Source organism: Candidatus Pelagibacter sp. HIMB123 (assembly GCF_052048195.1).
Taxonomy (GTDB): domain Bacteria; phylum Pseudomonadota; class Alphaproteobacteria; order Pelagibacterales; family Pelagibacteraceae; genus Pelagibacter.
The window spans coordinates 1-57671 of the sequence record NZ_JBNAIL010000012.1 but is presented as its reverse complement, the minus strand read 5'-3'; the positions used below and the strand labels follow the sequence as shown (position 1 = coordinate 57671).

Annotated in this window: 47 protein-coding genes (1 of these 47 running past the window's edge); 21 read left to right on the top strand and 26 right to left on the bottom strand. The window is 30.3% G+C overall.

Annotated elements, in window-relative coordinates; translation table 11 throughout:
- The 3 genes in view from ACTTBL_RS03400 to ACTTBL_RS03390 are tightly spaced (each overlapping or abutting the next) and all read right to left on the bottom strand, a layout consistent with a single transcriptional unit that may run on beyond the window.
- A protein-coding gene (locus ACTTBL_RS03400) for an ATP-binding protein (RefSeq protein ID WP_440643621.1) crosses the window boundary here: on the bottom strand, nucleotides 1-205 show its start. The gene continues 1115 nt to the left of window position 1, outside the view; 205 of the gene's 1320 nt are visible here — the first part of the coding sequence; the start codon lies at nucleotides 203-205; its stop codon lies beyond the left edge, outside the window.
- Nucleotides 186-863, bottom strand: coding sequence for a response regulator (locus ACTTBL_RS03395; protein ID WP_075504719.1), 678 nt, complete (start codon nucleotides 861-863; stop codon nucleotides 186-188). Before ACTTBL_RS03395 ends, ACTTBL_RS03400 begins: the two co-directional genes overlap by 20 nt.
- Nucleotides 856-1293 (bottom strand): MarR family winged helix-turn-helix transcriptional regulator, encoded by a 438-nt coding sequence (locus ACTTBL_RS03390; RefSeq protein WP_023854811.1) that lies wholly within the window; start codon nucleotides 1291-1293, stop codon nucleotides 856-858. The genes ACTTBL_RS03395 and ACTTBL_RS03390 overlap by 8 nt, the downstream gene beginning before the upstream one ends.
- A 73-nt stretch (nucleotides 1294-1366) precedes the next feature.
- Here ACTTBL_RS03390 and ACTTBL_RS03385 point away from each other — a divergent pair, with 73 nt between their 5' ends.
- The gene (locus ACTTBL_RS03385; protein ID WP_440643620.1) at nucleotides 1367-2248 is read left to right on the top strand and encodes a branched-chain amino acid aminotransferase; all 882 of its coding nucleotides are present in this window, start codon (nucleotides 1367-1369) and stop codon (nucleotides 2246-2248) included.
- On the opposite strand, the gene pgsA is transcribed toward ACTTBL_RS03385, so the two are convergent.
- The 5 genes from pgsA to uvrB are packed head-to-tail and all read right to left on the bottom strand — an operon-like array spanning nucleotide 2245 to nucleotide 7984.
- Complete coding sequence (gene pgsA, locus ACTTBL_RS03380; protein WP_440643619.1) at nucleotides 2245-2829, bottom strand: CDP-diacylglycerol--glycerol-3-phosphate 3-phosphatidyltransferase; 585 nt, start codon at nucleotides 2827-2829, stop codon at nucleotides 2245-2247. The genes ACTTBL_RS03385 and pgsA overlap by 4 nt on opposite strands.
- Nucleotides 2830-2831: 2 nt before the next feature.
- Nucleotides 2832-4667: an excinuclease ABC subunit UvrC gene (uvrC, locus tag ACTTBL_RS03375; protein WP_440643618.1), complete on the bottom strand. Its 1836-nt coding sequence runs from the start codon at nucleotides 4665-4667 to the stop codon at nucleotides 2832-2834.
- Nucleotides 4654-5079: a dihydroneopterin aldolase gene (locus ACTTBL_RS03370; RefSeq protein WP_023854815.1), complete on the bottom strand. Its 426-nt coding sequence runs from the start codon at nucleotides 5077-5079 to the stop codon at nucleotides 4654-4656. Before ACTTBL_RS03370 ends, uvrC begins: the two co-directional genes overlap by 14 nt.
- Nucleotides 5076-5828 carry an SDR family oxidoreductase gene (locus tag ACTTBL_RS03365; protein ID WP_440643617.1) on the bottom strand — a complete coding sequence of 251 codons (753 nt, stop codon included), beginning with the start codon at nucleotides 5826-5828 and terminating at the stop codon, nucleotides 5076-5078. Before ACTTBL_RS03365 ends, ACTTBL_RS03370 begins: the two co-directional genes overlap by 4 nt.
- Nucleotides 5810-7984 carry an excinuclease ABC subunit UvrB gene (gene uvrB, locus ACTTBL_RS03360; RefSeq protein ID WP_440643616.1) on the bottom strand — a complete coding sequence of 725 codons (2175 nt, stop codon included), beginning with the start codon at nucleotides 7982-7984 and terminating at the stop codon, nucleotides 5810-5812. The genes ACTTBL_RS03365 and uvrB overlap by 19 nt, the downstream gene beginning before the upstream one ends.
- 36 nt (nucleotides 7985-8020) lie before the next feature.
- Between uvrB and ACTTBL_RS03355 the strand changes: the two genes are divergently transcribed.
- Nucleotides 8021-9220, top strand: coding sequence for a pyridoxal phosphate-dependent aminotransferase (locus ACTTBL_RS03355; protein ID WP_440643615.1), 1200 nt, complete (start codon nucleotides 8021-8023; stop codon nucleotides 9218-9220).
- Nucleotides 9221-9223: 3 nt separating this feature from the next.
- Complete coding sequence (locus tag ACTTBL_RS03350) at nucleotides 9224-9877, top strand: NAD(P)H-binding protein (RefSeq protein ID WP_440643614.1); 654 nt, start codon at nucleotides 9224-9226, stop codon at nucleotides 9875-9877.
- A 2-nt stretch (nucleotides 9878-9879) separates the two neighbouring features.
- Here the strand turns inward: ACTTBL_RS03350 and ACTTBL_RS03345 are convergent, their stop codons facing one another.
- The 3 genes from ACTTBL_RS03345 to trxB are packed head-to-tail and all read right to left on the bottom strand — an operon-like array spanning nucleotide 9880 to nucleotide 12570.
- On the bottom strand, nucleotides 9880-10512 hold the full coding sequence (locus ACTTBL_RS03345; RefSeq protein WP_440643613.1) for a hypothetical protein: 633 nt from the start codon (nucleotides 10510-10512) through the stop codon (nucleotides 9880-9882).
- A gap of 49 nt (nucleotides 10513-10561) precedes the next feature.
- Nucleotides 10562-11584, bottom strand: a complete 1023-nt coding sequence (locus ACTTBL_RS03340) for an NAD-dependent epimerase/dehydratase family protein (RefSeq protein ID WP_440643612.1) — start codon at nucleotides 11582-11584, stop codon at nucleotides 10562-10564.
- A gap of 41 nt (nucleotides 11585-11625) precedes the next feature.
- Entirely contained in the window at nucleotides 11626-12570 is a 945-nt protein-coding gene (gene trxB, locus ACTTBL_RS03335) for a thioredoxin-disulfide reductase (protein ID WP_440643611.1), read from the bottom strand.
- Nucleotides 12571-12591: 21 nt separating this feature from the next.
- On the opposite strand from trxB, the gene ACTTBL_RS03330 reads away from it, so the two are divergent.
- Both ACTTBL_RS03330 and ACTTBL_RS03325 read left to right on the top strand, forming a co-directional pair.
- A complete protein-coding gene (locus ACTTBL_RS03330; RefSeq protein ID WP_440643610.1) occupies nucleotides 12592-13536 on the top strand; it encodes a mitochondrial fission ELM1 family protein in 945 nt (314 codons plus the stop codon).
- On the top strand, nucleotides 13536-14201 hold the full coding sequence (locus ACTTBL_RS03325; protein WP_023854824.1) for a hypothetical protein: 666 nt from the start codon (nucleotides 13536-13538) through the stop codon (nucleotides 14199-14201). The genes ACTTBL_RS03330 and ACTTBL_RS03325 overlap by 1 nt, the downstream gene beginning before the upstream one ends.
- Here the strand turns inward: ACTTBL_RS03325 and ACTTBL_RS03320 are convergent.
- Nucleotides 14198-14536: a heavy-metal-associated domain-containing protein gene (locus tag ACTTBL_RS03320; protein ID WP_023854825.1), complete on the bottom strand. Its 339-nt coding sequence runs from the start codon at nucleotides 14534-14536 to the stop codon at nucleotides 14198-14200. The two genes, ACTTBL_RS03325 and ACTTBL_RS03320, sit on opposite strands and share 4 nt — an antisense overlap.
- Nucleotides 14537-14604: 68 nt before the next feature.
- Here ACTTBL_RS03320 and ACTTBL_RS03315 point away from each other — a divergent pair, with 68 nt between their 5' ends.
- On the top strand, nucleotides 14605-14994 hold the full coding sequence (locus tag ACTTBL_RS03315) for an ATP-binding protein (protein WP_440643609.1): 390 nt from the start codon (nucleotides 14605-14607) through the stop codon (nucleotides 14992-14994).
- On the opposite strand, the gene ACTTBL_RS03310 is transcribed toward ACTTBL_RS03315, so the two are convergent.
- Nucleotides 14995-15360 (bottom strand): hypothetical protein, encoded by a 366-nt coding sequence (locus tag ACTTBL_RS03310; protein ID WP_440643608.1) that lies wholly within the window; start codon nucleotides 15358-15360, stop codon nucleotides 14995-14997.
- Here ACTTBL_RS03310 and ACTTBL_RS03305 point away from each other — a divergent pair.
- Entirely contained in the window at nucleotides 15329-15637 is a 309-nt protein-coding gene (locus ACTTBL_RS03305; RefSeq protein WP_262589735.1) for a hypothetical protein, read from the top strand. The genes ACTTBL_RS03310 and ACTTBL_RS03305 overlap by 32 nt on opposite strands.
- Nucleotide 15638: 1 nt before the next feature.
- Here the strand turns inward: ACTTBL_RS03305 and ACTTBL_RS03300 are convergent, their stop codons facing one another.
- Entirely contained in the window at nucleotides 15639-16631 is a 993-nt protein-coding gene (locus tag ACTTBL_RS03300) for a PilT/PilU family type 4a pilus ATPase (protein ID WP_023854829.1), read from the bottom strand.
- Between the two features lie 139 nt (nucleotides 16632-16770).
- Between ACTTBL_RS03300 and ACTTBL_RS03295 the strand changes: the two genes are divergently transcribed.
- The 9 genes from ACTTBL_RS03295 (at nucleotide 16771) to ACTTBL_RS03255 (ending at nucleotide 35181) form a co-directional block, all read left to right on the top strand.
- On the top strand, nucleotides 16771-18537 hold the full coding sequence (locus ACTTBL_RS03295; protein WP_440643607.1) for a fimbrial assembly protein: 1767 nt from the start codon (nucleotides 16771-16773) through the stop codon (nucleotides 18535-18537).
- Nucleotides 18537-19748: a LysM peptidoglycan-binding domain-containing protein gene (locus ACTTBL_RS03290; RefSeq protein WP_440643606.1), complete on the top strand. Its 1212-nt coding sequence runs from the start codon at nucleotides 18537-18539 to the stop codon at nucleotides 19746-19748. Before ACTTBL_RS03295 ends, ACTTBL_RS03290 begins: the two co-directional genes overlap by 1 nt.
- An 80-nt stretch (nucleotides 19749-19828) precedes the next feature.
- Nucleotides 19829-21367 (top strand): secretin N-terminal domain-containing protein, encoded by a 1539-nt coding sequence (locus ACTTBL_RS03285; RefSeq protein WP_440643605.1) that lies wholly within the window; start codon nucleotides 19829-19831, stop codon nucleotides 21365-21367.
- A 27-nt stretch (nucleotides 21368-21394) separates the two neighbouring features.
- Nucleotides 21395-23137, top strand: a complete 1743-nt coding sequence (locus ACTTBL_RS03280) for a GspE/PulE family protein (RefSeq protein ID WP_440643604.1) — start codon at nucleotides 21395-21397, stop codon at nucleotides 23135-23137.
- Nucleotides 23138-23140: 3 nt separating this feature from the next.
- Complete coding sequence (locus ACTTBL_RS03275; protein WP_440643603.1) at nucleotides 23141-24430, top strand: type II secretion system F family protein; 1290 nt, start codon at nucleotides 23141-23143, stop codon at nucleotides 24428-24430.
- A gap of 6 nt (nucleotides 24431-24436) precedes the next feature.
- Nucleotides 24437-25012: a pilus assembly FimT family protein gene (locus tag ACTTBL_RS03270; protein WP_440643602.1), complete on the top strand. Its 576-nt coding sequence runs from the start codon at nucleotides 24437-24439 to the stop codon at nucleotides 25010-25012.
- Nucleotides 25012-25827: a type IV pilus modification PilV family protein gene (locus ACTTBL_RS03265; protein ID WP_440643601.1), complete on the top strand. Its 816-nt coding sequence runs from the start codon at nucleotides 25012-25014 to the stop codon at nucleotides 25825-25827. Before ACTTBL_RS03270 ends, ACTTBL_RS03265 begins: the two co-directional genes overlap by 1 nt.
- Nucleotide 25828: 1 nt before the next feature.
- A complete protein-coding gene (locus ACTTBL_RS03260) occupies nucleotides 25829-29497 on the top strand; it encodes a PilW family protein (protein ID WP_440643600.1) in 3669 nt (1222 codons plus the stop codon).
- Complete coding sequence (locus tag ACTTBL_RS03255) at nucleotides 29497-35181, top strand: LamG-like jellyroll fold domain-containing protein (RefSeq protein ID WP_440643599.1); 5685 nt, start codon at nucleotides 29497-29499, stop codon at nucleotides 35179-35181. The genes ACTTBL_RS03260 and ACTTBL_RS03255 overlap by 1 nt, the downstream gene beginning before the upstream one ends.
- A 2-nt stretch (nucleotides 35182-35183) precedes the next feature.
- On the opposite strand, the gene ACTTBL_RS03250 is transcribed toward ACTTBL_RS03255, so the two are convergent.
- Genes ACTTBL_RS03250 through ACTTBL_RS03230 form a run of 5 tightly spaced genes read right to left on the bottom strand, consistent with a single transcriptional unit; the run spans nucleotide 35184 to nucleotide 41804 of the window.
- The gene (locus tag ACTTBL_RS03250) at nucleotides 35184-36665 is read right to left on the bottom strand and encodes a FecR domain-containing protein (protein WP_440643598.1); all 1482 of its coding nucleotides are present in this window, start codon (nucleotides 36663-36665) and stop codon (nucleotides 35184-35186) included.
- On the bottom strand, nucleotides 36662-38278 hold the full coding sequence (locus ACTTBL_RS03245) for a hypothetical protein (RefSeq protein WP_440643597.1): 1617 nt from the start codon (nucleotides 38276-38278) through the stop codon (nucleotides 36662-36664). The genes ACTTBL_RS03250 and ACTTBL_RS03245 overlap by 4 nt, the downstream gene beginning before the upstream one ends.
- Nucleotides 38279-38286: 8 nt before the next feature.
- On the bottom strand, nucleotides 38287-40233 hold the full coding sequence (locus ACTTBL_RS03240; protein ID WP_440643596.1) for a CHASE2 domain-containing protein: 1947 nt from the start codon (nucleotides 40231-40233) through the stop codon (nucleotides 38287-38289).
- A gap of 54 nt (nucleotides 40234-40287) precedes the next feature.
- The gene (locus tag ACTTBL_RS03235) at nucleotides 40288-40839 is read right to left on the bottom strand and encodes an invasion associated locus B family protein (RefSeq protein ID WP_440643595.1); all 552 of its coding nucleotides are present in this window, start codon (nucleotides 40837-40839) and stop codon (nucleotides 40288-40290) included.
- A gap of 17 nt (nucleotides 40840-40856) precedes the next feature.
- Nucleotides 40857-41804: a LysR family transcriptional regulator gene (locus tag ACTTBL_RS03230; RefSeq protein ID WP_440643594.1), complete on the bottom strand. Its 948-nt coding sequence runs from the start codon at nucleotides 41802-41804 to the stop codon at nucleotides 40857-40859.
- A gap of 113 nt (nucleotides 41805-41917) precedes the next feature.
- Between ACTTBL_RS03230 and ACTTBL_RS03225 the strand changes: the two genes are divergently transcribed.
- Complete coding sequence (locus tag ACTTBL_RS03225) at nucleotides 41918-47155, top strand: autotransporter-associated beta strand repeat-containing protein (RefSeq protein WP_440643593.1); 5238 nt, start codon at nucleotides 41918-41920, stop codon at nucleotides 47153-47155.
- On the opposite strand, the gene ACTTBL_RS03220 is transcribed toward ACTTBL_RS03225, so the two are convergent.
- The gene (locus ACTTBL_RS03220; protein ID WP_440643592.1) at nucleotides 47152-47988 is read right to left on the bottom strand and encodes an AAA family ATPase; all 837 of its coding nucleotides are present in this window, start codon (nucleotides 47986-47988) and stop codon (nucleotides 47152-47154) included. The genes ACTTBL_RS03225 and ACTTBL_RS03220 overlap by 4 nt on opposite strands.
- A gap of 51 nt (nucleotides 47989-48039) precedes the next feature.
- On the opposite strand from ACTTBL_RS03220, the gene ACTTBL_RS03215 reads away from it, so the two are divergent.
- Together ACTTBL_RS03215 and ACTTBL_RS03210 are read left to right on the top strand one after the other, a co-directional pair.
- Nucleotides 48040-48672: a hypothetical protein gene (locus ACTTBL_RS03215; protein ID WP_440643591.1), complete on the top strand. Its 633-nt coding sequence runs from the start codon at nucleotides 48040-48042 to the stop codon at nucleotides 48670-48672.
- Nucleotides 48672-49736: a putative zinc-binding metallopeptidase gene (locus ACTTBL_RS03210; RefSeq protein WP_440643590.1), complete on the top strand. Its 1065-nt coding sequence runs from the start codon at nucleotides 48672-48674 to the stop codon at nucleotides 49734-49736. Before ACTTBL_RS03215 ends, ACTTBL_RS03210 begins: the two co-directional genes overlap by 1 nt.
- On the opposite strand, the gene ACTTBL_RS03205 is transcribed toward ACTTBL_RS03210, so the two are convergent.
- The 3 genes from ACTTBL_RS03205 to ACTTBL_RS03195 are packed head-to-tail and all read right to left on the bottom strand — an operon-like array spanning nucleotide 49733 to nucleotide 52732.
- The gene (locus ACTTBL_RS03205) at nucleotides 49733-51430 is read right to left on the bottom strand and encodes a tetratricopeptide repeat protein (RefSeq protein ID WP_440643589.1); all 1698 of its coding nucleotides are present in this window, start codon (nucleotides 51428-51430) and stop codon (nucleotides 49733-49735) included. The two genes, ACTTBL_RS03210 and ACTTBL_RS03205, sit on opposite strands and share 4 nt — an antisense overlap.
- A gap of 33 nt (nucleotides 51431-51463) precedes the next feature.
- Nucleotides 51464-52219: a prepilin peptidase gene (locus ACTTBL_RS03200; RefSeq protein ID WP_440643588.1), complete on the bottom strand. Its 756-nt coding sequence runs from the start codon at nucleotides 52217-52219 to the stop codon at nucleotides 51464-51466.
- The gene (locus tag ACTTBL_RS03195) at nucleotides 52220-52732 is read right to left on the bottom strand and encodes an STAS domain-containing protein (protein ID WP_440643587.1); all 513 of its coding nucleotides are present in this window, start codon (nucleotides 52730-52732) and stop codon (nucleotides 52220-52222) included.
- Nucleotides 52733-52770: 38 nt separating this feature from the next.
- Here ACTTBL_RS03195 and ACTTBL_RS03190 point away from each other — a divergent pair, with 38 nt between their 5' ends.
- Nucleotides 52771-53538 (top strand): hypothetical protein, encoded by a 768-nt coding sequence (locus ACTTBL_RS03190; protein WP_440643586.1) that lies wholly within the window; start codon nucleotides 52771-52773, stop codon nucleotides 53536-53538.
- Between the two features lie 10 nt (nucleotides 53539-53548).
- Here ACTTBL_RS03190 and ACTTBL_RS03185 read toward each other — a convergent pair whose 3' ends face one another.
- Entirely contained in the window at nucleotides 53549-54226 is a 678-nt protein-coding gene (locus ACTTBL_RS03185) for a hypothetical protein (protein WP_023854853.1), read from the bottom strand.
- A 67-nt stretch (nucleotides 54227-54293) separates the two neighbouring features.
- On the opposite strand from ACTTBL_RS03185, the gene ACTTBL_RS03180 reads away from it, so the two are divergent.
- Nucleotides 54294-55919 (top strand): hypothetical protein, encoded by a 1626-nt coding sequence (locus ACTTBL_RS03180; protein WP_440643585.1) that lies wholly within the window; start codon nucleotides 54294-54296, stop codon nucleotides 55917-55919.
- On the opposite strand, the gene ACTTBL_RS03175 is transcribed toward ACTTBL_RS03180, so the two are convergent.
- Together ACTTBL_RS03175 and ACTTBL_RS03170 are read right to left on the bottom strand one after the other, a co-directional pair.
- Nucleotides 55911-56615: a glycosyltransferase gene (locus ACTTBL_RS03175; protein WP_440643584.1), complete on the bottom strand. Its 705-nt coding sequence runs from the start codon at nucleotides 56613-56615 to the stop codon at nucleotides 55911-55913. The genes ACTTBL_RS03180 and ACTTBL_RS03175 overlap by 9 nt on opposite strands.
- A partial coding sequence (locus ACTTBL_RS03170) for a tetratricopeptide repeat protein (protein ID WP_440643583.1) occupies nucleotides 56616-57671 on the bottom strand: 1056 nt, incomplete at its 5' end.

Below are 57671 nucleotides of genomic sequence, written 5' to 3'. Positions count from 1 at the left end.
TTTCATAGCCTTCAATAAATGTACTAATTTCATTTACCAAGGTTCTTGTCATACCTTTATTTGTTTTGATCCAAAGGCTATCAAAAAACACAATTGTTATTACTAGTTGCAAAACCAAAACTGGAATAGCAACTATAAGAAGTGCTCTATAAAATAATCTTTTTGGTAATATCTTTTTTAAGTAATTACTCAATCCAGAGAACATATCCTGCACCTCTTATTGTTTGCAAAAATTTTGGATTTTTTGGATCAATTTCAATTTTTTTTCTAAGCCGAGTAATAATAACATCTATTGATCTCTCTTTATCTAAATTGATTAATTGACCAATATCTTCCCTAGAAAATGTTTTGCCCGGGTTATTAATCATTTTTTCTAAAATCGTTTTTTCCGTTGCATTAATCTTAAATTCTTTATCACTTTTAAATATTAAAAGTTTATTCAAATCAATTTTGACATTTGCAAATTCTATAACCCTTTTCTGATCTGTTTTGATAGTTTTATTTAATATGTTTTGTATTCTTAGAATTAATTCTTTCGGCTCAAATGGTTTCGGCAAATAATCATCAGCACCAATCTCTAACCCCTCAACTCTTTCACTTGCTTCACCTTTGGCAGTGAGAAGTATAACTGGTGTATCTAATTTTTTTTTATTTTCTTTTAAAAATTCAAGTCCACTTTTACCAGGCATCATGATATCCAAAACTATTAAATCAAACTTAATTATTTTTATTTTCTCTGATGCATTTTCTGCATTTTCAGCAGTAGTGACTAAAAATTTATTTTCATTTAAATACTTTTTTACAAGAGATCTAATTCCATCATCATCATCAACCACTAGTATATGTGCAATAAACTTATCCATTAATTATTTTACTTAGTACATTATCAAAATTAATAACTTCTTCAGAACTTGAATTTAATAAAGCATTATAAATTCTCTTTTTTTGTAAATTGAAAATTTCATTAAAAATTTTTTTACCTTTATCATTAAGAAAAACATGCTTTACTCTAGTATCTTGGTCATCTTTTTTAAAAATGACTATTTCGAGTTTAATCAAATCTTTGAGAACACGATTTAAGCTTTGTTTTGTGACTTTTAATCTCTTAAGCAGCTCAGAAATTGAGATCCCCTCATACATTGACAACAAATGAATTACTTTATGGTGTGCTAAACCAATTGAATATCTATCTAATATTTTTTTAGAGTCAGAAAAGGTTTCTCTATAGCTTACGAATAGTTTTTCAATTAGATCTTTAAGTTGGTCATCTTTTAAATATAAAAGTTCTTTCATAAAAGGTAAGTTATATTGACATATTAAAGATACAAAGATATTTTTCAGTTATAAATTAAAAAAATTTTCACACATGATACCTTACGACAAGCGATCTGGAAAAATATGGTACAACAACGAATTAGTTGATTGGGCTGATGTTAAACTACATGTTTTAAGCCATGGTATGCACTACGCTAGTTGTGTATTTGAGGGTGAGAGAGTTTATGATGGTTCAATTTTCAAATTAGAAGAGCACACAGCTAGATTTTTTCATTCTGCAAGAAGAATGGGTTTTGAAATTCCATATACTGAGGAAGAAATCAATAATGCATCTAATAAAATTATAGCAACTCAAAAAGTAGAAAATGGTTATGTAAGACCTGTTGCTTGGAGGGGTAGTGAGATGATGGCTATTTCTGCACAACAAACAAAAATACATGTTGCGATTGCAACATGGGAATGGGGATCATATTTTGATCCCAAACTAAAAGTAGAGGGAATAAGATTAAATATTTCAAATTGGAGAAGGCCAGCACCTAATACAATCCCATGGGATACAAAAGCATCAGGTCTTTATATGATTTGTACTCTCTCAAAACATGAGGCAGAAAAGCAAGGATATACAGATTCTCTAATGCTTGATCACGAAGGGAATATTGCTGAAGCAACTGGAGCAAATATTTTTTTCAAAGATAAAAATGGAGAAATTCACACTCCAATACCAGACTCTTTTTTAGATGGTATTACAAGAAGGACTGTAATTGGAATTGCAAAATCAAAAAATATAAAAGTACATGAAAGAAAAATTAGTCCAACCGAATTACCTAATTTTGTTGGATGTTTTTTAACTGGAACAGCAGCAGAGGTAACTCCAGTATCTTGTATTGCTGAAAATCAGTTTAAAGTTTGTGATACTATTATTGATTTAAATGAAAGTTATCAGGCATTAGTTAGGAAGAAAAAAGCAGCCTAGTCTTTACTGTCTTCAGACATAGCGTGATCAATACCTTTTCGCATATAATGATATGCAGTAAAAAGTGTTAAAGCAGCGGATAACCACAAAAGAATTATACCTATAGTTTGAGCATTATAATCTTGGAAATTAATTATTTTATTTCCAGTATCTCCAGACAATAAAAGAGCAATGGATACCATTTGTAATACTGTTTTAAGTTTAGCAAGGTTTGAAACAGGAAGTTTTATTTTTCCCTTTGCTAAAAATTCTCTTAAACCTGAAATTAAAATTTCTCTTGTAAGAATTATTATTGCTGCAACTACTTCATAATTTCTGATTGTTCCATCCATAACCAGAAGTATTAATGCTGTAGCAACAATGATTTTATCAGCTATAGGATCTAATAATTCACCCAGTTTTGATTCTACTCCAAACATTCTAGCCAACATACCATCCAAGAAGTCCGTAAATGATGCAATAATAAATAATATTAAAGCAGTAAGATCACCATAAAATCCTGGAAGATAAAAGGCTAAAACAAAAAAAGGAACAATTATTATTCGCCCTATAGTTAATATGTTTGGAATTTTTTTTAACATAATTATTCGTGAAAAAAGTTATATATCCTTTTTGCTACTTTTTCTTCAACACCTTCTACAGATTTTATTTCATCTAAGCTAGCAGACTCAACCGATCTTGCAGATCCAAAATGGTTCAATAAAGCCCTTTTTCTTATGGCCCCAATCCCCTCTATTTGATCTAACAGAGATTTGCTTATACCTTTTTTTCTCTTTGCTCTGTGAGCGCTTATGGCAAATCTATGTGATTCATCTCTTATTCTTTGAAGAAAAAATAGGGTAGGGTCATTTCTAGTGAATTTATATTCTTTGCCATCGTGAAAGAAAGTTTCATTTCCACTATTTCTAAATTTACCTTTTGCTATTGCAATAATTGGAATGTCGTGAAGCCCTAATTCATTAAGGCTCTCTCTAGCGACTGAATATTGACCTTTTCCTCCATCTACTAGAACCAAATCAGGAAAAGCAAGGTAATTATCTTTTTCTTGAACTGCTCTTTTGAACCTTCTATTTAATACCTCTCTCATCATTCCATAATCATCTTGCTCATTTTTTTTATGCTTAATATTAAATTTTCTATATCTTTTTTTGATAAAGCCTTCATCGCCGTAGGCTATTAAAGCGCCAACACTATTTGTGCCTTGAATATGACTATTATCATAAACCTCGATTAAATTTATATTGGTTTCTAAATTAAATTTTTTAGCTACTGCATCGAACAATTCTTTATTATTCTGACTTTCATAAAGTTTTCTATTTAGACTATCCTTTGCGTTTTTAATTGCTTGATTAATTACTTTTAGTTTTGATCCTTTTTTCGCAACTGAAATATTTATTTGTTTACCTTCTTTTTGTGTCAGTGTTTTTTCAATTAGTGCTTTTTCCTTTATTTCTTCTGAAAGGATAACCGATGAAGGAACACTTTTATTTTCATAAAATTGAGAAACAAATGAATTCAGGATTTCACTAAACTTTTCATCTGGATCGTGTTTAGGGAAAAAAGCTTGATTGCCCCAATTTTGTTTTGATCTATAAAAAAATACTTGAATACAAGTTTTTCCAGATTCTTTATATCCAGCAATAACATCTGCCTCAACTAAGTTTGCTTCATTAATTCTCTGTGAAGATTGAATGATGTTTAGTGCTTTAATTCTATCTCTTAAAATTACAGCTTTTTCAAAATCAAGATCCTCACTTGCTTTTTCCATTTGGTTAGAAAGATTTTTTTGAATTTTCCTAGATTTGCCTGAAACAAATTCAATAGCATCTTCTACTGTTTGATTGTATTCCTCTTTTTTTACATATCCTACACAAGGTCCAGAACATCTTTTTATTTGATATAAAATACAAGGTCTTTCTCTGTTTTTGAAAACGGTGTCATCACAAACTCTTAAATGAAAAATTTTTTGTATCATTTTAATTGTCCAATTAGCTGAACCAGCAGAGGCAAAAGGTCCAAAGTAAAAACCTTCTTTTGTTTTTTTTCCTCTATGTCTTTTTATTTGAGGCCATTTATCTTTATTACCAATAAATATAAATGGAAATGACTTATCATCACGTAAAAGGATATTAAATTTTGGTTTATGTTTTTTAATTAAATTTGCTTCTAGTAATAAAGCTTCACTTTCATTAGATGTTGTTGTTATCTCTAATTTTCTTGTTTGAGACAACATTCGTTCAGTTCTAATTATATGATTTTTTTCTGCAACATAACTCTTTAATCTATTCGGTAAATTTTTTGCTTTACCTACATAAAGAATTTCATTCTTTTCATTAAGCATTCTGTATATGCCTGGAAGTTTTGGGACTAGAGGTAGCTCTTTTTTAATTACTTCTTTTCCTATTTCAGAGCTTATCATGGCTTCTCTTTTTGGTAATTTGAATACCAACAGATGAACACTGTTTTAAAATTTCTAATTTTTCAATTTTCAACATTATTTTAGCAATCCTTTTGTCTTTAAATAATTCGTCAAAAACAGCTTCTGCTAAAGTTTCTAGGAAATTATAATGTTTCTTTTTTACAAGTTTCGTAATTAATTTTACTATAGTTCCATAATTAACAATGGATTTGATATCTTTATCGCTTGAAGGTTTTTTGTCTTCATAGTCTATTTCAAGACTAAATTTAACTTTTTGTGGTTTTTCTTTTTCAAAATCGTAATAACCAAGTTTTAAATCCAAGATTAATTCGTTAATTAGGATTTTCTTCTCATAATTAAATAAACTTTTATTTTTATCTATTTTGACAATTTTTAAATTGTTCTTTTTCATTCTTTACCCATTACATCTGGTGTTTGCCAGTTAAGATTTTGACCACTATCAATAGCCAAAACTTGACCAGTAATAGATATATTTTTAATAAAAAAGTCAACAGCATTACATATTTGTTCCACATCAACTTGTCTTTTAAGAGGTGTTGCTAAATATTGCTTTTTGAAATGTTTTTCAGACTGTCTTTGATTTTTTATAGTGGGCCCAGGTGCAATTGCGTTTACTCTTATATTTGGAGCTAAACTCATAGCGCTAGTTTTTGTTAAAGTATACAAACCAGTTTTGCTAAGAGTGTATGAAAAAAAGTAAGGAGTTAATTTGAACACTCTTTGATCAATAATATTTATAATATTATTATTTTTGCCTTTAACATTTTTAGCAAATTCTTTCGTCAATAGTGCAGGCGCTCTTAAATTGGTTCTTAAATGATTACTCCAACTATCCAATGAAAAATTTTCTAATTTATCATTTTCAAATAAGGAGGCATTGTTAACAAGACAATCAAAATTTTTTAGTTTTGATTTTGCAAATTTAATTATTTTTTTTATATCAGTTTCTTTGCTTAAATCACCTTTAACTAAGTATACTTTTGTACCTTTGCTAGATAACTCTTTTTTTAATTTTTCTGCTTTTAATTTTGATTTATTGTAATGGATTAAGATTTCAATATTTGGACCAGATAACTTTCTGGCAATTGCAGCACCCATTCTAGTAGCTCCACCAGTAATAATTATTTTCCGTGCTTCCATTTCTTATCTCTTTTTTTTGTAACTTTAGTTCCTGGCATACCCATAGTTGATCTACCTTTTGGATAAAGCTTATTTTTTACGTCATACTGCCTTATTTTTGGATTTAATGTAATTTCTAATTCAGTGCTTTCTAATTTTCTTATCTCATCTCGTATTTTAGCAGCTTCTTCAAACTCTAAATTAGATGCTGACTCTTTCATTTTTTTATCTAGGGCTTTAAGGTGTTTTTTAAGATTTCCTCCGACATTAGACCCTTCGCTTACTTTAACATAGTCTTTTTCATAAACACTCTCTAGAATATCACTGATTTCTTTTTTTACCGATTTTGCATCTATCTTGTGTTTCTTATTGTAAGCTAACTGAATTTTTCTTCTTCGATCAGTTTCTGCAATTGCTTTTTTTATACTTTTCGTCTCCTTGTCTGCATATAAAACTACTTTACCATCAACATTTCTAGCTGCTCTTCCTATAGTTTGAATTAAAGATGTTTCAGATCTTAAAAAACCTTCTTTATCAGCATCTAAAATTCCAACTAAAGCACATTCAGGAATATCTAATCCCTCCCTTAATAAGTTAATTCCAACTAAAACATCAAATACACCCATTCTTAGATCTCTCATGATTTCAATTCTTTCTAATGTATCAATATCTGAGTGTAGATATCTTACTTTAATTCCATTCTCATGAAGATATTCAGTTAAATCTTCAGCCATTTTTTTGGTTAGTGTTGTGACTAATACTCTATGATTATTTTCAATTACTTTTTTACATTCATGCATTAAATCGTCGACTTGATTTTTGGCTGGTCGTATTTCTACGACTGGATCTATAAGACCAGTTGGTCTGATAACTTGATCAATGAATTTCCCTTTAGTTTGCTCTAGTTCCCATGGACCAGGTGTTGCTGAAACGAAAACAGTTTGGGTTCTCATTAAGTCCCATTCTTCAAATTTTAATGGTCTATTATCCATGCATGAAGGAAGTCTAAAACCGTATTCTGCTAAAGTACTTTTTCTTGATCTATCACCTTTATACATTCCATTTAGCTGAGGAACTGTAACGTGACACTCATCTACAAATATTAAAGTGTTATCTGGAAAGTATTCAAAAAGAGTAGGTGGGGGCTCTCCAGGTTTTCTTCCTGACAAAAATCTTGAATAGTTTTCAATGCCAGCACAAGAACCAGTGGCTTCAATCATTTCAAGATCAAATTTAGTTCTTTCTTCTAATCTCTGTGCTTCTAATAATTTATTTTCAGCACGGTGTTTTTTTAGAGTTACTTTTAATTCTTTTTTTATATTAATTACCGCTTGTTCAATTGTAGGTTTTGGGGTGATGTAGTGACTATTTGCATAAACTTTTACTAAACTTAATTCTCTTACTTTATCACCAGTTAACGGATCAAACTCTTCTATCTGTTCAAGCTTATCTCCGAATAAACATAATCTCCAAGCTCTGTCTTCTAAGTGTGATGGAAAAATTTCTAAGTATTCTCCTCTTGCTCTAAATGTTCCTCTATAAAAATTTTGATCATTACGTTTATATTGAAGAGCTACTAAAGACTTAATTATTTCTTCTCTATTATAATCATAATTTTTTTGAAGAGTTAGTGTCATTTTACTGTACGCTTCAACTGAACCTAATCCATAGATACACGAAACACTTGCTACAATTAAAACATCATCTCTTTCTAAAAGAGATCTAGTCGCTGAGTGCCTCATTCTATCAATTTGTTCATTTATAGAGGCTTCTTTCTCTATGTATGTGTCTGATCTTGGGACGTAAGCCTCAGGAGTATAATAGTCATAGTATGAGACGAAATATTCAACAGCATTGTCAGGAAAAAAGGTTTTCATTTCCCCATAAAGTTGAGCAGCAAGAGTTTTGTTTGGAGCTAAAATCAAGGCAGGTCTATTGGTAGCCTCAATAACTTTAGCCATGGTAAAAGTTTTTCCAGATCCTGTCACACCAAGTAAAACTTGATTAAATTGATCTTTGTTAGCACCATTTACTAATTTTTTTATAGCTTCGGGCTGATCACCAGCAGGTTTAAAATCAGATTTAATTTTGAATTTTTTTCCACCTTCTAGTTTTCCACCTATTTTAGGATTTTTACTCTGAATATCTGTAATTAAATCTTGATAAGTATTTTCCATATATTAAACAACGTAGTAGAATTTATTTATATTTCAATGAGCATAATATCAGACAGTTTAAAGAAGATTAAACCATCACCTACTATTGCTGTTACTCAAAAAGCAAGAGAATTAAAAGCTGCTGGAAAAGATGTTATTGGATTAGGTGCGGGGGAGCCAGATTTTGATACTCCAGATAATATTAAGCAAGCAGCTATAAAAGCTATTAATGATGGTGATACAAAATACACGGCAGTAGATGGTACGCCAGCATTGAAAAAAGCGATTGTAGAAAAATTTAAAAAAGAAAATAATTTAGATTATACAACTGATCAAATTACAGTTGGTGCTGGTGGTAAGCATGTAATTTATAATGCAATGATGGCCACATTAAACGAAGGTGATGAAGTTATAGTTCCTGCTCCTTATTGGGTTTCTTACCCCGATATGGTTTTATTAGCTGGAGGAAAACCAGTGATAATGGAATGTGATGAAAAACAAGGTTTTAAAATAAATCCAATTGATCTTGAAAAATTTATAACTCCAAAAACTAAATGGATTATTCTTAATTCTCCTTCAAATCCAACTGGAGCATGTTATTCAGAGCAAGATATAAAAGCAATCGCAGCCATCTTAGAAAAACATAATCATGTGTATATTTTGAGCGATGATATTTATGAGCACGTGACTTATGAGGGTTTTAAATTTTTTACAATTGCTCAAATTAATAGTTTAAAAGATAGAGTGCTTACAATGAATGGTGTAAGTAAAGCTTACTCAATGACAGGCTGGAGAATAGGTTATGCAGCTGGTCCAAAAGAGATCGTTAAAGCTATTGCTAAAATCCAATCACAATCGACAACTAATCCTTCCTCTATTAGTCAAGCTGCTGCAGTTGAGGCACTAAGTGGAACACAAGACTTTATTAAGGAAAGAGCAGACTCTTTTCAAGAGAGAAGAGATTTTGTAGTTAATGCTTTAAATTCGATAAATGGAATTGAATGCCTAAATCCAGATGGAGCGTTCTATGTATTTCCAAGTTGCAAAGGTTTAATGGGTAAAAAAGATCCAAATGGTAATGAAATTAAATCTGATACTGATTTTGTTCAATCATTATTAGAGAATAGTGAGATTGCTGTAGTCCAAGGTTCTGCATTTGGTTTAGAAGGTTTTTTCAGAATTTCTTATGCAACATCAATGGATAATCTTAAGAAAGCAATGGATAGAATAAAATCTTTTTGCGAAAGCCTTTCTTAAGAAGTGAAAACTGCAATACTATTTGGCTCAACTGGATTAGTTGGAAGACATGTTTTAAATCAACTTATTCAGAATGATAATTACTCTAAAATTAAAATATTTGTCCGTTCTTCAATTCAAATAAACAACTCAAAAATTAAAGTAATTCAGACTGATTTTAATAATTTAGAAAAATACAAAGATGAGATTGAAGGAGATGAATGTTTTTTTTGTATTGGTACAACAAAAAAAAATTCTCCTGACAAAAATGAATATCAAAGAATTGAATTAGATATTCCAAAACAAGTGGCTCAAATTGCAAAATCTAATAATATTAATTCTTATTTTTTTGTGTCTTCAGGATACGCAAATTCTAAAAGTTCAGCAGATTATTTAAAATATAAGGGTCTCGTAGAGGAAAAGATCTTAAGTTTAGGTTTTTCTAAAATAGGAATTATGAGACCCTCATTTATATTGGGCAATAGAAAAGAATTTAGATTGGGTGAGAAAATAGGAATAATAATTTTTAAGCTTCTCAACCCTTTATTAGTTGGACCATTAAAGAAAATGAGATCAATTCATTCAGAAACAATTGCAAAAGCAATGATTAAACTTGCGAATAATAATATTGATCAAAAAATCTTTGAGTCAGATCAAATTTCAGATTTAGTAAAATAAATTTATTTTAAGGTACAATGACTATTTTCTACGATACACCCAACTTTTTCCATCTCTTCGTCAAATATTTTTGGATGTCTTAAAGCATAAATATTTTTTAAATAATTAATTCCATACCTTTTAAATTTCCCATCTTCTGTAAGTGCTCCGGACTCGTGTCCATATGAAACCACTGTTTCTAATAAATTTCCTTTTTTGTCATAGAGAGCTGTTTCTCCATAACAATTACAAAAATAACTTCTATTCTGCTTAGGCTCAATATCAATGAAAATTGAAGTTCCTCTTATTCCAATTGTGCCGTGAGGAATTTCAACATTTAACTCCTCTTGTCTTTTTCCAAAGACTGCATGAACAGAACCTTTGATAACTTTTAACAAGTTTTTTGAGACAAATTGAAGCTTAGTTTCAGGTCTTATCAAATAAAAATCATCTTTAAATTTAATTATTGATTTTTCATCTTTAGTTTCAATTGTAGAATTATTTAAATCTTGAAAATTTAATTCTGCTTCCTTGCCATTTATAAAAAATTTTCCTGATAATATTTTATTAGTTTCTGAGGCAAATGCGAGATTTGGACTTAATCCCCAAGCAATCATAATTTGACTTACAGTTTTTATAAATTTTCTTCTGTTCATTTGAATTAATTTTATACCTTAAATTTAAAGATGAGGTTATATAAAATTTTTATACTAAGCCTAATCTTACTACTGATTTTCCAGCATCAATTAAAGCCCCACTTGCCGGTTTAAACTCAAAACCAATTAATTCTTCAGCATATTTTGTCTCTGGCTTCATCTCTAATTCAAGATCTGGGATCATGGTTTTTGCACTTGAGTCTAGCAGGCTAATAAATTTTACCATAAAATTTGGTAAAGTTTTTTTAGGTAGTTTTTTTGCATACTCTGGTAAAGCCTCAGCTAATATTTTTGATGTCTCAAGTAGTGTTTTAACTTCTTTCCCAATTATTAATCTTCTGCCACCAACTCTTGAATTTCCTAAGCAAGCAACATGAGATTTTGCAACATCTTTAACATCAGATATTAGTATTCCCCATTTAGGTGTTGCTGGAAATTTACCTTTTAAAAATTGCCTAACATATTCAATCGATGTTCCACCTTTAGTATCCAAAGCATCTCCAAATACTCCACCAGGATTTATACAAGTAAGTTTACTTTTAATCCCTTTACTTTCCATTAATTCCCAGGCCGCTTTTTCAGCGACTGTTTTGGATAGAAAATAATCATTAACTCCTTCAACCCAATTTTCATCAGTCCAATCATTTTCACTAAATGAGTAAGGATTTGATCTATTTGGTTTTCTAAACATTGCTGCTATTGAAGATGTAACTACAAATTGCTCTGCGTTTGCTTTGATACCAGCATTTAAAACTCTTAAAGTTCCATCTTTTGCAACTGGTATTAAATTTTCTCTATTTTTTGAAACTTTCATTGGAAAAGGTGAGGCCATATGCATTATATATTTACAACCTTTTGCAGCATCTTCCCAACCTTCATCATTTAAAAGATCAAGTTTTATAAAAGATAATTTATCTATAGAAGCATATTTACTAATCGTTTCTTTTGTCTGAGAAATTACATCATCACTTCTAACAGTACCTAAAACTTCATAACCTGAATTTAATAATTCTATTGCAGTATGTTTAGCAATCCATCCACTTATTCCAGTTAATAATATTTTATCAGCCATAACACCTCTCCCTTTAATTAGTTAGTAATTGTAATCTCATATTAATGAGATAAGAATTTTTCTGCTTCTAATGCAGCCATACAGCCCATTCCTGCTGCTGTAACGGCTTGTCGAAAAGTTTTATCTTTAACATCACCTGCAGCATAAACTCCAGGAATATTTGTTTCTGTAGAATCTGGTTTTGTAATTAAATAACCTTCTTTATCCATTTCTAATTGGTCTTTGAAAAGTTGAGTTGCAGGATCATGACCGATTGCAATAAACAACCCATCTAATTTTACTTCTTCTGTTTTTTCAGTTTTCAAATTTTTAATTTTTATACCTTTAACATTTTTTGGCTCGCTATCACCCAAAACATCCTCAACAACAGAGTCCCAAACAATTTCAATTTTTTTATTTTCCATCAATTTTTTTTGCAGCATCTTTTCAGCTCTCAAACTATCTCTTCTATGAATTAATTTTACTTTTGATGCAAATTTTGTAAGAAACATTGCCTCTTCTACTGCAGCATTACCACCTCCAACTACAGCAACTTCTTTATCTTTAAAAAAGAAACCATCACATGTAGCACATGCTGAAACTCCAAATCCTCTAAATTCTTGTTCAGATTTAATGTTTAACCACCTTGCTTGTGCACCAGTTGAAATAATTATGCTATCTGCTGTATATTTTTGACCACTATCACCAACAGCCTCAAACGGTGTAGATTTTAAATTCACTGATCCGATATGGTCTTCTATCATTTCTGTTCCAACAGCTTTTGCTTGATCTCTCATTTGATCCATTAGCCATGGTCCTTGTATTACTTCTGCAAAGCCTGGAAAATTTTCCACATCAGTTGTAGTTGTTAATTGTCCGCCTGGTTGAGCACCATGAACAAGGATAGGATCTAACATTGCTCGTGCAGCATAAACAGCTGCTGTGTATCCGGCAGGACCAGATCCAATTATTAACACTTTTGTGTGTTTAGTTGGATTTTGACTCATATGGAAGCTATATAGTAATTAATGTCTAAATTAAAAGGATTATTATTAACTCAGGGAATGCATGGGATGATAAGTCAAGTCGAAGGACTTGCAAAAGCCCTTAACATTGATTTTACTCACCACAAGGTTGAACTAAAAAATATTTGGAAACTTGTTCCACCTAAATTTACTCCAATTTCTCAAAAAGTTTATAAAAAGATCGAGGATAATGATTTTGATTTCATAATATCTTGTGGAAGAAAAAGTGTAATTCCCTCTATTCATTTAAAAAGTATTTCTAAAAAAAAAGTTATTAATATTCATATCCAAGATCCAAAAATAGATTTTAATTATTTTGATTTTATTGTTGCACCTGAGCATGATGGAATAAATGGCGAAAACGTTATCAGCACAAAAGGAGCTATTCATTATCTTTCAGAGAGTGAAATTGAGGAAAATAAAGATTATTTAAAATCTTTTATCAAACAAGATGAAAGAAAAATTTGGTGCTTAATTATGGGTGGACCAACAAAATATTATGATTATTCAACTAAAAATATGAAACATATTTTCTCAATGTTTTATAAATTAATGAAGAAACATGATTTTCAATTAGTAGTAATCCCATCAATGAGAACACCAATAAATACTATTCATTATGCCAAAGAATTCTTTGGAGTAAATCATACAGTTATTATGAATGTGGATAAAAAAGCATATTTATCTGCTTTAGCTTTATCTGAAAATATAATTGTTACATGCGACTCGAGCTCAATGATTTCAGAAGCTGCTTTGACTGGTAAGCCAATATATGTAGCTAATATTTTACCAAAAAAAAATGATAGAAGATTTCAAAAATTTAGAAATTTATTTAGAGAACTAAATATAACTAGAAACTTAGGTGAAGAAATAGAAAATTGGAACTATGAAAAGCTGAATGAAACTAATAGAGTAGCAAATATTATTAAAGAAAAGATTCAATCTTAATGTCATTTTTAAATTCTATAAAAAATAATTCAAGAAAATACAATATTCCATTTGATCATTGGGAGTATAGCGATGCTTTATCAAAAGGTGCTATTGAAGAGATTGTTAAAGCAGATATCCCAGATTTAAGTGAGCATAATTTGAATTATGATGGAACCCGCGCAATAGATGGTGGAGCTGCAGAGTTTAGAGAAGGCATTTCGTCTGGTGGTAAAGCAATAAAATTTAGGTGTTTTGTTACTAAAGAAAATAGTTCACAATTTCCAAATCTTGTAAAATTTATAAATGAACTTCAGTCAAAAGAAACATACGAAACAATATCTAAAATGATTAATAAAGATTTATCTAACTCATATGTAAGGGTAGAGGTGATTTGCGATAGAGAGGGATTTTGGCTCAAGCCTCACTGCGATATTAAAGAAAAATTAATGTCAGGATTAATTTTTGTAAATCAAACAAACGAGTCTGAAGATCTAGGGACTGATTTTTACAATGAAAAATTAGAAAAGATCAAAACATTGCCTTATAGAAATAACTATGGATATCTTTTTACTAGTGGGCCAAATACTTGGCACGGCATGGAAAAAAAAACTATCCTTAAAGAAAGACGATGTTTACAAGTAAATTATGTAACTTTCAAAACTGATTGGAAAGTAAGTAACTAAAATTTATTTAAAGAAATTAATCCAGTTTTTGGATCAATAATTTTTTCATTTAAAGTTGCAACTTTGCCAACTGCAAAACCAGCATCTTCAATTACTTTTTTAAAATCTTCTTCAGAGAAATTAGTATTATTTTCAAAGTTAATAAACGCTACACCTTCTGGCCAGGATACCCCAACGTTACCTTCGCCCGTTGCTGCTTTAAGTTCTTTTTCCACTTTCGCTTGGCAAGCCATACAAACCATTCCATCCACAACCCCAATCATAGCAACTTCTGCTTTGACTATGTTTTGAAAAAATATTAATGATGTAAATAAAACTAGTAAGATTTTTTTCATAATTCTCTTATAAACTATTTTTTTTAATTTAATATACCCATATTGGGTAATACTATTGAAATTTATTTATGAATATTACAATGCTATCAAATCCCTCAGAGCTAAAAGATATAAGATCGAAAATAGAGAAGTTTTGTAAATCAAATCTACCAAATATCGATTTAGCAAGCGTAACTTTAGCAATTGATGAGGCTTTGCAAAATGTAATTCGTTACTCGTATAAAATGAAAAAAGATCAAAAAATTGATTTAAATTTAGAAATTATAAATGATAGTGAGCTTAAAGTAATAATTACTGACTACGGTGAACAAGTACCATTAGATACGATTAAACCAAGAGATTTAGATAAAGTCAGACCTGGAGGTTTGGGAGTATACTTTATAAAAAAAACCTCGAAATTTTGTGAGTACAAACATAATCAAGTGGGTCCAGGTACAACTTTAACTTTAATTTTTTAACTACTCTTCTTTAATAAGTTTAGGCTTTGAGCACATGTAAAATTGGTTGGAACCTCTTAAAGATTTTTGCAGCATTGCTAATTCATTAGAATTTTGACTATAAGTTACATTAGTCTGTAATCCTCCAATTGAACCGTTTGATGTAAAAGATGATGGGGTTTGTCTATCCATCTTGAAATTTACTTTTGTTTTTGAGCTGTTAATTTTTGTTAAAATAATTTGTTTTCTTTTATTTGAATAAACCCAAACAGTTGTATTTTTTTTATTTTTACAATTTAATTCATATATATTTGCATTAGAATTTTTGGGAATAAAAGCTATAATAATAAGAGTAATGGTAAATTTTAAAAAAAATTTAAATAACATTAAAATATTCTTTTTAGCTTTTTTTGCATTTTTAGCAGCTAATTATCTTTATAATAATATAATAACAAAATCCACAGCTAACAATATTAAATTTTTAGAGGTTGAGGTTGAGTTAAAAGGAAATGTAGATTTTAATTTAAAATGTGAAGGAGCAAATAATCCAAACCCTTCAAGTGTAAATAGAGGCCTTGGTGAACAAACCGAAAGTAATTGTACTGGTACTGGAACTTTTTCTGCAATAGTTCCTCAACAAAGATTTACCGAAAGTTCAAATTAATTTAATCAACTAATTTTTTAAGTTTTAAACCTTCAAGACATTTTTCCATTGTAAACATTCCATCTTTGGCAGATGTTTGAAGTGTAGATTGAATTTGTTCTGTTTTTCCTTCTCTAATTAAATTTCTTATTGCTGGTGTTCCAGTCATTACTTCATGACATCCAATTCTTCCTCCACCTTTCTTTTTAAGAAGTTGTTGAGACATTACTAATCTGATTGATCCTGCTAACATTGTTTGTGCTTGTTCTTTTTGAGCTGGAGGAAATACATCTAAAATTCTAGTAATTGTTGATGAAGCACTACTTGCATGCAAAGTTCCAAAAACTAAGTGACCAGTTTCTGCAGCAGTTAATGCTAATGAAATAGTTTCAAGATCCCTCATTTCACCAACTAAAATTACATCAGGATCTTGTCTTAATGCAGACTTTAATGCTTTTGCGAAACTTCCGGTGTCTTTTCCAACTTCCCTTTGAGAAATAATACTTTTTTTAGCAGGATGAACAAATTCAATAGGATCTTCAATAGTAATTATATTTTCTGCTCTATGAGAATTAATCTGATCTATCATTGCAGCAAGTGATGTAGATTTACCAGAACCAGTTTGACCTGTAACAAGCACCAAACCTGTTTTATGAGTAATTGCTTCATGAGCAGCAGGAGGTAAACCTAGTTTTTCAATATTAGGAATTTCACTTATAATTTTTCTCAGAACCATACTTGGTCCATAAGAAGAATAATAACCGTTTGCTCTAAATCTCTGTCCATCAACAACAACAGCAAAATCTAAATCACCATTGCTTATTAAATAATCGTATTGAGCTTTATCTAAAGATTGTTTCCAAAAAGTTTCTATATCTTGTCTTGAAACAATATCTTCGCTAAAAACTTTAATCTCACCATTTTCTCTGATTGCGAATGGTTGATTCGATCTGATGTGGATATCTGATAAATCATATTCCTTTGGATATGATTTTAATTTATCATGAAGACTCATAAATGTTTTGATGCTCTAAAAGTTATAGCTTTTCAAGTTTTTTTTTAATATTGATGCATATATAAAGTAACACAACTAATGCTTGTGTACCGATTCGGTATTTATTATTGTGACTTTATTCGGTTTTTATAAAAAAATTATGATTGATAAAATTGGACCTCCTATTGCAAAAGCTTTTGCTCCTTTCATAAAATTAATAGGAAAAAATCACTCAAAAAAAGAAAAAGTAATAGGCGTAGTTTTTAGAGATAAATTTATTCAAGCTGCCGAAATTTCATACAAAAAAGGTGTTTGTAAAATTGATAATTTCTCTAATCAACAAATAGCAGGAATTGGAGAGGACCAAGATTTTTTATCCGCAACAACATATTTAAGTGATCAAGTAAAAAATGCATTAGATTCCATTAAGACCAAAACAAAAGACATTGCCGTTTCTTTAGATACATCTAAGGCACAAATTTATAATTTACAAATTCCAATTATGGATGAAGAAAGTTTAAGGGAAGCAACTGCTTTGGGTGGATTTTGGGATCAGTTTGATGAAACACCAGAAAATTTAGATGAATTTGAAACAAGTTATTCTGTAATGAGCACAAATGAAGAACTTGGTGTTATGGATGTAGTTTTAGTTGCCATGGAAATAAAGTTTGTAGAAACTTATTCAAATATTTTTAGACTTGCAGGTTATAATCCTGTTGTTATTGATCTTGCACCTTTCGCTCATGTTAACTCTCAAGGAATTCTTCTTGGGAAAGAAGGCTTTGAAACCCCAAATGTCATTTTCAATTATTCAAAAGATGAGAAAAGTATTACTATTTGTTCCAATAAAGGTTTTCAATATTCAGAATTAAATATTATTGAAGCAGATCAGGTATTGCTTGATACAGTTGAGGAAGTTGAGAGTGTTGAAACAGAATTTTGGGATGAAATTTTTGAAAGACTCGGTTCTCAAATAAAACAGTATTTAGTTGAGTATGAAACAAAGTATGAATTTGATCCTATAAATATTATTACAGTAATTTCAGATAAGTCAAAAATTAAAAATGTTTCAAAAGGAATTGAGCGACAATTAGGAGATGTTGTTATTAAGCTTTATAATCCTGAGGACTCTGCTGAGATTTCTGATAGTGCAAAAAAATATATAGATTCACTTAGCAATAAATCTCTAGCATCGGAAGCAATTGGAATAGCTTCAAGAAAATTAAACTCTTTTAATCTTGAAACTAACGAAATAATTTCAGTAAATCTTTTATCTAATTTTGAGCAAGTAAAAACTAACAGAAGATCAAAATCTTTAGGTAATTTTTGTTTAATGATTTCGATGATTTTTGTTCTTGGTTTTATTGGACATGTTCTTCCATTTAAAATTTTAAAATTAATGAATAATTCATCCAAATTGGCTGCCACTAAAATTTTAGAAGAAGATCTTGAAAGTAAAAATAGTCTTTTGCAGGGATATAATGCAAAAATTAATAGTATAAAAGAAGATAAAAGAATTGCAGCTTCCCTTGGATCAAATTTAAAAACAACCGCAAATCTTTATGCAAGTTTAAATCAAATAGTTCCAAAAAATATTAGATTGACTAGTTTTGGGATAGAGGAAAAACATAATATTTTATTTTCCGGTGTAGCTATGAACGATCAAGCGGTAGTTAATATGATGAATATTTTTTCAGAAAATGAAGTTGTAAATGATAGCAAAATTGAAGCATTAGTAGAGTTTTCTAAAGAAGATAGATTGGATCTTTACAAAATTGAAGGACAACCCGTTCCAAAAGAAGAAGATTTGCCAAAAGAAAAAATAACAAAAAAATTTAACTCAATGTTATCACTAAAACCTCTGTCGAATGAGGTTTTTGATGACCAAATTATAGTTTCAAAATTATTAAAGAAGGGTAAAAAATAATGTTACTGAGATATATTTTAATTACTATTTTCATATTGTATCACAGTAATTCTTATAGCGATCCATTTACTAATGAAATTGGTATTATAAGAGAGCCAGAAGTTGTAGAGATAAAAATTGAGGAAACAGTTGAAACAGAGACAGTAACAGAAGAAGAAACTATTGAAGTAGAACTAGCAGAAGAAATATTTGAGAACAAAGATGAGGTAACAGAAGTTATCGAGACCGAACCTGAAGATACTGAAATTGTTACGGTTTTAAATATAGATCCAATTGTTGCATATTCTTTAAGAGATTATTTATTGAAAGGTGTTGCGCTAAGTAAAGAATCTGATCATCAATTTCAAAGAGCTAAAGTCAAAAAAATTGACAGAGCAAAAACACCTACTACTCACACAATTTCGAAAGAAGATACAATTGAGAAAATCGCTTTTAGATACGGTTTTTCGTTAAGGGAAATAGAAATTGCAAATGCAATTTATCCAGGATCAAGAAAATTAGTGGCTGGAGATAAAGTGGTTATTCCAAACAGATTTCATATTGTGAAAGAAGGTCAAAATTTAAATACTATTGCTGAAAGATATAATTTAAGTGCAACACAACTTGCTTCTTATAATGATATAGAAGATGAAAATATTATTTTAATTGGCGACAAATTATTACTACCTTTCTTTATTCATGTAGCAAATGAAAACGAGACAATAGCTGATATCGCAGGAAGGTATGAAAGAGAAATAAGTGAATTAATAGAATTTAATGCTTTTGAAAAAAATACAGTTATTTTAAATGAGAATCAATTAGTAAAAATTCCAATTTATGCAAATGAAAATATTACTTATGAAAACTTGGACAAAAAGAGTATTAATGATTTTAAAATAAATAAAAAAAATCTTGCAATAGTTGAGATAAGTAACAGTCAATTTATGGTTAAAGAGGGAGATAAAATAGGAAACAGAGATGGCGTGATAGTCTCAATTGAAAAAAATAGAATGATTGTTTTAGAGGACAATATTGAATATGAGTTTTTAATTAATACCCCAATAGTAGGAATGGCAATTGCATCATTACCACAATCAAATAATGAAGATTTAATCAATAATGATGTAAGCAATGATGATACAAATATTGAAAATCAAACAGAGAATAATGAAAATGATAACAATGATAATGAAAGTGAAACAGTAACTAATGTTGAGGATTTATTCAATTAATGACAAAATTTTTTAAATTATTCCTGGTATTAACATTTTCTATATTGATAGTAAGTTGTAGTAGTTCAAATAGGCCTAAAATGGCTTATGATCAAAAGGATAAAGGAGCTGTTCAGGAAATTGAATCTTTTAATGTCAAGGCAAGTGCAGAAAATTTTAGGAAAACATCTGAAAAATTTAGTCAAGATACAAAAGAAATATTAAATAAGAATAAAAAAGAGGAAAAGTTAGTTAGAAGAATTTCTTTAACAGAAGGTAAAGAACCAGAAAAAAAATCACTTAAGCTTATTGATAGAAATTTAAAGATTAAAAAATTAGAGGATGCTGAAGTTAGTTTAAAATTGAACAATATGAACATAAGATCAGCTTTAAAATTATTTGCTGGATTAGTTCAAAGAAATATAATCATAGGAAATGAGGTAAATGGTGAAATAACTATTGATTTTGAAAATATACAATGGGGTTCTGCAGTTTATGCTATTTTAGATATCAATAGTTTAGTTATGACGGTGGATGAAGACTCTGGTTTATTGAGAGTTCATACAAAAGATTTTTTTGCTGAATTAGAAAAATCTAAAATAGATAATACAATTGAGGCAAATAATAATTTAGCTTCTTTAGATATTGGTGGGTCAGTTTCAAATGATGGAGATAGTGTCGAACCTACGGTTACAGAAATATTTAAAGTTTTTTATCAAAATTCCTCAGATTTAGTTGAGTCTCTTGGAGAAATAATGGGTGAAGCAGAGGGCTTTACAATGGTTGATGATAAAAAAAATAATCAAATCATTATTACGGGTACATATGCTCAGCTTAATCAAGCGGAGAATATTTTAAATAAAATTGATTTAGAAAAAAAACAAGTAATGATTGAGGCCTATATTGTAAATGCAACAGACGGGTTTAATAAAAACTTTAGTGCCAATCTAGAATTAGTAAACATTGCAAATGTACAAGAAGGAAGAGACAGAATTACTTATACAGGAATTGATACTAATCCAGGAGATACTACAAAATTTACTCCATCAGATACCTCAACAGCAGGCCTATCAAATACTGGTCTTACATCTGATGCGGTTAATTTAGCAGGGGGTGCGTTTTTATTGGGTAATATTGGAATGAATAAAATGAAAGCTGTTATATCAAGTTCAGTAAACGACTCAAATACAGAAACAGTTTCTAATCCAAAATTATTTGCAATGGATGGGGAGGAAGCCACTCTTACTCAAGGAACAACTTTGGTGAAAGTAATTCCAGCGTCAGGTGATGCAGCTGGATCTACACAAGAGATACCTCAAAACTTGAGTATCACAGTAACGCCAGAGGTAATTGGTGAAAATAGAATTAAGATGGAGTTAACACTTTCTAATGATACTCCTGGTGCATCATTGTCTGATGGCAGTGTTACAACTAATGAAGAATCGATTACATCAATTGTCCAAATAAATGCAGGTGATGTAGCTGTACTTGGTGGTGTGTATAAAAATACTAGAGAAAACAGCGAAAACTATGTTCCGTTTTTTTCAAAGATTCCACTTTTAGGAGCATTTTTTAAACAAAAAACTGATCAGGACAATAAAACTCAACTGTTGATATTCTTAAGTGCAAATGTTGTATAAGTTATAATTTTTATTATAACTTTAAATATGCCATCAATTAACCCTGAAATAAGTATTAAAATTTCGAACCTTTTAAAAAGTAGCGGAAAATTATCTGAAGCTAACTTTAATGAGGCCAAAAAAAAATATGATAGTAATGGCAAGGTGCCTCTTGGTGTTTTAGAATATTTAATTGATGATAAGCTGGTAAGTGAAGATGATATTGTTTCTGCAGTTTCAAGAAATTATGCTTTACGTAAAACTATTCTAACTGAGCAAAGTATTAAAAAAGAAGCTGTAAAAAAACTTCCAAAAGATTTTATTATGGAAAACGAAATGCTTCCGTTTGAACTAAATGGAAGAATTTTAAAAATTGCTTTGTTCGATCCAACTAAATCTACATTGGCAGGTAAAATTAAAAGCATGACAGGATGTAATGTAGAATTGTATGTTGCTAAACCTTCTAATTTAGATCAAGCATTAAAATTTAAATCTGTAATTGAAGCGACACAAGACTCTCAAAATAATCAATCACAAAAATCATCCATCTCAAAACCAAATTTAAACGTAAAGGTTCCAAACGTAAAAATTACTCAAGGTGAGAATGCTGTTGTGGAATTTGTCGACAAACTTTTAAATGAATCATTTTTTAGTGGCACAAGTGATATTCATATTGAAATTTTTAGAAGAGGTGAGGCAAGAATAAGATTTAGAAAAGATGGTGTCCTACAAGAACAATTACAATTCAAACAATTTTTGATGGAGAATTATAATGCAATAGTAACAAGGCTAAAAATTATGTCAGGTTGTGATATTTCAGAAAAAAGGTTGCCACAAGATGGAAAACTTCAATTTAAAAATCCACAACCAAAAAATGAAGATGACGTTGATATTGATGTTAGATTTTCAGTTATTCCAGCTAAAGAAGGTGAAAGAGTTGTTATGCGTTTACTTGCTGCTGGACCAGATCTTGGTTTAGAGCAAATCGGTCTAGATAAAGAGGATTATGATAACTTAGTTACAGCTATAACTGCTCCTCAAGGAATGGTTTTGGTTACGGGTCCAACAGGTAGTGGTAAAAGCACAACTCTTTATGGCTGTATTAAAAAAATTAATAATCCTGGAACAAATATAATGACAGCCGAAGATCCGGTTGAATTTTATTTAAAAGGTGTTGGACAAATTCAAGCTAACAATGAAATTGGTTTAACATTTGAGGCAATTTTGAAATCTTTTTTAAGACAAGACCCAGAGGTAATTCTAGTTGGAGAGATAAGAGATAAATCTACAGTAGATATTGCAATTAAAGCAGCTTTAACTGGACACTTGTTATTAAGTACGCTTCATACAAATGATGCAGTTTCTACAGTTGTCAGATTAGTAAATATGGGCGTTCCAAGTTTCATGGTTGCATCAGCCTTAAGTTTAATTGTTGCTCAAAGGTTGGCGAGAAAGAATTGTTCTTCTTGTACGGTTGATGACGAAAAAGCGACTAAAGAAACTTTATTGCAATATGGTTTTAAAGAAGAAGAGTTAAATACTTTTACCCCCAAAATGGGTGCAGGTTGTGCAGAATGTAACAACACTGGATACAAAGGAAGACAAGGAATTTATGAAGTGTTAAAAAAAACTCCTAACTTAGAAGCTGCGATATTGAGAGATGCTAGAGGAGATGAAATGCTTGAAGTTGCAATTAAGGATGGTTTCAAAACTATGCAAGTTATTGGCAGAAATTTTATTAAAAAAGGTATATTATCTGTTGAAGAATATTCTAGAATTTTAGTAGTTTAGTTTATGGCAACATTTCAATATGCTGGTGTTCAAGCTGGAAAAAAAATTAATGGTGTAATTTCTGCATCTGATCCAAAAAGTGCTGCAGTAGAACTCAGGAAAAAGAAAATTATTGTTACCTCAATCAAAAAAGGTAACGGTAAATCTGAAAAGAAAGGTCCACCATCTTTGGATGATGTTCCTATAAGTAATGCCCCTATTATTATCGCAAAAGGAAATATTTATTTAAATTTTGGACCTTGGGCCAAAGTTCCACCGAAGGAATTACTGCAGTTTACAAAAAAAGTATCAACTATGATAAAGGCGGGTTTGCCTATTTTAGAATCTATCATGATGATTAGAGATCAAACTGTACATATGAAGATGAAAATGACTGCTCATGCCATAATAAAAGATTTGAATGGTGGAATGAATTTAACTGATGCATTTGCCAAGCATCCAAAAGTTTTTGATAATATTTATTTGAATATGATCTCTGCAGGTGAGGCTAGTGGTAAATTAGATGAATTTTTAATTAAACTTGTAGAGTTATTAGAAAAAAATGCAAAAATTAAACAAGGAATTAAAAGCGCACTATTTTATCCAATAATGCTTTTGACGGTTGCAACAGTAATTACAATTTTCATGTTATGGAAAGTTGTTCCAGTTTTTGAGAAGATGTATGGTTCCATGGGCGTTCAACTTCCAGCAGCAACTTTAGTTATAGTTAATGCAAGTAGATTTATTGCTAATCCAACTAATATAATGAAAATCATCGGGATTATCATAATTATTAGGGTTTCTTATAACTTCATGTATAAAAATATAGAGGGTTTTAGACATGTAATGCATAAGAGATTTTTAAAATTTCCATTATTTGGAGATTTAATTGTTAAAGCAACAGTTTCTAGGATGTGTATGATTATGGCCAATCTTACTAGAGCCGGGGTAAGTATCATAGATACAATAAAAATTTCTAAATCTGTTACAACAAATCTTGTTTTTATTTATGCGTTAGAGAGAATTGGGAGGCAGATAGTAACTGGTCAAACATTGTCTGCGTTACTACAAAAAGAAGAGCACATATTCCCTCCGGCTCTTGCTCAGTTAACAGCTGTTGGTGAACGAACAGGAAATATGGAAGAAATGTTTCAATCAATTGCAAATTATTATGAAGAAGAATTTGATGGTGTTGTTGCGGCTTTATCCTCAATTATAGAGCCATTAATGATTGTAATAATTGGAGCAATTATTGGTGTTCTGATGATAGCTTTGTACATGCCAATCTTCAGCATTGGTCAAGCTGTAGGATAGACCTTAATGAAAATTAAAGAAAAAGGTTTCAGTCTATTGGAGTTGATGACTACTATAGCCATCATATCTATTATTGGTGCAGTTGGTTTTCCAGCAATTGATAATTTTGGTGATCAAGATAATTTCGAGAGCGATCTTGCAACAATTCGAGGTCAAATAAATTATGTCAGACAACTATCCCTTGAAGATGGAAACGCTTATACGATCCGAATTGTAAATGATACTTCTAACAATACTGCTGATTTGGAAGTTTGGCAGGCGCAAGGATTGAATAGATACAATGTAGAATATCATAAATCTACAGCCACCAAATGTTCTGATTTTGATGGCACTAACGACAAAGGAACTAAGCTAACAGATTTAACAAAAGAACTTGAGCATATGACAATCAGTAGATGCACATCTACGACAGGTAACTGCTCAAAAGTTTCTGCCTCGAATAATTTTTTTTGTTTTTTACCTGATGGATCTTCGCCTGAAAATGCTAGAGGAGAAATACAAGCTTCTGAAAATGCTGGAGGAAAAAAAGATTATTTACATACATACGAGACAGGTTTTTTTAACAATGGGAAAAGAATGTAATGAATTTAAAACACAAACTTCAGAAGGGAGTATCTTTGGTTGAGGGAATGACAGCAGCTGGTGTTCTGGGTATAGCGGTAACTGTTTTTATGACATTACAATCTTATCAAGAAAGAGATTTTGCAAATTTAAGGAAGTTTGATAAAGCTGCTTATGCAGTAGAATTAATGTTTGAAGAACTTGCAGCAGTTTACAATCCTGTAGCTGCACAATATGGAAATCCAAGGGTATTTGAAGATACAACAGCAGGTGCTTCTTTGAAAGTAAAGGGTCTTGCTCAATTACCAGGTGATGGAGATCAAATAATAATCGAGGGAGTGGGTGGTAAATACGAAATTACAGACTCAACTGCCTTCGATGATGATAACAACACCACTTTATCTTTGGAAAGATCAGATGTTCCTGATGATACTCCAAATAAAAATATGGCATCAGATGCAACGGAAAATGCTCCAATTACATTTATATCTAATTCTGAAGGTAGTTTAGATCCTTATGATGATCTAGACATGACAAAGTTTGAAGACACCACATATAAAGCGACAATAACAAATCAAAAAGTTTTGGCTGACCTAGATAATTGGGGAACTTTATTGAAGAAGCATCTCGGTCCTGCAAGAACTGGAGATAAGAGATTATTAGAAATTGAAGACATCGAAAAAGATGTCCCTGTTGATAAAGATAATGATGGAGTTACAGATCAAGAAGGTGGAGTTGATATTTATGAAACCGTCAAAAAGAAACAAGTTACAATAATTATCAAACAAGACAAAATTGAAGAAAAATTTAGAAGATTATTTTTAGCTGGAACTTAAAATGAGTTTAAAAAAATTTATTACTCAAAAAGGATTATCTCTTACTGAAGCTTTAGTTGCCGTCGTTGTTTCTACAATCGTAATGGGAGCAACTTACACAATTTATAATAATTTTCAGGGCACATTTGTCAGACAAATCAATCACAATAATATGAAACAAGAGGCGAGATTTGCATTACATGTTTTACAACACGACAGCAAGATGGCTGGTTATAAACATCCTGATAGTACCGATGGTGAAGTTCAAGTACCAGTAAAGGTTTTAAATACAGATGGTACAGAAGTTGCAGATGATACTGAGTTTGGAGAAATTGTATCATTTTGTTTTGATACCGAGGATAATAGTGGGAATATTCAAAGAAAATTAATTAAGTACGAGTTAAAAGCTCCATACTCTCCAATTACCGATAAAACTGTATTAAAGAAAAAAGTTTGGAACACAACAAATTGTGACGAAGATGATACTGTCAATACAACAGTCGATTCAGACTGGATGCCTGTTGCCCAGTTTTTTGAAGAAATTGGAATTAGAATTAGAAGTAAGCATATTGATTTTGAGATCACTCTTGTCTCTAAAGATGAAAAAGTAACAGAAAAATATACAGCTTCTGCTTACATGAGAAATTTAAACTTTGGTGGAAAAACTTATTATGTTTATGATGAAGAAGATCTTCATGAAAATAGGACAGCTGTTATACCTTTTACTGGTAGTTTAAAAGTTCAGTGCGCAAACAATCTTACAAGAGATATTCAGCTTGCAAACTTTACAACCTCTGATGATATTATCATACTCCATCAAGGTGAAACAGTTGGAGGGACAAGTCTTACTAGGACACACGATGCAATAGTTTTTAATTCAGAAAAACCACCTGCAATCACTGGTATACCAAGTGTTAGCCATGATGAAATGAGGTTAAAGTTGGTCACAACTACTGTTGCTGCCAATTTACCCCCAGGTCTCACCGTAACATCTGGATATGATGATTTAAATAATAATAACTCTGCTGATGATGGTGAATGGGATGGATCATTAACCCTTGAGGGTACTTTAGATAACTTAGATACGAATTACACTTTTAACTCTGACGGTTATCAAGATTTTACGATTAGATTAAAAGCAGATTTAGACACAAGTTGTGACAGTCAACCTTGGGAAGATCAAAATGAGGCGTACAAAGATTATAAGGTGAGAGTAATGAAGTATGATGCACCTCAATTTTCTGATGTAAATTTGCATACTTGGGAAGCAAAAGGTTTTACTTATGGAGATGCAAATTATGAGAGAAAAGGAACATCAAGTTATAATGGAGGTCCTAATTACGATTTAACAGATGATGGAAGATCATTTTATATACAGCAAAATTTAGCATCTCCTTCTTTTTTAGCTTCTACTGAGGAATATGACTCTTTTGTTTTAAAAGGAATGATTTGTTCCGGCGGTTATCCAGATTGTAACCATGATATGAGTGCATGGATGGATGACGACATGTTAGGATTTGCAGCTGGATATCAAAGACCTAGCGTAGTTCAAAAAACTTGGCCAGATGGTAGAATTAGAGCTTGTGCTGGAATTGATTATGAAAGTTTAAATGGCACATCTGGATTTAGTGCGTCTAAATTAAGAAACTCATTAAGAAGTAGTGATAAAACAGAATGGGACGGTTTATCTGCTTCTGAAAAAAATGAATGGTGGGGTGAGCCAGCAGATCTTGTTTATGATATGTATTTATGGTCTTGGTGGGGGGCACAAGGTAATAGATCTGCTATCCATCTACATCATTTCAAAGGTTATGAGTTCGATCACACTAGAAATTGTGGTTATAATGAAGGATCCTATCTATCACATGCTGATATGAATAGGTTAACTGGATGGTCTACTCCCAATTCATCAAAAATGTCTGATTTCAATGAGAATGGATACAATAGACTTTTTATGAGAACTGATAGCACTAGACCAACAAATACTGGTTCTAGGAACTGTAATAATAGAGGAAGTTCATTTTCAAGAATTAGTTATAATCCTGGTGCAACTCATAAATGGGGATGTGGACACGGAAAAAATACTGGTGTTAAAAATACTGTCACGCTTACATACCACCCAAATAAATTTAGAGCCAATATAGATAACAAACCACATGTTGCTAATAGTAACAGTCAAAGGTTCACAGCATTTGATTATAGATTTGATAGCGATGGAGACTTATTTGATCACACACTATCTGCTTGGCCTTATAATGAAGATACAACACCAACTGCTATTACTCTACCAAGCGGAGATGATGATACCGAAGAATTAAAAACAGAAGGGTTTAAAAGATTTCAAAAAGGTTCAGTTGCAATAGTTTCTTTTTCACAACCTGACAATAGGTATTCTAATATTCAAATTGCAAGACTACCAAGGTTTATTCCTGACAAAACTGATGGCAATAAACCAATGCCTAAAGCACAAAATTTATATTATTACATGGACGAAGACTATTTTACAGTAAACAGAATATATGGTTTGCTAAGTAAATCTTATGATCCATTTGGAGAACACATAGAAGTTTTGGTGCAGTCAAATTCATCAGCTAACTGTGCACAAATCGGTGGTAGAGGAACAAATGAAACAGGTTCAATTAAAACTCAAAGTGTAGATGGTTCTAGTAGATCTATGAATTGCAGATTGAGTGGAGAGTGGAGAGCAACCTCAGCAGTTTGGGCTAATAATACAGAACTTCCAAATATAGGAGAAATGTATGATACTCAAGATAAAGATTCTTATAGTGGTGCCAGGGCAACAGTAACAACTACCGCAGGAAATACTATTTATGTTTTTGCCGATGGTTCTTTCAGATATCAAGCTTATGCAGATGGTTTTAATGATGGTACTCCAAAAGAAGACTCTTTTTATTATGCAGTTCAATCAGAAGATACCTCTAATAATAGAATTTCAGACATAAAAAAAGTTTATATTGGTTTTAATATTGGAAACACTACACCAACAGGAGTTTCGTTTAAGGAAGCAGATGGTACAGCCATCACAGATAATAATAACTTTGATATTGCTGAGGATGATAACAAAGATCTAATAGTAGGTGAGATTTATGCTACTAGCACTCAAGAACCTGATACACATGATTTTGTAAGATTTAATCTTGGTGAGGTTCCAAATGATGATTCAGATAAAGATGTAGATCACGGAACTAGATTTAGAATTGACCAAAAAGATGATAAATTTTATTTAGTTTTAAATGATGATAGTGACATTAGATGGTCTAATTTACCTTCAAATAAAAAATATTTCTCGATAAGAATTGTTGCTACAGATTTAAGAGGAAACCAATTAACTACTACAGAAAAAGTATATGTAGATAGAGTTGATTGCTCAGAAACAGCAATGGAAAATATCACTGTTTATAAAACAAAAGCAGCAATGACCATTGAGGGTTATATTCAAGGAAAAGAAGGAGAGAAAGTATTTAGGAGACAGACAGTCCCACTAACTACTAGCTTGGATGAGGCTGTAATTACATTTGAATATCCCGAAAGGTCAGTACAACCATCTGTAAAAATAGCTGAAAAAACAGTAACAGTTGATGGAGAGGATGTTGTTATTGGAATGTTGTCAAATAGATGTAAGGAAACTCATAGTTACATTGATAGACAGCAACTTTGGAGCGATTCATAATGAAAAAACGAAAAAACGAAAAAGGTTTTGTCCTTGTATTTGTGATTGCTGTCGTCTCAGCATTGTCAATTATGACGGGAGCTATGTTTTTTTATTATGACAATGATTTAAAAAGTGTTTCAAGAAATTCAGTTATGCAACAAGTAAATCTTGCTGCGGAAACGGGATTACAAGAAGGTCAGAAATGGATCACTGATCAGCTAAATTCAAATAGTTTTACTCTAGTTGATATTCAGAATACCCTTAATGTCGCTGACTCAGATAATAAATGTCTTAATAGGCATGGTTTTACCAATTCTAGTGAAGATGTTTATTATGCAAAAAGAATAAATGCAAATCTTGGAACAGATGATCCAAAATTTGAGGACATGTCTTATGAGGTTTTTGTTCAAAGGCATGCAGATGTAGTTCGATCTATTTATTTCTCAGCAGAAGGCTCAAAAAATAATACTGAAAAAGATACTACTTACACAGACAGATCTTTTGCGCTTGTTGAAAACTTTAAAGATTTTCCAAACGATCAATTTACAATTGAAATGTGGATACAAAATAAACAGCCAGGATCTACTTATGACATGCATGCTTTTGAATGGGGTAGAACTTGGGATTTAGTATTTAAAGTTAAAAATGATGAGTGGTCTCCAAGACTTGGAGAAGTTGTTTTGGATGACCAAGGAGATATTGGATCTCCTGTTAAGGATGAGTGGGTTCACATTGCATGGGTATGGGATGGAGGTACACCGGGGAGTACTGATACCGGTAATGTAAGAATTTACCAAAATGGAACTTTAAGTGGAACATATAATGCAGATATAGGAGCTAGACCTAAATCTGGTTATACTAATCCTCCTGAGACATTACCTGAAGGAGATTTTTGGCCGTTAGCAATCGGAGAAGGTTTGGCTGGCTTTAATCCTAGTAGTTATTTGACTGGAGATCCAATAATTCAAAGTGTTCCTTGGCTTGGTAATATTGCTGAAATGAGAATATGGAATGTATCAAGATCAGGCACTGACATTGCAAACAATAATAGAAGAAGATTAACAGGATCTGAACCAGGATTAGTTTCATATTATAAGTTTAATGAAGGATCAGGTAATACTGCTAAAGATTTTAATACCTCAAGAGCAGCTGATAGAAAAAATGATGCAACGATTTATGGTATTGGAAATAAAGGAACTTTATGGAAAACAGAAATTGTTAAATATCCAGTTACTTCAACAACAGACGATGCACCGTCGATCAATGTTCCACCTGGAGAAGATGTTGTTTACTACAAAATTTTATCATGTGGAAAAGGACCTCAAGAACAAATCGTTCCTCTTGAATTAATTGTTTCAGCCCCAGTTCAAAAAGGAGATGTAGGAGATGGTAAAATTACACTCACAGAGGAAGACTTAAACGATCTAACTGGTCAAGAAGGTACTCCATTAATAACACCTTTGAATAACTATATTGCTCAAGAAGGAGTAACTGGAGATATTAAAATTCAAACCAAAGATAATACCAATACAAACTTTTATGTTTTTAAAAGGTCTATGGAGCAATGTAGTAACTCTAATTCATTTACAGATTTCAGTGCCGCCTCATCATACTCCGAAGGAGACTGTGCAGAATTTGAGGATAAGTTGTATTTCCTAGAAAAAGATGATGGAAAATCAGCTGGTGACGATTTTATTGAAGATGATTGGTCTGAGGTTTTGGGTAGTGATTGTGACGGTGTACAATTTACATCAAATTCAGGTGATAATAGTTATGGCCATTATTATAAATATTTTTCAACTGCACCAAATGTAACTTCTGATCTTGGTTACAATGGTGACTCGATTGACTGGTGGGAAGCAAAAAGAAGAGCTGAGCAATCTACTTGTGGAGGTATGCGAGGATATTTAGTTTCTATAGAAAGTGCTGAAGAAAATGAATTTATTAAAGATGCTGTAATGTGCAATAGCAGTACGCAGTCTGGCTGTACTGGAGTTACCCCTTTTCATGTTGCTGCTGGAGAAACCAGAGAAAATTACTATGGAACAAGATTAGATCAATCTAGTGATCAACACTATATCTGGCTATCAAACTCAGATTGGAGAAATCCAACCTCGAATGCAGCCAATATGCAATCAGAGTCAGGACCTTTAATGGGAATGAGTGTTTCCTATACAAACTGGCAAAGTGGTGAACCCAATAATTCAGCAGAGCCATATGCTGATATGGAAATAAATAGAAGCGGTAGAACTAACGGGGGTTGGAATGATTTAAGAAGAATTCCAAATTGTAGTTCTGGAGGACTAGATTGTATTACTGGTTATGTTGTTGAATATGGAGGTTTTGATCATTTTAGCTTAGAGCATGATATTAACCAAGATGGTGACACTGACGATGCAGATGAAATAGATATTAGTGGCTATAATTTTTGTGTCGCAAGAGCCACTATAGAGGCAGACACATATGTAGCTCCAGTAGATGGAAACAGTGATGGAGATTTATTAGATCTTGATGCAGATACCAACCCAGATGTTATAGAAGATTATTTAAAACTTGATACTGGTGCTGAAGATTATCCTTCAGCAATAACAGGTGACACATCTTCATCTTCTGTAGATCATGACACGACTGATGATTATCCAGGTTGGAATGCCTACACAGGAGTCCTTACTATGGTTCATTCTGGTAAACCAAATGATTGGAGTTCAACATCAACTTATTCAGCTGATGATTTTGTTTGGTTTAATAATAGAGTTTGGAAAAATACTTCAGGTGGTACGATAACTGGTGGTTCTTCTTTAGATTTAACTCAAACTCCTACAATTTATAATCCACATAATTGGACTATGTATGAAGGTGATGAGTCTGATGCGCCTTGTGCAGATGTAGATGTTTGGACACAAGCATTTGAGTCTATAAAATATTACAATTCAAAAGAAGTAGATGCAGAAGAAGGAGCAAACCCTTATGCTTATGAAGGAACAGATGGTTCAGACGGCACAGAAGGTGAAGATGCTGAAACTACTACAGCCTCACTTGGAGAAAGAACAATTTTATTTTCTTTAGGTCCTCTTCATGTTGAAGAGCATAGAGATGGATACAATCACTTCTACGAATTTTATGAGTTTCCTGCTAGACCAGATGGAACTGCTAATTCAAGTCAAAACCTATACAATAATAAAAATAGAAGAATGAATGAAGCGTTCTCTTTATCTAGACAATTAGATTATTTTGGAAAAAGTGGATACCTCGCAACTATAACAAGTGAGTCTGAAAATGATATCATTACAACTAAAGCAGTTGGTAATGGATGGATGGGTGGATTAGCTATGTCGGATAACGCAAATACTGTAGCTAATTTAAATAAATGTGGTGGTTTCCGACAAAGATCTAATAGAGCCCAAGCAACAGCTGATTTTCAAGCTTTACGAGATTTTGAAAATATACCATTTTATAGAAATGGCCAAACTTATGGTGCTAGTACGAGATATGTTAGAAATATAGTTGAAAAATATCAAACAACAACAGCGAGAACAATTACATCAATATCAAAAGCTAATCCGGCATTAATTACAACAAGTTCGGCACATGGGCTTACCAGTGATGATATCATTAAGATTGCAGATATTAGCACTGCAAATCAGATGAATGTTGATGGTATGACACAACTAGCAACTGGATTTTATAGAGTTAGGGTCGTTTCCAATACAAGTTTCAGACTTGTCGATTTAGATACTAGAAATAATATAAATTCTACTTCTTGGTCTAATTATACAGCAAGTTCAGCTCAAATGTGGTTACTGGAAGGGTATCAGAATGAATATTACAGAAAAGGATCTTCATCACTAACTGCATCAAACGCAAACCCCCAATCTCAGTCTGGTTTAACATTGTTTTATAAAGATCCTAAAATAGCTTTGTCTTCAAATGCAGCAATTACAGGCAATAATACAAAAAGATATTTTACAGATTCGTTTACAAACGTTGATGATACGGTAACGAGCACAGAATGCCCTGTATGGAGATGGATGACTGGCCCTGAAGGTATGTTATGGAATGGAAGAGGTTTGGCTTTTGCTCCAACACGAACAGCTTCTGGAACACCTTCTGCTAACAATGGAACCTGGGAAAGAGGTGTTACGGCTGGTTCTAATGATCCTCAAGGTCAACAAATTGGTGAAGTGTTTGTTGATGGTATGCCATTTAGAAATTGGAATGGAACTGGAGAACCTAATAATGTTGCACAAACAGAACATGGTATTCATTTATTAGGAACTCATTTCGATGACGATGATGAGCTCACATGGAATGATTTACACAATTGGAGCGCAAGTTATTCAAATAACTTTAATTATTCAATAAGAGGGTTAGTTTTAGAATACGGGGGTATGGAAAATGATGAAGATCCTAATATTAGAATAGCTACAAAAAGAGTAATTAAACTTTTTGATAGGAGAGTAACAAAAGCCATTGTGAAAATAAAATCAGGAGCTGAAACTGGCGACAAACTTGTAGTAGGCTCAGAGGAACTTAATGCAGTTAATTTAACTGCTACAGGAAATGAAACTAGCGAGGTTACTTTATCTGGAGATGCAACTTGTAAAAATTATGTTGATTTAATTAAATCTATGTATTTTGAACACAATGCATCTGCTGATGGAACAAGAGAAATAGAAGTATTGTTAGGAGATATTCAAAAGCCAAGTAACGCTGAACATTATTATCAGTTAAAAGATACTGAGTTAAGTTACAATCAAGCAAATTTTCAAGCGAGTTACCAAAACCTTTGTGGTATTCAAGGTTATTTAGCTAATGTTACAACATCCGCGGATCTAGATGCAATTGAAGAGCTTGGTGTAACTGATGATAAACAAGTTTGGGTCAATGGAACAGATGAATGTCAGGGTGGAATTTTTAGATCTGGATTTTGGAGATATTCATCTGGACCTTGGAAGGACAAAGAGTTTTGGAGATTAAGATTAGATATTGATTTGGATGACGCAGACGACATTAGAGATAATTTAGAAAATGAAGCAAGTTGCGGTGTAACTTCTACGAGGTCTAGTCAGGCTAGTGTTAGAGTAGGACCTTTTACTGCTGCAAACTGGATTAGCTCTCATCCAGCTGCTAATACAAATGATTATCTTGTTTTCCAACAAACTAGTTCTGCATCTACAACTGGAATTATGACTAGAGGTGGTATGGCTAGCTCTGATGTTGAAGGGTTCGTCATTAGATATGGAGGAAGTGTAGGAGATTTTACTGGTGCAGATATTGAAGAAGATGATAATGACATTAATGTACTATTAGGTCCTGAAAGAGCTGAAATTTCTTTTTACAATGATGGAAGTGATAATAGTATTTTTATAAGCGACGAGGACTCTGTTAAAGTTGATACCACTGGTGATTTAGCATTATCTACAGGGTGGTCTAAAACAGCTGATTTTGTAGCTTCTAGTAATTCACCATTAAAAATTACGTCACCTTCTGGTGAGGTTGCAACCATTCAACAATGGCGAGACGAGCTTCAGAAAGTTTACTATCAAAGTACTGATACTAGCGACTTTACTCCAGGAAATAGAAAAATTAAAATTAAGCTAGTGTATGGAGATACTTCATTGAATCAAGAAATTGGAATTGTAAAAGCTATAGGAAGCAGAAACGCTGTTACTGTTACACCTATATCTTGGAATAATAGATAATTTTAATCTCTTGATGGCATAATACCAGTTCTTTGGCCATCTATAGTATTTTCTGTATCAGTTCCATTTGTATTATAATCAGAAACATTTAAAGCAATTGTTGCTACAGAACCAGTTGATGGATTTGGAGAACCATTCATTTGAACGTTAAAGAAATCCGTTGCAGCATCAGCATAATAACTTGAAGCATTAGTAGCAAAGTTAGTTGGAATAAATCCCTCTTCACCTGATTTAGTAGTTGTCGCAGTTGTACCGTTTGAATTATTTATACTAAAAATTCCATTATTAGTTCCCCACATTGAAGTAGATGCAGATCCACTTGAGTAATCAGTTGTAAAAGAATAACTAAAATCTACATCTGGATTACCATTTAAAGATAATGTTCCTGAATAAGTGTTATTAATTGTTTGAGATGCAAAGTTAACTGTTGTTACACCACTAAAAGTCCCAGAACCAGTTCCTTTAGTTGCTGCCATATTAATATTATTACCTGTATAAGTGTAGGTTCCCGAAGTTATACCTTGGAAATCTCCATAATTTGTTTCTCCTAAATTGGTACCACCATAACGTAAAATATATGCTAGACCGTCTCCACCTTCAGCATTTGCCATCGCAATTTGGTTTTCTGCTGACTCGTTTTCAAATTCAGCTTGACCTTCTTCACCAATAATATCGACGACATCAACACCAAGTACTTCTGCAATCTGGTCAAAAGTTAATCCACCATCGCTTAAATTTAAGGCTGTGGTTACTATTTCACCTATTATTTCATTTCCACTTATTTGTTGATCATCAAATAAACCTTCTTTAATTGCACTCTCTACTTCTTGAACATCAAGGTTTGCTTTAACATCTAAAAAATTTTGGAATTGTTGTAATTGTTCTTGTGTAATTTCAACTGGAGGTGTTGGAATTTGATTTAAAGATAATTGTGTGAATGAAAAAGGTGTATCTAATAATACACTCCCAAGTTCATTTGCAACTTCTACCGCACCCGGCCTTAATCCTAAGGTATTGTCTTCCCCAGGACCAATCAGCAATACTTGTGCATTATCTTCTTCATCTATAATTGTTTGAAACTCTGTACCTCTTGAACCTATTGTTCCAGCCGCAGTCTTAACTTCTAATTTTTCAGGGTTCTTCTGATTAATTAATCCACTTAAAACTTTTACACTACCTTCATTAAGTGTAGCTAAGAAGCTACCATCTAATGTACTTGGATCAAAAACAAATTCATCTATTGTTATTGATGTTTTTTCTCCGATTGTAAGAACCGTCTCGTCTAAAAAGATTATTTGAGATTTAGATTTTCCATCAGAAATAATTTCATCTCCAAAGAAAATTTTATCTCCAGCTTTTAATATTTCTCCTTTTTGATTGGTAATTTTTCCAATCGATAATGTAATTGCACCTACAATTTTCTCATCAGCAACTGAATGGCTGATAAAAAATAGGGTTAAAATTAGAGCCAATATTTTCTTCAAAACATCATCCTTTTTGTTAATCCAAATTTAATTATTTCCTTATCATAGTCGTAATTAAGGATATTTGAGCTCGACTCTATATCAGAATAAGAAAGATTGTAAAAAACATTCTTTATATACTTATTCTTTATTAGATCTTCTAAATTTCCAGAAAGTGTAACACTATTTGTTACAATCTCATCATCTCTGACCGTATCGCTTTTTACGAAAGTGTCAGATTTATCATATTTATTTGAGTTATTTGAATGAGAAATTGTATAATTTAAAAATCCAATTTTTCCTGAATTTGAAATAGTATAAAAGTTATTTTCATATCCATAAGAGTCTAGCTTAGCGTTATACTGATTTATACCTAGTTTAAATTTTATATTGTTAGTATTACTAAAAAAATACTCGTAACCTGTTGCAATTCCATAATAAGTATTATTTTTATTATCTGCAGAACTAAAAGTAGTATCTGTTCTATAATCTGTAATACCCATATTTGAAGATACCAAAAGATTTTGGTTTGGTTTAGTTATGTATCTATTTTCAAGAGTAACATTGTAAATTATATTTTCAGCATCATTAACAAAATTATTGTTGTTCATTGAAAAGAAAGCTGAAGTATAATTTTTATTAAATTGTTTGTTATAATTAACAAACAAAGAGTCTAGATCATTTTCTTTATTCTTGTCTCTATTTTGTCTAGTTACGTTTTTACCTAAACTTAAACTTAAATTTGAAGTATCAGATAGTTTTTTAAAAGCACCTGTTCTTATAAAGATGTCACTATAAGAATCATCGTAAATAGTATCAGCAGCGTAATTACTTAAACTATCGCTGATATATAATGTTTTTGAATTTGAAACAGTATTAACATTGTTTTCTTCTGCAAGATTAACACCAAAATCTACATATCTAATCCAGTCGTTTTCATCTCTTGGTTTTTTCTGATTTTCTAAAGTTTGGGTTAATGAGTTAAGTTGCTCTCTGATGTCAGCTGTTAATTTTTCACTTTGTTTTATCTCATCAATAATTGCTTTTGTTCTTTCTTTAGAATCTATTTTTAACGATATTGACAATAAATATAATTTTAAATCTAAATTTTCAGAGTATAGATCTGATAGTCTTTCCAAAGTTGCAATAACAGTTTTATAATTTCCTAAACTTTCCTGTTCTTTTGCAAATCTTAAATTTAATTCAAGGTCTGTTGGATTATTAAGAATTTCAGAATATTTTATTCCTTTGGAACTATCATTTGATATTTGTAAATTTTCTTTCTCAGATTTGTTTTCTGAAACAATTATTTCATTTATTTTATTTGCAATATAACTTGGAACGTTTTCAAATTCCTTTAACTCATTTAATATTTTTTTTAACTCTGTCTCATTTTGAGTTTTTTCATAAAGATAAAATAGTTTTATTTTGATCTCTAAATTTTCTGGATAAACTTTTTTTAAAACTTCGAGCGCATAAATTGCCTCATTAACTTTGTTATCTTTTTCTTGATCAACAAATAAAAATGCTTGTTCAAGATCTTCTGGTTTATTTAAAACTTCACTTAAAACTAAATTTGCATGAGCCTTAGTGATTGAAATAAATATAAAAAAAAGAAAGATCAGTATTCTCATAACAATTCTTAAAATCCAGAGATGATCAGACAGGTAATGTCGTCTCTTAATGGTTCTTTTCTTTTGGTTAAAATATCGCTTAAATGCTCAATAATTGATACAGGCGACTTAAATTTGTTATTAATAATCTCCTTTTCTACACCTTTTGCCTCTAATTCTTGATTATTCTCTAAATATCCCTCTGTAACACCATCAGTATAAATAACTAAATTTTTATTTTCTAAGCTTATTTCATTTGTCTGAAAAAAATCGTCATTGTCCATAGCCATAATTCCAAGTGGAGGTAGTGTAGATTTGTAATATTCAAAATTAAAATTTTCGTCATAAACCATAATTGGTTCATGCCCAAGATTGATGTATTCTATTTTTTTTTCTTTAATATTATATTTTCCTACAACTGCAGTTATAAACATTCCTTGATAAGATGAGTCTGCAACTTGATTATTAATGTATCTTGCAATTGTAGATACCTCTTTATTAAGTTTTGCCATCGATCTAAAAACAGCTGCAGCATTTGCCATCAGTATCCCAGCCTTAACTCCTTTGCCAGAAACATCTGCTAATGTGAAATAAAATTCATTCTTAGATATTTTTATATAATCATAGTAATCACCAGAAACATCTCGAGCTGGAACATTCTTTGCGTAAAGAATATTTTTTTGTTCAAATTCTTTCGGAAATAATTTTTTTTGTACCTCACCAGCGATTTCTCGTTCTTTTTTTAAAACTATTTGTTTTTTTTCATTTTCAATAGCTATTTCATTTTCCTGGAGATATCTAAAATACAGAGTAACTAAAAATAGAAATGCAGAGCCTAAAGTAGTATAAAATATATCTATAAAATAATTAAATTGGTAAAAGACTAAGCTAGAAGTTATTAGAAATACACATAAGCCTACAAAAAAAACTATACTTAGTTTTGGATTAACTTTTTTTGGAATTATTAATACTAAGATCAAAGAAATTAATAATATAATTATTTCAATAATATCTGTTTTTAAGTTTTTAATTATAAAGTCATTATTTATAATATTTTCAATTGCATGAGCATGTGTTTCAACTCCAGGGATAACTTTTCCACTAGGTATTTTAACAAAATCAAATAAACCTTGTGCTGAGCTTCCAATTAAAATTATTTTATCTTTAATTATATTTTTACTAATTTTGTCATTTAAAATATCGACAGCTGAAATGTATTTATCTTTACCAAATTTTTTATAGTTGATATGCACTATAGCGTTTGGATCTGTATTCAAACTATAGTTCTTAGTTCTAATTGTTTTTATTCCACTTTCTGATGATTGAATTAAAATACTTTTATTTTTATGCAACAATCTTAATGTTTCTAAACTTAGTGATGGCCAGATATCTCCATCGATTTTAAGTAAAATTGGTAATGACCGCAAGACACCATCCTGATTATCAAGATATGAAATGTTACCTATACCTTTTGCTGCATTATTTATAACTTCAAGTGAAGTGATTTTATTTTTAAAATTATATAAGTAGTTTTCTGCATCACCTCCTCTTGATATAAAGTTTGTTTTTGGTTTAGAATTATTCATTTTATCAAAAACAGAAATGTCTCCTAAAACTGGCAGTATTACATTTGAATTTTGAATTGCAGTAATTAGGGATTGGTCAGAGTCTAATACTCCTTCATTAGAAATATTAAGTTCTCCTAATATTTTGCTAGGATTTTGTTTGTCTTCTTCACTAAAAAAAATATCGAAAGAAATTACTGATGCTTCCAAATTCTCTAATTTGTCAACAAGGTTGGCAAAAACGTCTCTTCTCCAGGGAAATTGGCCTACTTCACCTATACTTTTCTCGTCAATATCAACGATTAAAACATCATTAAAATCGCTATTTTCCTCAAAAATAGACTGGTAAATATCATATGAGATATTCTCTATTCGTTTAACAAAATTACTGTCCTGGATTTTAATTAGCACTAACAGCGCTAGAAAAATAAGCCCAAGGTATTTTTTTAAATTTTTCACAAATTTTTAATTTTTTTGTTTTTCAAATTCAGTAAGTGCATCTTCAAAACCTTGTAATGAAGATTTAATTAAAAATGGCTTTTCTCTAAATCCATCAACTAAAATTTCAAAGTAGATTGATTTTTTCATTGCTTCTTTAATTTGTTTAAAAAGACTCTCTATCGCAGGATCGGTAGTATCATTTGAAATTGATATTATACATCCAACAACTTCACATTTTATAAAAGGTAAATTAACAGCAGTCCCTTTATGAAATTTGATCGAAGCAGGTCTTTGAACATTGACACCTAGTGGAGTAATTATATTAATTAATTCTTTTAACTCATTTTTATTATTTAAAAATTCTGAATACACTACCGTAAATTGTAGATTTAAATTTTTAACTTGTAAAAATTGTACAATTTCACATTTTTGTTCTTTATTTTCATTAACACATCTTAATGTCCAATCTCTAAATTGTTTTGTAGTAACAGTTGGTACTTTTTCTTCACTTTGTTCTGCATGAGTAAAATTTAAATTAAATACAAATATAAATATAAAAGTTAGTAATAATCTCATATTTTAATCTCCAGTCGTTATAACCATAAAGCATTCTTTAAAGCTTCATTGGTTGTATTAATATTTTTCTTATTATTTTTATTTTGAATCAATAAAATATCCCTATTCATTTGAGGTTTATTAATTCTGGTAAATAAAAGTTTATGATCAATTGCTACACTTTCAGGAATTATCGCAACTCCCAAACCACTTTTAATACATGAGGCTGCTGTTGTATCGCTATCAGTAAAAACAATATCTCTATCACTATTTTCTTGTTTTCTTTTTTTTATATTTTTTTGGATTTCTTTAAAGTTTGGAAAGGAACCTTTATTTTTTAAATAATCATAGTAAAAAAATTCGCAAGTATTTCTAAAGATATAATTTTTTTCTTTTCGAACCATATCTATACTTACTTCTTTAATATCTTGAAATTGGTGTCCCTTATAATAAGCAACACAAAACGGATCTTCATATAAATTGACTTTATCAATATTGTCATTTGAAAATTTGATACAACTTATCGCAAAATCAATTTTATTTTTTTCAACTAGATTAATCATTTCAAAACTATCACTCTCAATAACTTTTATTCTTACTTTAGGATTATTTTTTTTAATCAACCAAAGTATATTTTGTTTATGGGAATAGGTAAGGGTACTTGGAATACCAAAAGTAATTTGATCATTATTTATACTTTTATCATCAAATTCTATAGATTTTATATTTTCTATAACTTTATCATTGAACGCTAAAATTGATTTTGCATTCATGTAAAAAATTTCACCTTCTTTAGTTAGAGTGACTCCTTTTTTAGTTCTGATAAATAATTTTTTTCCCAAACTATTTTCAATAATTTGTACGGATCTAGTAATTGAAGGTTGAGCAACATTTAAACTCGAACTTGCAGATAAAATACTTCCAGTATCTGCAACAGTTATAAAATACTTTAAAAACTTAGGGTTTAAGAACTCTTGATTACTCATAATCGCATTTATAGAATTTTTTTATATTTAATCAAATTGTATATATAACTAATATTATATATCATTGGTTGTATCCAAATAACTCAAAAGGATCAATACATTACAAAAATTATATGTTGCTGGAATTTAATAAAAATATTCAATTTGCAAAAAAATTTTTTTTATTTTTTTTCTTAATTATATTTTTTCTTATTAAACAATCTCTTGCTGACATAGTTACTATTTCTAAAAATGATACAGTTAATAGTGATCTTGACACGGATACTTTTGGTGTTGGGGAAAGAACTTACAATGTCTTAAATGGATTTACATTTACAATTAATGGTTCTCTGAGTGGAGGAGTTGACCTTACAAAAGCAGGTGCAGGTGCAATAGAGCTTAATGGAGATAATAGCGGTCATAGTGCAGACTGGGTTTTATCTGCAGGTACAATTGAAGTAGGTAGTGATAATGCTTTTGGTGGAAACATTATTTATATAGATGGTGGGACATTAAGCTCTAATAATACATCTGCAAGAGAAGTAAGTGATAACATTGTAATTAGAGCAAATACTACTTTAGGTAACTCGACAAACAATGGAACATTAACTTTATCAGGCCCAGTTTCAATCATAAATGATAAATGGACCATAACCTCTGAAAGTAATAATACAATTTCAGGAAGTTTAAATTTAGGTTCACAAAATCAAACATTTAATACTGCTACTGGTGTAACTTCGACTATTTCAGGAAATATAAGTAGTGGAGCTCTAAGTAAATCAGGAAATGGAGTTTTAGTTTTAAGTGGTACAAATTCACACTCTTCTTCAACTGTAAAAGGTGGAACTTTAACTGTCTCAGGCTCGTTAAGTGATAGTAGTTACGTTCAAGTAGATAGCGGTGCAACTTACGATGTAAACTCAAGTGATACAATTAGTTATTTTAGTGGTGCAGGAACTGTTGATATAGCTAGTTCTACAACATTAACTACTAATTCTTCTTTAACCTCCTCATTCAGCGGCATAATCCAAGGCTCTGGTGGTCTTACTAAATCAGGAGATGGTACAAGAACATTAAGTGGAAATAACACATATACTGGAGCAACAACCATTAATTCTGGGACTTTTAAAGTAACAGGAGCTTTGTCTGATAATACTGCAGTTAGTGTAGCATCAGGTGCAACTTATGATGTGGATTCAACTGATACAGTTGCGTCAATCGAAGGAGCAGGTAACATTGATATAGCATCTGGGCAAACATTAACAGCTGGAGACGGAAATAATAAAACTTTATCAGGTGTTATTTCAGGAGGAGGAAATTTAACTAAAGCAGGATCTGGAACTCTTACATTAAGTGGAACAAATACTTATACAGGAAATACTACAATTTCAGCTGGTATTCTTGATATACAAGGACAATTAGAAAGTGGGAATTATGATGGAGCAATTTCTAACTCTGATCAATTGAAAATCAATTCATCATCCAACCAAACTCTAGCTGGAACAATTTCAGGTACGGGGATTTTAGCTAAAACTGGTTCAGGAACACTTACACTTACAGGAACAAATACTTATAGCGGTCAAACAACAATTGAAGGCGGAACTGTAGTTGCTTCAAACTCATCTAGTTTAGGAGCAACACCTGGAACTGTAACAAATAACAACATAGTTTTAAATAATGGAACACTTCAAACTACAAACTCTTTTTCAATAGGTTCAAATAAAGGAATAATTGTTACTGGTAGTGGAGGAACAATTAATACTGATGCATCAACTACATTAACTTATGGTGGTGTAATTAGTAACAACGGTACTTTGACAAAAACTGGTGATGGTACCTTAACTTTAAGTGGAGCAAATACATATACAGGCGCTACGACAATTAGTGCTGGAACTCTAACTGTTACAGGATCATTGTCAGATAGTACTGCTGTTTCTGTTGCTTCTGGTGCTGTATATGACGTAGATGCAAGTGATACGGTAGCTTCGATTAATGGTGCGGGTAACATTGAAATTGCTAGCTCACAAACTTTAACTTTTGGTGATGGAAATAATAAAACTTTATCTGGTGTAATATCAGGCTCTGGTGGATTGACTAAAGCTGGCTCAGGAACTCAAACTTTAAGTGGCAATAACACATTTTCTGGCCCAACAACTATAAATGCTGGAACTTTAACTGTTTCAGGAACTTTATCAGATAGTACCGCTGTTTCTATTGCTTCTGGTGCGGTTTATGACGTAGATGCGAGTGATACTATTGCATCTGTAAGTGGTGCTGGAAACATTGAAATCGCGAGTTCTCAAACACTTACGGCTGGAGATAGTAATGATAAAACTTTATCAGGTGTGATAAGCGGTTCAGGTGGTTTTACTAAAGCTGGATCAAGCACTTATACTTTAAGTGGAACAAATACTTATACAGGTAATACAAATATTAATTCAGGAACTTTAACTGTTTCAGGGACTTTATCAGATAGTACCGCTATTTCCGTTGCTTCTGGTGCAGTATATGATGTTGATGCAAGTGACACTGTAGCTTCAATTGAGGGAGCTGGAAATATTGAAATAGCAAGTTCACAAGTTCTAACTGCTGGTGACACAAACAATAAAACTGTTTCTGGTGTAATATCAGGATCTGGTGGATTAACAAAAGCTGGTTCTGGAACTCTTACTTTAAGTGGAACAAATACTTATTCAGGAAATACAACTATTTCAGCTGGTACAATTGATATAAGCGGACAATTAAACAGTGGATCGTACGCTGGTAACATATCAAATTCTGGCACACTAACTTTTAGTTCTTCAAATAATCAAACTTTATCCGGAACATTATCTGGTTCAGGAGATTTAAATAAATCTGGTTCAGGTGATTTAACTTTAACAGGAACAAATACTTTCACCGGAGATACAACATTAACCGCAGGCACTCTATATGTAGGAACAGCAAGTGATGGATCAAATACCATTATTCCAAGAGATATTAGTGTAGAGGGAGGTACATTAAGTGGAGGTGGTGTTATAGGGCGTAATGTTACATTTTCATCTACCGCAGGTACTTTAGCACCTGGAAATAGCATAGGTACTCTTACTATAACTGGTAACTTAACGCTATCTGCAGACGATACTACAAACATAGAATTTAATTCAACAACAGCAGACAAGATTGTAATTAATGGAAATACTGAACTTGCTGGAACTATTTCTTTATACCCTGAAGATACCACTTACTCAGATGTGACACATACAATTGTAGATGCTTCTGGCGGTGGAACATTTAATGGAACTTTTTCAACAGAGACAATGAATAACGAGAGTAATCTTAATGATGCTACATGGGATATTGTCTATGATACTTCGGCAAAAACTGTTTCTTTACAAATTACTGAAGCAGCTAGCACATGTAACATAAACTGCACAACAACAGTTTCATCATCAAAAGACATTGCAAAAGTTTTTGACAATGCAACTAGCGGAACATTAAAAGACGTAAAAGATGTTTTGGATAGCGCAACAGTTTCTTCAGTAAATACAGAATTAGATAAATTAAAAGGAACTGTTATTGCAACATCATCTATTCAATCAAATACTAATCACAATTATTTTAATAGAGCTGTAGCAAGTACAACTTCTCTTTCAAATACAACTTTTGTATCAAATTTTACCTCAACAACTAATGAGCTCACTTTAGCATCATTACAAGACCAAGGTTTATATGGAGACAAAAAAAGATACAGTGAATACTACGATTATAGTGATGCATCAGTTTTAGGTTTTATAAAAAATAATAAAAATAAATCATTTTTTGAAAGGTTCGAGTCAGATGATAGTGCTTCATTTTTGAGAACTTTTGGAACAAACACTAAAAGAGATAATATTGGTGAAGGTTACACTGGATATAATTCTGATACGACAGGAATATTATTTGGAGAACAATTTAAAAAAGACGATATAAATTTTGATGGTTATTCAATTGGAATTTCAAAAACTGATACAACCTATAATGATAGTTATGGAGATGCTGAAATTTATTCAATGCATGCCTCAATGTTTAAGCAAATAGATGATGAAGATTATGCATTTAATTTATTAGGTAGCGCTTTTGTATCTAAGACTAACAGCAATAGAAATGTATCTGTATTTGGAACTTCAGTAGATGATAAGTATAAATCTGACTTTTATGATGTTGGTTTAAATTTAGAAGCTCAGCATATAGCAAAGTATGATTTTAATGGTTATAAAATATCTCCATCTGCTAAAATAAATTATAGCTATATTTTTAAGGGAGATACAAAAGAAACAGGTGGTGATTTAGCATTGTCAGTTGATAATGAAGATCTTTTTATCATCAAACCGGAGGTTGGAATTTCAGTATCAAAAAACTTTTCAGAGAAAGATGATAAATTAAGCCAATTGGAATTAGCAGCATTTATGTCTAGAGATTATTTTATTGATGGAACAGAAAATAAGGCAAGATTTGCATCTGGCTCTACTTTTAACCATGATTTACCAAGAGATAAAGAAGACTATTACTCTTTAGGGGTAGGGTATAATTTTCTTAATAAAGAAAATAACACAAGCCTAATGGCTAATGCATTTTTGTTAGAAAATACAAAAGAAGACATCAGCTCTAATATTTTTTCAATTACATTTAGAAAATTCTTTGGTGAATTTGCAAAAGGTAGAATACCAAGCGTGATTGCAAAAAAAGATATCCCAGTAAAATCTGATCAGGATCAAAATGATAATGAGGAACAAACTAAAGTGGTTTTAAAGAAAGATCCTCCTATGAAATCTGATAAAGATTTAGAACAGAATAATGAAGTTGTATCGAGTGATAATGAAATAGGAAAGGATGAAACAATTATTGCAACTTTTCCAGATCAAACTTTAAACAATGATATTAAAAAAGATGTTAAAGAAAAAATTAAAAATTTTGAGAGAAAAATTGAAATAGTTTTAAAAGAAAATCCAACAAAAGAGGAAGTTGAGGAAATTTATATTAGCTTAAAAAATGAAATGAAAAAGTCATCTAAAAGAGATCTAACTTTAGATGACGTTTATAATAATTTGTTTGCAAATTGTTATGCAGTAGAAAAAAATCTAAAAAGATTAATTAATTATTATGATAAATTACAATTATATCAAATATTGGATAAATGTTCTCAATTAAAAGATCCAAAAATACATTTAATTGCAAATAGGTTGCACGATATTCAAATGGACGAAAGATCTGCTATTGAGATTTTATATTCAAGATATCTTAAAATTTTAAGTTACATTCCAATTGTAACTTTCATAGCATTAATCATTCTATTTTATGAAATTATTAGAAGATTTATTACTTATCGATATAAATCGAGAATTATAACTTAAGAAAAATTATTGATAGTATTTTCAATATCTTCTTTTTTTATCATCATTAGATCTAATTTTGTTTTATTTTCTTTCTTATTCAACCTTACAGATTGAATTTGAATACAATTTTCAAAAAACCTTCTTAAATCCCTTGCATTAGAATACCGGTCACCAGTTATTTCTATAATTTTATTACACGCGTTTTTAATTGAAGTACTTGCATCATTTGCAATCATATATTTATTATCTCGACAGAGTTTGTAGAAGATCTGGTATAATTCTAAATCATTGTAATTTTCAAAAATTATATTTCTCTTAAAACGTGATGCAAGACCCGCATTTGATGATATGAATTTTTTCATATTTTTTTCGTATCCAGCTACAATCACTATTAATCTATCCCTATAATCTTCCATAAATTTCAGTAATTCATCAATTGCTTCTTGACCATTATCATTGGGGTCATCTTTGTTTATCAAAGTGTATGCTTCATCAATAAATAATACGTTGTCAATTGCTTGATTAAACTTTTCTGCTGCTCTTTCTGCAGTTTTACCTTTTTCCGCCACAACCAGATCACCTCTGGTTACTTCTATAAGTTTTCCTCCAGCAATAATGCCAAGATCCCTGTAAATATTAGACAAAAGTCTAGCTACTGTAGTTTTTCCCGTTCCTGGATTGCCAGAAAAAATTAAGTGGTAGGTAAGTGGCATTGCATCACCTAAACCCTGTTCTTTTCTATCCTTAGAATTTTGAAGAAAAGCCAATAAGTTTTTAACTTCTTCCTTTACTTTTTTTAATCCAGGCAATCTATTAATTTCGTTCAGGTTTTTTTCGAGATCTTCACTCATTGATTTCTATTGAATTATAGTTAAAAATTAATTTATGATATTTTTATTTAAATGAAACTAATAATTCAAACACTTTTAATTTTATTTTATTCATCTTCTTTTTTGTATTCGGGCGAGTCTGGAGATTTACCTGGAGAAGAACTGAAAAAGCCAGAGGAAATGTTTGATGAAAAACCTACTGAAAAAGAGGGTCTGGATGTCTCAAATATTATTGAATTATTAAAACCAAAAAATACAGAAGTTGTGCTTCCTAAAAATAGGCTAGAGAAAATATTCAACCAGTTTTTTTTAGCTGAACTTAACAGGGATCAATTAAATATAATTGGTGAGTGCGAAAACAATCTCGCTGAGGGAAAATGTTACAAAGTAGAGCCAAATAAATTATCTAATCATTTTAACAATTATTACTTTTACACAAATTCTCAAAATCAAGTTTATTCAATAATTGCATTTAATAATAAAAGACAAGGCGACTTAAATAAGTGTAAAGAAAAAATTTCTTTATGGAAAGATTATTTTAATAGTTATGATTTAATCGAGAAAGAACCTAAAGATAATTCATTAAATTTTGTATTAACTGATGCTCCTCAAAAAAATAGTATTGAAATCTTTGCTTCTTGTTATAACGAACAATTTAGAGATATATCATCTAGTTTTAGTATTAAATTTTTCAAAAATGTTTAATGAGAATTTTTGTTATTCTCATACTAACTGTATTCGTTCATAGTCAATTATACGCTGGTAATATTACTGCTGAGGCAAGACAAGCTTATAAGGAAAGAACAGAATTTGTAAAAAAATATATATCCACGATAAAAGAGAATAGAAAAACAAATAAAAAATTTAAGGGAAGCATAGTCGAAGCTGTTTCTGGAAGATTATACACTAGCTGGGGGACTTTATCTCAATACGAATTAGATCAGAAAGCTCTAAAAAATTGTAAAAGCGATGGTGAGATTGAATGTTTAGTGCGATTTAGAACACTCAAGAAAAACCCTAAATACAATAGATACGCAAAATATATTAATTCAAAATTAAGTTTAAAAGTTTTGGGTGAACATATTAAATCAAAAAAAAAATTTTCTTCAAAAGGGATAGATATCTTAATTAGTACTGAAAACTTTAAAAATAAAAATGATTTTTTTTGTGGTCAAACGAAGTCAAATTATAAAGATGTTATTAATATTCTTGTGAAAGAAATAAATGTTTATCCAGTATCTTTCTTACAAAATTCAGGACTAAAATATGTAATGATTTGTGAAAAAATAACTGACAAATCATTAGGATTTGAACCAGGTGGATTGGCACCAGGACATGTCGATCAATCACCTGGAGTTTTTTATTTGAATTTATCAGCTGTTAATAAAATTAAAAATTTAAAAGCTAAAAAAAAATATATTAGAATTTTGTTCCATCACGAATTTTATCACATAATCGACTCTAAGTTATCTATTATGCAATTAGATGAAACTTGGGAAAAAATAAACAAAGTGGATTATTCTAATGATTTGATAACAGGGGGTATTGGAATTGATACATCTGTTGAAGGTTTTATTTCAAGTTATGCTAGAAATAATTCTGCAGAAGATAAAGCAGAATTATTTGCGTTTATGATAGCTCAGCACAAAGAATTTAAAAAAGCCATTGCTAAAGATGAAATATTATTGAAGAAATCAAAATTAATGATTTCAAGACTTAAAGGAATTTCTAAAGAAATAGATAAAAGTTTTTGGAAAAAATTAAATTAAGATTTTCTTAAATCACTGATATTTTTAATTAGCTCTTGGCAATCTTTCTCGACCCTTGAAAATACATCTGTCCAGTCTCCCTGAATCTTTTGGCGATAAATTCTAAAATTGTCATACCAAATAGTTTCATCTTTAGAATTTAACCATCTCCAATCAGAAACTTTTGGAAGTAATAACCAAGTTTGAGTACCAAGTGTTCCAGCCAGGTGAGCAATTGAGGTATCAGTTGTTATAACTAGATCTAAATATTTTATAATTGCAGCTGTATCTACAAATTTTTTTGATCCTGTATCCATAAGTAAATCATAATTTACAATATGTTCCTCCAACTTAAATTTCTCTATTTCTGAAACAGCATTACCTTTTTGCAAATTTATGAATGTAGCTAATGGATTTTTGACAATGCTTTTAAAATTATTTAAAGAAACAGAATTATTAGCAACTCTAGGATTTAAACTGCTACCTTGCCAATTTAAACCAATTTTCACATTATCATTTACTTCTATCAGTGTTTCCCATTCTAGAAGTTTATTATCATTTATTTTTAGAGATGATGGAAAAGGACAATTACTATTAAGATCTGGTGTAAGTAAATAGATTAAATTTTGTAATGGTATCCAATAATCATAATCATCATATTCACTTTCACTAGAAACAATTTCATCTATAAAAACCATATCCTCAAAGAAATGATGCAGTTCTTCTTGGCACTGGAATATAATTTTACAATTTAGCTGGCTTAATGTTTCAAGGTATCTTGAAAATTGTAAAGTATTACCTAATCCATTTTCAGCAATAATAAGAATTTTTTTATTCTCAATATTTTGACCATTCCAAATTAATTTTTTTTTATCAAGTACTGATTTAAAATTTTTGTCTTCATATATCCTATGATGATATTCTTTAAAACCTTCTTCAAAATCTGACATTGATAAAAGAGTAGTTCCTAAATTAATTTTTGATTTATTAAAGTTTTGATTAAGTTCTATTGTTTTTCTATACATTTCAATTGCTTCAGAATATTTTCCAGCATTTAGTAAAGTATTTGCAAAATTAAAATGTACAACATGTGAATCTGGTTTAGCCTTAATTGCTCTTTGATGACAGATTACTGCATCTTCGTACTTATGCTGAAGATAGAATAAATTACCAAGGTTACTTAAAATGAAATGATTGCTTGGATTATTTATAAGACCTTGTTGATAAACTTTTATTGCTTCATCATATTTTTGATCTTGTTTGTATAAAGTTGCAAGACTTAAGTAAGCCTTTATTTCTTTAGGATCTATTTTAATAACAGCCCTATAACATTCTACCGCTTTTTCTAAGTTTTTACTTTGTTCATATACCAGACCTAAACTTAAGTAACCATCAACATAAGTAGGGTCGTGGGCCAAAAGGTTTGTTAAAACTTTCTCAGCAGCAGAGTTATTATTTAATAAAAAAATATTTGTACCTAATCTATTAAGAGCTTTACGATCAAAGTTTCTATCTAGTGAAGAAAGATAATACCAAATAGATTTATCAAAATTGTTTTGTTTATAATGAATATCTCCTATTAAATTATAAATTTCATGATTGTTAGGATCATGTTTTAATAAATTACATGCATTCTGTTCTGCAAGACCGTATTGTCTTTTGTCTAATAATTGATAATTTTTTTTTATATTTTGAGCAACAAGAGATTTATTCATTTTTAAACGAATCAGTTATCTAACAATATATCTTTAAATCACATTATAAAAGACTGATCCTAGATATGGATAGAGTGCTGAAGCTATGACAATAAAACACCCGTATGGAATTTGAAAATCTTTATCTTTTTTGTAAACATAAATAATAATTATACCAACAATAGCCCCAGTAATTGCTGAACTTGCTAAAATTAAATAAATTGATTTTATTCCAAGCCAAATACCAACCATTAAAAATAATTTTGCATCTCCAAGCCCCATACCTTCAACTTTTCTAATTTTAAAGAATAAAAATCTAATAATATAAATAATTAAATAACCAATTATTCCACCGATGATAGAGCTTAATATACTCACATCAAAAGGATTAAACTTGAAAAAAGTAAAGACTAACCCAAGAACAGAAAGTGGAATTGTGATTTTATCTAAAATTAAATAATATTTTAAATCAGTAAAAAAAATTATTAATAATCCTGAATAAAAAATAATATAAGCTAAAGTTTTAAAACTAATTCCGTGTAAATTATAAGCATAGACGAATAAGCTTGCCGTTAAAATCTCTACTATAAGATAACTTAAACTTATTTTACTTTTGCAATTTTTACATTTACCAAGATTAGCAATGTATGAGATGATTGGAACATTGAAATAAAAAGGTATTTTATATTTACAAGTTGTACAAAATGATCGTTTTGTAATAACATTTAAATCATTAGGAAGTCTATATATACAGACATTATAAAAACTACCAAAGATTGATCCAATAATAAACAGAGAAAGGGTAAGCACTTACCTTTTAAATTTTATTTTATCTCCATCGTCATCATCTCTTTTGATGCTAGGGTTTGTTTCTTCAGTTTCTTTGTTTTCTGTTTCTTCACTCTCAGATTGTTGCTGAGTTTCTTCGTTTGGAGCAAGATCCACGTTTTCACTTGCTTGTGGTTCAGGCTCTTGAACTGTTTCGGGCTCTGAACTTACTTCAGCTGCATTTGTGCCAGTTACATTTTTAATTTTAAAAATTTTGTCTAAGTGTGCTAATTTAATAACTTTCATGACTTCATTACTCACATCAGTTAGAAAAAATTCTTTAGATTTACTTTTTGAAAGTTGCATACCTTCAACTAATGCAGCTATACCTGAAGAGTCTATGTAGTTGACCTTTGATAGCTGAACTTCAATTGTCTTAACATTATCAATTAAATCTTTTATATTATCTCTTAATTCGGGTGAACTATCTAAATCAACTTCACCAGCGACAAACAATTTTCCTATATTTCCATTAATTTTTTGTTCGATAGACATATGTGTTTTTTTATATTATTAATTTTGAATTACAACATATGATTATCGACTGTATTTGTGGAAAAAAAAAATTTAAGTTAGCTGATGGAATTATGCCAGAACAGGGATCAAAAGTTAGATGTGGTTCTTGTTCTGAGGTATGGTTTTATCATCCTGATCAAGGAAACAATCCAATCAATCAAAACACTACTGTTGATGAAGAACAAAATTCTTTAATAGAAAATGAAAATGATATTGGAGAAAACAAAGAAATTGATGATTTCGCTGCAACAACTCAATCTGAAGTACAAGAAACTGAAAGTGTAAATCAAACATCCAATTTACAAGACCCAGAAGATTTATTATCCACTCCTGAAGATAAATCGTCTGAAGAGGAAGTTGGAAATGAAAACTTTGATGAAATAAAAAAAGAAAACCCAGAGAGTATTTCAAACTTTAAAATATTTACAGATGAAGATCAAAATGAACTTCCATCAAAACAAGAGATGGATAAAAATTTAGATGAATACAAAGTTGATAGAGATAAAAATTTAAATTTTTTTCAAAAATTAATTAAAAAGGATAGAATTAAAGAGGCAAAAAAATCTTTAGAAAAAGAACAGCAAGAACAACCAGACCAAAAGATAAATGACGGAAGGAGAGCTAGATTGCTCACTTATCTACTTTTGCTGTTGTTGATTGTTTTTTCTATTTTAATAGTTCCTTTTAGAGATCAGGTTGGGATGGCATTTCCATTTATGGAAAGGTATTTAGAATTTTTAATTCCTATGTATGAATATATCAAAGGACCTTTAGGACTAAACTAGAGAGATTTTTTTAATTTTTAGTTTCTTTGTTTTCTTTTTCAGCTAATTTCTCTTCTTCAGCTTTAAATATTTCAATTATTTTCGACTTATCTTTTAATAATTTTTCTTTACCAGGAAAAACATAAACTCCAATTTTTCCATTAGCCAAAACTTTATCAGAATTAGCATTTTCTCTAGAAATATTTTCTTCAATAATATTTATTTTAAATTCACTCTCTGCAATTTTATTTTTTAAATAAGTTAGGTTTTGAAAAGTACTTAAGAACTGATACTCAATATAATTTATTGAATATATTTCACCTAATTGGTCAGCTTGACTTTCATTTAAACTATTAATTTGAACATTAAATTCATTTGCAATACCTGAAATAGAATTTTTGAAATTTTGAAATTCAGTTGGAGACATAAACATCATTATTTCTTTAATGTACTCGTATTCACTTTTGTTAACATCTTTGCCAACTTTGGCCATTTCAATAACAATTTTGTCAGATTGTTCCTGGATACCTCCTGCATTTGCTAAAAGTTTGCTTTGCTTGGAAAGTTGAATTGAAGTGTAAATTTCACCTATTAAAAATGCAAAAAAAGCAAAAATCATTACAGTAAAACCTACGACAACAAATTTTGATTTATCTTTAATAGATTCGTCTTCGACTGTTTTTGATTTATTTTTTCCTAATCCAAACATTATAAATTTTTACTATCATTTATAGATTTGATAAAGTGTAAATGATTCGCATGTATAAATTTAATATATGAAAAATACTCCAATTTACATCAAAAAAACTCTTGATGAAATTAGGCTTGAGTTACTAAAAGATAAAAAACTTAAATTATCAAGACAACTTTATGTGCAAAAACTCAAGGAAATTTTCAACGATCAAGTAATTGATCTTAAGGATGGCATGGAAGCAAAGATGTCATCAACAGGAACAGATAAAACTGTTGTAGTTTCATCGTCTCAAGACACAACTGCAAAACTAAAATCAACTCCAAGAAGTAATAAAAGTGAAAAAATTATTTTTCTTAATAATGAAATTGTTGATCAAAATTTGAGCGAAATAGATGAAGCTAATAATGATCTATCTAATTTTGGAAATTTTGACGAAAATATTATTGAACTCAAAGACGAAGTTGCTGACATTAATAATCAAAAGATAATAGATTTAATTGAAGAAGTAGATGATATCATTAATCTAACTGATGAAGTTGCAGAAACTGTTGTGAATGCTCAAGAAGCCGGTTATGAAAAATCTGCAAATGATGATCTTATTAAAGAAGAGGCAAAAAGTACTCAAATATTCTCCAACGAACAGTTGGAGATGTTAAATGCAAAAATAAATGATTTAGATTTAAGTAGTTCTGAACTTACAGAAAAATTGGATGAGTTATTAAATCAGAAAAACTTATTCTCTGAAAAATTTAATGATGAACTAGATATAAAACTAACTGAAGCACTTACCAGATCAGAAGAAAGTATTGAAAATAAACTTAATAATATTAACGAAAGTTACCACCAAGAGTTTGAAAAATATGAAGATGAAGCAAATAAAAATTTTGCAAATTTAGAGGACCAAATTGTTCATTTAAATAATCAGTTTGATGATATTCAAAATAATATTAATTCTATTTCAACTAAAATTGATGATAGTGTTAGACAATTAAACGATCCTCAAAAACTTAATGAAAGTTTACATTTAGAAAAACGTTTTGAAGATAGAATAAATGATTTGAAAGATTACAATTTAAAAATCGAAAATTCTTTAAATAGTTTAAATAATAAAATTGATGAGACTTTAAACAATATTTCAACTTATAGAAACGAAGCCACTCAAAAAATTGAAGAATTGAACCAAAAAGTACAAAATATAGAGCCAGAATTATTTAATAAAATTGAAGAAAAACAAAAAAATAAAAGTGAGTCTGAAAAGCTTCAAGATAAATTTGATCAAATGTCAAAAATTATGGACATGCAGAATATGAGAATGTTGCAAATGTATCATTCATCTGAGTTGCAACATAGTCATTCAATATTACAAAAAAACATGGAGGCCAAATCTCCAGTGCAAGATCAGAAATCTTTTAATCCAGAATTAATTTCAGAAGAAATAAAAAAAGAATTTTTCCCAAATATTCAAAAAGAAATGGATAAACAATTTAATCTGCTAAAAGAGCAATTATCTGAGTATGAAATAAAAAGTATTTTAGATAAAATTGGTTCAACAGATTTGAATAAAGAATTTAAAAAACCAATCAAAAAATTTTCAAATTTAGTGGATGCAAAGAAATATGTTAAAAATACAATTTCAAAAAAATCTAGAGATTGGATAAAACATAATGAAACTATGATTGACGAGATTGCGAAAAAATTATTAGGTTAATAATTTCTTTATTAAACTAGTTACATAAAATTGAATTAATATTAACAAAATTTTGATATTCATTTTACTTTCACTTTCATAGCGTCTATTAAAATCTATAAAGACATCTTTAGTCTTTAATTTTGCTTTTGAGTTAATTAATAAATCAGCTAAAATTTTAAATCCCTTTCCAAAAAATCTGTTTTCATTTTTTAAATAAATATCTTTTTTAAATAGAAAAAAACCACTCATTGGATCTTTTGTTTGAATATAAAAAACTTTAAATAAAAATATTAGAAATACTGATGCAAATCTTCTTGTTTCAGATAAACCTTTGTTTTTTCCAGATGTTAATTTTCTTGCTCCAATGACAATATCTTTACCTTTGTTAAATTCCTTAAACATTTTTGGAATATATTTTGGATCATGTTGTAAATCTGCATCTAAAATTAAAATATTTTGATATTTTGATTTTTTTATTCCATCAAAGCAGGATTGGGTTAGATCTCTACTTTTTTTTCTGAAGATTGGTTTAAAAAATTTATATTTTTTAGATAAAGCTAATAATATTTTTTTACTTTGATCTGTCGAGCTATCATCAACGAAAATAATCTCAAATTTATTTTTTTTTAAAACTTTTATAATTTTTAATGTTAAAGGTTTGATGTTTTTTTCCTCATTAAGAGCAGGTATAACTACACTTATTTTATGTCTCATTTAATTTGTTTCAGCAATTAGGTTAGAAGTTGTTTCTCTTAAAAAGGGATTTATTTTGATAGCGTCTGTAAAAAATTTAGTGGCTTCCTCATTTAATCCAAGTTTTTTCAAGGTAATTGCTGCATTATATAAAGCGGTTGCATGTAGAGGATTAATTACATTTGCTGTTTTAAAATTTTCTAAAGCTTTCTCATAATCTTCTCGATAAAAACTTATTTTTCCTAGTTCAAAGTATAAATCATCTATAGGAGGATCTAAAAATGTCACTCTTCTTGAAGGTGTATCTAATTGAGATCTTATTTCTTCGTATTTTTCAAAGATTTTTTTTATTTGATCTTCAGCCTTATTATAATCTTCATACAATGTATAGAATCTTGCTAATTTAAACCTTGCTGGTGGACTATCTTTGAAATTTTTTTCAAACTCCTCTTCAAAATATTTGATGCCTTTTTCGTTTTTTTCATAAATGTAGTATCTTAGAAATTCCAATATGGCTTCATCAAACGATGTATCTAATTGATACATTTGATACAAATTAAATCTATAAGTTGTCATATCATTTTTCAAAATGGCATCTCTCATTTCTACTCCAAACGAATATCTAAAAACATTTTTAGGACTATTTTCATCTGTTAAAGTCATAAACTCAGTGTTATTGATATAAACTTTACTTCTATCGTGCAGAATAAATACTGAAGATATTAAGATTAACCCATAAAAACTTAAGATTAAGGTTTTTTTATAAAGATGATTAAAAAATTTACTGAACATCCATGCTAATAATAATGATACTGATACAACTGATGAGTACTGATATCTTTCAGCTAAATTTGAGATTAAAGGAAAACCTTTTTCAATCATCCCAAACATAACAGGTAAAGTTAAACTTGCGATAATCCAAAAAACACTAATTAATAAGATAGGATCCTTTTTTTTTAAAAATAAATAAAATGCTAATATTGTGTATATTAAAAAAATGATAAATATGATTATCGATAAACCTAAATCATAATTTGTTGCATAAACATATATATGCTCGTAGGGAAAAAATAATCC

Bases quoted from the DNA above. Each gene is read 5' to 3' on its own strand.
- ACTTBL_RS03390 (WP_023854811.1), bottom strand. From the start codon at position 1,293: ATGAAAGAACTTTTATATTTAAAAGATGACCAACTTAAAGATCTAATT.
- ACTTBL_RS03190 (WP_440643586.1), top strand. From the start codon at position 52,771: ATGATTATCGACTGTATTTGTGGAAAAAAAAAATTTAAGTTAGCTGAT.
- ACTTBL_RS03370 (WP_023854815.1), bottom strand. From the start codon at position 5,079: ATGAAAAAGAACAATTTAAAAATTGTCAAAATAGATAAAAATAAAAGT.
- ACTTBL_RS03280 (WP_440643604.1), top strand. From the start codon at position 21,395: ATGCCATCAATTAACCCTGAAATAAGTATTAAAATTTCGAACCTTTTA.
- uvrC (WP_440643618.1), bottom strand. From the start codon at position 4,667: ATGATAAGCTCTGAAATAGGAAAAGAAGTAATTAAAAAAGAGCTACCT.
- ACTTBL_RS03345 (WP_440643613.1), bottom strand. From the start codon at position 10,512: ATGAACAGAAGAAAATTTATAAAAACTGTAAGTCAAATTATGATTGCT.
- ACTTBL_RS03175 (WP_440643584.1), bottom strand. From the start codon at position 56,615: ATGAGACATAAAATAAGTGTAGTTATACCTGCTCTTAATGAGGAAAAA.
- ACTTBL_RS03265 (WP_440643601.1), top strand. From the start codon at position 25,012: ATGAATTTAAAACACAAACTTCAGAAGGGAGTATCTTTGGTTGAGGGA.
- ACTTBL_RS03340 (WP_440643612.1), bottom strand. From the start codon at position 11,584: ATGGCTGATAAAATATTATTAACTGGAATAAGTGGATGGATTGCTAAA.
- trxB (WP_440643611.1), bottom strand. From the start codon at position 12,570: ATGAGTCAAAATCCAACTAAACACACAAAAGTGTTAATAATTGGATCT.
- ACTTBL_RS03205 (WP_440643589.1), bottom strand. From the start codon at position 51,430: ATGAATAAATCTCTTGTTGCTCAAAATATAAAAAAAAATTATCAATTA.
- ACTTBL_RS03235 (WP_440643595.1), bottom strand. From the start codon at position 40,839: ATGAGATTATTACTAACTTTTATATTTATATTTGTATTTAATTTAAAT.
- ACTTBL_RS03225 (WP_440643593.1), top strand. From the start codon at position 41,918: ATGTTGCTGGAATTTAATAAAAATATTCAATTTGCAAAAAAATTTTTT.
- ACTTBL_RS03255 (WP_440643599.1), top strand. From the start codon at position 29,497: ATGAAAAAACGAAAAAACGAAAAAGGTTTTGTCCTTGTATTTGTGATT.
- ACTTBL_RS03325 (WP_023854824.1), top strand. From the start codon at position 13,536: ATGTCATTTTTAAATTCTATAAAAAATAATTCAAGAAAATACAATATT.
- ACTTBL_RS03270 (WP_440643602.1), top strand. From the start codon at position 24,437: ATGAAAATTAAAGAAAAAGGTTTCAGTCTATTGGAGTTGATGACTACT.
- ACTTBL_RS03230 (WP_440643594.1), bottom strand. From the start codon at position 41,804: ATGAGTAATCAAGAGTTCTTAAACCCTAAGTTTTTAAAGTATTTTATA.
- ACTTBL_RS03215 (WP_440643591.1), top strand. From the start codon at position 48,040: ATGAAACTAATAATTCAAACACTTTTAATTTTATTTTATTCATCTTCT.
- ACTTBL_RS03260 (WP_440643600.1), top strand. From the start codon at position 25,829: ATGAGTTTAAAAAAATTTATTACTCAAAAAGGATTATCTCTTACTGAA.
- uvrB (WP_440643616.1), bottom strand. From the start codon at position 7,984: ATGGAAAATACTTATCAAGATTTAATTACAGATATTCAGAGTAAAAAT.
- ACTTBL_RS03355 (WP_440643615.1), top strand. From the start codon at position 8,021: ATGAGCATAATATCAGACAGTTTAAAGAAGATTAAACCATCACCTACT.
- ACTTBL_RS03195 (WP_440643587.1), bottom strand. From the start codon at position 52,732: ATGTCTATCGAACAAAAAATTAATGGAAATATAGGAAAATTGTTTGTC.
- ACTTBL_RS03285 (WP_440643605.1), top strand. From the start codon at position 19,829: ATGGCTTATGATCAAAAGGATAAAGGAGCTGTTCAGGAAATTGAATCT.
- ACTTBL_RS03395 (WP_075504719.1), bottom strand. From the start codon at position 863: ATGGATAAGTTTATTGCACATATACTAGTGGTTGATGATGATGATGGA.
- ACTTBL_RS03295 (WP_440643607.1), top strand. From the start codon at position 16,771: ATGATTGATAAAATTGGACCTCCTATTGCAAAAGCTTTTGCTCCTTTC.
- ACTTBL_RS03245 (WP_440643597.1), bottom strand. From the start codon at position 38,278: ATGAGAATACTGATCTTTCTTTTTTTTATATTTATTTCAATCACTAAG.
- ACTTBL_RS03385 (WP_440643620.1), top strand. From the start codon at position 1,367: ATGATACCTTACGACAAGCGATCTGGAAAAATATGGTACAACAACGAA.
- ACTTBL_RS03300 (WP_023854829.1), bottom strand. From the start codon at position 16,631: ATGAGTCTTCATGATAAATTAAAATCATATCCAAAGGAATATGATTTA.
- ACTTBL_RS03220 (WP_440643592.1), bottom strand. From the start codon at position 47,988: ATGAGTGAAGATCTCGAAAAAAACCTGAACGAAATTAATAGATTGCCT.
- ACTTBL_RS03320 (WP_023854825.1), bottom strand. From the start codon at position 14,536: ATGAAAAAAATCTTACTAGTTTTATTTACATCATTAATATTTTTTCAA.
- ACTTBL_RS03185 (WP_023854853.1), bottom strand. From the start codon at position 54,226: ATGTTTGGATTAGGAAAAAATAAATCAAAAACAGTCGAAGACGAATCT.
- pgsA (WP_440643619.1), bottom strand. From the start codon at position 2,829: ATGTTAAAAAAAATTCCAAACATATTAACTATAGGGCGAATAATAATT.
- ACTTBL_RS03310 (WP_440643608.1), bottom strand. From the start codon at position 15,360: ATGTTATTTAAATTTTTTTTAAAATTTACCATTACTCTTATTATTATA.
- ACTTBL_RS03315 (WP_440643609.1), top strand. From the start codon at position 14,605: ATGAATATTACAATGCTATCAAATCCCTCAGAGCTAAAAGATATAAGA.
- ACTTBL_RS03210 (WP_440643590.1), top strand. From the start codon at position 48,672: ATGAGAATTTTTGTTATTCTCATACTAACTGTATTCGTTCATAGTCAA.
- ACTTBL_RS03180 (WP_440643585.1), top strand. From the start codon at position 54,294: ATGAAAAATACTCCAATTTACATCAAAAAAACTCTTGATGAAATTAGG.
- ACTTBL_RS03305 (WP_262589735.1), top strand. From the start codon at position 15,329: ATGGTAAATTTTAAAAAAAATTTAAATAACATTAAAATATTCTTTTTA.
- ACTTBL_RS03275 (WP_440643603.1), top strand. From the start codon at position 23,141: ATGGCAACATTTCAATATGCTGGTGTTCAAGCTGGAAAAAAAATTAAT.
- ACTTBL_RS03330 (WP_440643610.1), top strand. From the start codon at position 12,592: ATGTCTAAATTAAAAGGATTATTATTAACTCAGGGAATGCATGGGATG.
- ACTTBL_RS03290 (WP_440643606.1), top strand. From the start codon at position 18,537: ATGTTACTGAGATATATTTTAATTACTATTTTCATATTGTATCACAGT.
- ACTTBL_RS03365 (WP_440643617.1), bottom strand. From the start codon at position 5,828: ATGGAAGCACGGAAAATAATTATTACTGGTGGAGCTACTAGAATGGGT.